This is a genomic window from Sneathiella sp. D3-11 (assembly GCF_055809395.1).
In genome coordinates this window covers 1789615-1846566 of the sequence record NZ_CM147911.1, presented here as the reverse complement: position 1 = coordinate 1846566, position 56952 = coordinate 1789615, and the positions used below count along the sequence as shown (strand labels likewise).

At 54.5% G+C, this 56952-nt stretch carries 54 protein-coding genes, 2 pseudogenes and 1 riboswitch (2 of these 57 cut by a window edge); of the genes and pseudogenes, 32 read left to right on the top strand and 24 right to left on the bottom strand.

Annotated features, from left to right (window positions below):
* Together AC0L73_RS09475 and AC0L73_RS09470 are read left to right on the top strand one after the other, a co-directional pair.
* Window positions 1-4200: the 3' portion of an SDR family NAD(P)-dependent oxidoreductase gene (locus AC0L73_RS09475; protein WP_473653603.1), read on the top strand. Its footprint begins 360 nt before the window's first position; 4200 of the gene's 4560 nt are visible here — the last part of the coding sequence; its start codon lies off the left edge, out of view; its stop codon occupies window positions 4198-4200.
* Window positions 4136-5827, top strand: coding sequence for a thioesterase domain-containing protein (locus tag AC0L73_RS09470; protein WP_473653602.1), 1692 nt, complete (start codon window positions 4136-4138; stop codon window positions 5825-5827). The genes AC0L73_RS09475 and AC0L73_RS09470 overlap by 65 nt, the downstream gene beginning before the upstream one ends.
* Here AC0L73_RS09470 and AC0L73_RS09465 read toward each other — a convergent pair.
* The 4 genes from AC0L73_RS09465 to AC0L73_RS09450 form a co-directional block, all read right to left on the bottom strand.
* Window positions 5817-6659, bottom strand: coding sequence for an alpha/beta hydrolase (locus AC0L73_RS09465; RefSeq protein ID WP_473653601.1), 843 nt, complete (start codon window positions 6657-6659; stop codon window positions 5817-5819). The two genes, AC0L73_RS09470 and AC0L73_RS09465, sit on opposite strands and share 11 nt — an antisense overlap.
* 29 nt (window positions 6660-6688) lie before the next feature.
* The gene (locus AC0L73_RS09460; RefSeq protein WP_227948462.1) at window positions 6689-6946 is read right to left on the bottom strand and encodes a GlsB/YeaQ/YmgE family stress response membrane protein; all 258 of its coding nucleotides are present in this window, start codon (window positions 6944-6946) and stop codon (window positions 6689-6691) included.
* Between the two features lie 207 nt (window positions 6947-7153).
* Entirely contained in the window at window positions 7154-8242 is a 1089-nt protein-coding gene (locus AC0L73_RS09455; RefSeq protein WP_473655396.1) for a TRAP transporter substrate-binding protein, read from the bottom strand.
* A complete protein-coding gene (locus tag AC0L73_RS09450; RefSeq protein WP_227948464.1) occupies window positions 8239-8976 on the bottom strand; it encodes a hydroxyethylthiazole kinase in 738 nt (245 codons plus the stop codon). Before AC0L73_RS09450 ends, AC0L73_RS09455 begins: the two co-directional genes overlap by 4 nt.
* Window positions 8977-9028: 52 nt before the next feature.
* Window positions 9029-9128, bottom strand: a riboswitch (TPP riboswitch).
* Between the two features lie 170 nt (window positions 9129-9298).
* On the opposite strand from AC0L73_RS09450, the gene AC0L73_RS09445 reads away from it, so the two are divergent.
* The 4 genes from AC0L73_RS09445 to AC0L73_RS09430 all read left to right on the top strand — a co-directional run bounded on the left by AC0L73_RS09445 (window position 9299) and on the right by AC0L73_RS09430 (window position 12125).
* Entirely contained in the window at window positions 9299-9982 is a 684-nt protein-coding gene (locus AC0L73_RS09445) for an MFS transporter (protein ID WP_473655395.1), read from the top strand.
* Window positions 9979-10509 (top strand): MFS transporter, encoded by a 531-nt coding sequence (locus tag AC0L73_RS09440; protein WP_473655394.1) that lies wholly within the window; start codon window positions 9979-9981, stop codon window positions 10507-10509. Before AC0L73_RS09445 ends, AC0L73_RS09440 begins: the two co-directional genes overlap by 4 nt.
* 75 nt (window positions 10510-10584) lie before the next feature.
* Window positions 10585-11541 (top strand): hypothetical protein, encoded by a 957-nt coding sequence (locus AC0L73_RS09435; RefSeq protein WP_227948466.1) that lies wholly within the window; start codon window positions 10585-10587, stop codon window positions 11539-11541.
* A gap of 47 nt (window positions 11542-11588) precedes the next feature.
* Entirely contained in the window at window positions 11589-12125 is a 537-nt protein-coding gene (locus AC0L73_RS09430) for an ankyrin repeat domain-containing protein (RefSeq protein WP_227948467.1), read from the top strand.
* A gap of 11 nt (window positions 12126-12136) precedes the next feature.
* Here AC0L73_RS09430 and AC0L73_RS09425 read toward each other — a convergent pair whose 3' ends face one another.
* Genes AC0L73_RS09425 through AC0L73_RS09415 form a run of 3 tightly spaced genes read right to left on the bottom strand, consistent with a single transcriptional unit; the run spans window position 12137 to window position 13931 of the window.
* Window positions 12137-12595 (bottom strand): MaoC family dehydratase, encoded by a 459-nt coding sequence (locus AC0L73_RS09425; protein WP_227948468.1) that lies wholly within the window; start codon window positions 12593-12595, stop codon window positions 12137-12139.
* Window positions 12596-12613: 18 nt separating this feature from the next.
* Window positions 12614-13096, bottom strand: coding sequence for a MaoC family dehydratase (locus AC0L73_RS09420; protein ID WP_227948469.1), 483 nt, complete (start codon window positions 13094-13096; stop codon window positions 12614-12616).
* A 55-nt stretch (window positions 13097-13151) separates the two neighbouring features.
* A complete protein-coding gene (locus tag AC0L73_RS09415; protein WP_227948470.1) occupies window positions 13152-13931 on the bottom strand; it encodes a VOC family protein in 780 nt (259 codons plus the stop codon).
* A gap of 210 nt (window positions 13932-14141) precedes the next feature.
* On the opposite strand from AC0L73_RS09415, the gene AC0L73_RS09410 reads away from it, so the two are divergent.
* The gene (locus AC0L73_RS09410; protein WP_473655393.1) at window positions 14142-16550 is read left to right on the top strand and encodes an adenylate/guanylate cyclase domain-containing protein; all 2409 of its coding nucleotides are present in this window, start codon (window positions 14142-14144) and stop codon (window positions 16548-16550) included.
* 20 nt (window positions 16551-16570) lie between these two features.
* Here AC0L73_RS09410 and AC0L73_RS09405 read toward each other — a convergent pair whose 3' ends face one another.
* From AC0L73_RS09405 to hmgA, 5 genes and pseudogenes are all read right to left on the bottom strand, one after another.
* Window positions 16571-16768 carry a DUF2783 domain-containing protein gene (locus tag AC0L73_RS09405; RefSeq protein WP_227948472.1) on the bottom strand — a complete coding sequence of 66 codons (198 nt, stop codon included), beginning with the start codon at window positions 16766-16768 and terminating at the stop codon, window positions 16571-16573.
* A complete protein-coding gene (locus AC0L73_RS09400) occupies window positions 16765-18354 on the bottom strand; it encodes an FAD-dependent oxidoreductase (RefSeq protein WP_473655392.1) in 1590 nt (529 codons plus the stop codon). Before AC0L73_RS09400 ends, AC0L73_RS09405 begins: the two co-directional genes overlap by 4 nt.
* Window positions 18355-18361: 7 nt before the next feature.
* Window positions 18362-19312, bottom strand: a complete 951-nt coding sequence (locus AC0L73_RS09395) for an MBL fold metallo-hydrolase (RefSeq protein WP_227948474.1) — start codon at window positions 19310-19312, stop codon at window positions 18362-18364.
* A 21-nt stretch (window positions 19313-19333) separates the two neighbouring features.
* A pseudogene (locus tag AC0L73_RS09390) lies at window positions 19334-20356 on the bottom strand (fumarylacetoacetate hydrolase family protein).
* A complete protein-coding gene (gene hmgA / locus AC0L73_RS09385) occupies window positions 20353-21660 on the bottom strand; it encodes a homogentisate 1,2-dioxygenase (protein WP_473655391.1) in 1308 nt (435 codons plus the stop codon). Before hmgA ends, AC0L73_RS09390 begins: the two are co-directional and overlap by 4 nt.
* An 84-nt stretch (window positions 21661-21744) precedes the next feature.
* Here hmgA and AC0L73_RS09380 point away from each other — a divergent pair, with 84 nt between their 5' ends.
* Window positions 21745-22209 (top strand): MarR family winged helix-turn-helix transcriptional regulator, encoded by a 465-nt coding sequence (locus AC0L73_RS09380; protein ID WP_227948477.1) that lies wholly within the window; start codon window positions 21745-21747, stop codon window positions 22207-22209.
* Here AC0L73_RS09380 and AC0L73_RS09375 read toward each other — a convergent pair.
* Window positions 22206-23018 (bottom strand): phytanoyl-CoA dioxygenase family protein, encoded by an 813-nt coding sequence (locus tag AC0L73_RS09375; RefSeq protein WP_473655390.1) that lies wholly within the window; start codon window positions 23016-23018, stop codon window positions 22206-22208. The genes AC0L73_RS09380 and AC0L73_RS09375 overlap by 4 nt on opposite strands.
* A gap of 65 nt (window positions 23019-23083) precedes the next feature.
* Here AC0L73_RS09375 and AC0L73_RS09370 point away from each other — a divergent pair, with 65 nt between their 5' ends.
* A complete protein-coding gene (locus AC0L73_RS09370; RefSeq protein ID WP_473655389.1) occupies window positions 23084-23677 on the top strand; it encodes a hypothetical protein in 594 nt (197 codons plus the stop codon).
* A 14-nt stretch (window positions 23678-23691) separates the two neighbouring features.
* Here AC0L73_RS09370 and AC0L73_RS09365 read toward each other — a convergent pair whose 3' ends face one another.
* From AC0L73_RS09365 to AC0L73_RS09350, 4 genes are all read right to left on the bottom strand, one after another.
* Window positions 23692-25218: an acyl-CoA synthetase gene (locus AC0L73_RS09365; RefSeq protein WP_473655388.1), complete on the bottom strand. Its 1527-nt coding sequence runs from the start codon at window positions 25216-25218 to the stop codon at window positions 23692-23694.
* Between the two features lie 22 nt (window positions 25219-25240).
* On the bottom strand, window positions 25241-26416 hold the full coding sequence (locus AC0L73_RS09360; protein ID WP_473655387.1) for an AmpG family muropeptide MFS transporter: 1176 nt from the start codon (window positions 26414-26416) through the stop codon (window positions 25241-25243).
* A 185-nt stretch (window positions 26417-26601) separates the two neighbouring features.
* Window positions 26602-27063 (bottom strand): cyclic nucleotide-binding domain-containing protein, encoded by a 462-nt coding sequence (locus AC0L73_RS09355; protein WP_227948483.1) that lies wholly within the window; start codon window positions 27061-27063, stop codon window positions 26602-26604.
* A gap of 31 nt (window positions 27064-27094) precedes the next feature.
* On the bottom strand, window positions 27095-29749 hold the full coding sequence (locus AC0L73_RS09350; RefSeq protein ID WP_227948485.1) for an ABC transporter transmembrane domain-containing protein: 2655 nt from the start codon (window positions 29747-29749) through the stop codon (window positions 27095-27097).
* Between the two features lie 190 nt (window positions 29750-29939).
* Between AC0L73_RS09350 and AC0L73_RS09345 the strand changes: the two genes are divergently transcribed.
* From AC0L73_RS09345 to AC0L73_RS09300, 10 genes are all read left to right on the top strand, one after another.
* Window positions 29940-31226: a glycosyltransferase family 4 protein gene (locus AC0L73_RS09345; RefSeq protein WP_473655386.1), complete on the top strand. Its 1287-nt coding sequence runs from the start codon at window positions 29940-29942 to the stop codon at window positions 31224-31226.
* Window positions 31223-32350 (top strand): glycosyltransferase family 4 protein, encoded by a 1128-nt coding sequence (locus AC0L73_RS09340; RefSeq protein ID WP_473655385.1) that lies wholly within the window; start codon window positions 31223-31225, stop codon window positions 32348-32350. Before AC0L73_RS09345 ends, AC0L73_RS09340 begins: the two co-directional genes overlap by 4 nt.
* Before the next feature lie 37 nt (window positions 32351-32387).
* Complete coding sequence (locus tag AC0L73_RS09335; RefSeq protein ID WP_473655434.1) at window positions 32388-32930, top strand: histidine phosphatase family protein; 543 nt, start codon at window positions 32388-32390, stop codon at window positions 32928-32930.
* Complete coding sequence (locus tag AC0L73_RS09330; protein ID WP_227948494.1) at window positions 32927-34090, top strand: glycosyltransferase family protein; 1164 nt, start codon at window positions 32927-32929, stop codon at window positions 34088-34090. Before AC0L73_RS09335 ends, AC0L73_RS09330 begins: the two co-directional genes overlap by 4 nt.
* Window positions 34087-34893, top strand: a complete 807-nt coding sequence (locus AC0L73_RS09325) for a polysaccharide deacetylase family protein (protein ID WP_227948496.1) — start codon at window positions 34087-34089, stop codon at window positions 34891-34893. The genes AC0L73_RS09330 and AC0L73_RS09325 overlap by 4 nt, the downstream gene beginning before the upstream one ends.
* On the top strand, window positions 34890-35411 hold the full coding sequence (locus tag AC0L73_RS09320) for a hypothetical protein (RefSeq protein WP_473655384.1): 522 nt from the start codon (window positions 34890-34892) through the stop codon (window positions 35409-35411). Before AC0L73_RS09325 ends, AC0L73_RS09320 begins: the two co-directional genes overlap by 4 nt.
* Entirely contained in the window at window positions 35408-37300 is a 1893-nt protein-coding gene (locus AC0L73_RS09315) for an ABC transporter ATP-binding protein (RefSeq protein WP_473655383.1), read from the top strand. Before AC0L73_RS09320 ends, AC0L73_RS09315 begins: the two co-directional genes overlap by 4 nt.
* Entirely contained in the window at window positions 37297-39192 is a 1896-nt protein-coding gene (locus AC0L73_RS09310) for an ABC transporter substrate-binding protein (RefSeq protein WP_473655382.1), read from the top strand. Before AC0L73_RS09315 ends, AC0L73_RS09310 begins: the two co-directional genes overlap by 4 nt.
* A gap of 159 nt (window positions 39193-39351) precedes the next feature.
* A complete protein-coding gene (locus AC0L73_RS09305; RefSeq protein WP_227948504.1) occupies window positions 39352-40380 on the top strand; it encodes an ABC transporter permease in 1029 nt (342 codons plus the stop codon).
* The gene (locus AC0L73_RS09300) at window positions 40377-41561 is read left to right on the top strand and encodes an ABC transporter permease (RefSeq protein ID WP_227948506.1); all 1185 of its coding nucleotides are present in this window, start codon (window positions 40377-40379) and stop codon (window positions 41559-41561) included. Before AC0L73_RS09305 ends, AC0L73_RS09300 begins: the two co-directional genes overlap by 4 nt.
* Window positions 41562-41564: 3 nt before the next feature.
* Here the strand turns inward: AC0L73_RS09300 and AC0L73_RS09295 are convergent, their stop codons facing one another.
* Both AC0L73_RS09295 and AC0L73_RS09290 read right to left on the bottom strand, forming a co-directional pair.
* Window positions 41565-42923, bottom strand: a complete 1359-nt coding sequence (locus AC0L73_RS09295; protein WP_473655381.1) for an adenylate/guanylate cyclase domain-containing protein — start codon at window positions 42921-42923, stop codon at window positions 41565-41567.
* A 43-nt stretch (window positions 42924-42966) separates the two neighbouring features.
* Window positions 42967-43812 carry a class I SAM-dependent methyltransferase gene (locus AC0L73_RS09290; protein ID WP_227948510.1) on the bottom strand — a complete coding sequence of 282 codons (846 nt, stop codon included), beginning with the start codon at window positions 43810-43812 and terminating at the stop codon, window positions 42967-42969.
* On the opposite strand from AC0L73_RS09290, the pseudogene AC0L73_RS09285 reads away from it, so the two are divergent.
* A pseudogene (locus tag AC0L73_RS09285) lies at window positions 43790-44673 on the top strand (enoyl-CoA hydratase/isomerase family protein). The gene AC0L73_RS09290 and the pseudogene AC0L73_RS09285 sit on opposite strands and share 23 nt — an antisense overlap.
* Before the next feature lie 12 nt (window positions 44674-44685).
* Here AC0L73_RS09285 and hslU read toward each other — a convergent pair.
* Together hslU and hslV are read right to left on the bottom strand one after the other, a co-directional pair.
* On the bottom strand, window positions 44686-45996 hold the full coding sequence (hslU, locus tag AC0L73_RS09280) for an ATP-dependent protease ATPase subunit HslU (RefSeq protein WP_227948514.1): 1311 nt from the start codon (window positions 45994-45996) through the stop codon (window positions 44686-44688).
* A complete protein-coding gene (gene hslV, locus AC0L73_RS09275; RefSeq protein WP_227948516.1) occupies window positions 45989-46549 on the bottom strand; it encodes an ATP-dependent protease subunit HslV in 561 nt (186 codons plus the stop codon). The genes hslU and hslV overlap by 8 nt, the downstream gene beginning before the upstream one ends.
* 174 nt (window positions 46550-46723) lie before the next feature.
* Between hslV and AC0L73_RS09270 the strand changes: the two genes are divergently transcribed.
* The 8 genes from AC0L73_RS09270 (at window position 46724) to AC0L73_RS09235 (ending at window position 51161) form a co-directional block, all read left to right on the top strand.
* The gene (locus tag AC0L73_RS09270) at window positions 46724-46999 is read left to right on the top strand and encodes a hypothetical protein (RefSeq protein WP_227948518.1); all 276 of its coding nucleotides are present in this window, start codon (window positions 46724-46726) and stop codon (window positions 46997-46999) included.
* Between the two features lie 110 nt (window positions 47000-47109).
* The gene (hisB, locus tag AC0L73_RS09265) at window positions 47110-47709 is read left to right on the top strand and encodes an imidazoleglycerol-phosphate dehydratase HisB (RefSeq protein WP_473655380.1); all 600 of its coding nucleotides are present in this window, start codon (window positions 47110-47112) and stop codon (window positions 47707-47709) included.
* 41 nt (window positions 47710-47750) lie between these two features.
* Window positions 47751-48392, top strand: a complete 642-nt coding sequence (hisH, locus tag AC0L73_RS09260; protein ID WP_227948522.1) for an imidazole glycerol phosphate synthase subunit HisH — start codon at window positions 47751-47753, stop codon at window positions 48390-48392.
* A gap of 1 nt (window position 48393) precedes the next feature.
* The gene (locus AC0L73_RS09255; RefSeq protein ID WP_227948525.1) at window positions 48394-48966 is read left to right on the top strand and encodes a GNAT family N-acetyltransferase; all 573 of its coding nucleotides are present in this window, start codon (window positions 48394-48396) and stop codon (window positions 48964-48966) included.
* Window positions 48944-49678 (top strand): 1-(5-phosphoribosyl)-5-[(5-phosphoribosylamino)methylideneamino]imidazole-4-carboxamide isomerase, encoded by a 735-nt coding sequence (hisA, locus tag AC0L73_RS09250; RefSeq protein ID WP_227948870.1) that lies wholly within the window; start codon window positions 48944-48946, stop codon window positions 49676-49678. The genes AC0L73_RS09255 and hisA overlap by 23 nt, the downstream gene beginning before the upstream one ends.
* Window positions 49671-50444 carry an imidazole glycerol phosphate synthase subunit HisF gene (gene hisF, locus AC0L73_RS09245; RefSeq protein ID WP_473655379.1) on the top strand — a complete coding sequence of 258 codons (774 nt, stop codon included), beginning with the start codon at window positions 49671-49673 and terminating at the stop codon, window positions 50442-50444. Before hisA ends, hisF begins: the two co-directional genes overlap by 8 nt.
* The gene (locus tag AC0L73_RS09240; RefSeq protein WP_227948529.1) at window positions 50441-50794 is read left to right on the top strand and encodes a phosphoribosyl-ATP diphosphatase; all 354 of its coding nucleotides are present in this window, start codon (window positions 50441-50443) and stop codon (window positions 50792-50794) included. The genes hisF and AC0L73_RS09240 overlap by 4 nt, the downstream gene beginning before the upstream one ends.
* Entirely contained in the window at window positions 50784-51161 is a 378-nt protein-coding gene (locus tag AC0L73_RS09235; RefSeq protein WP_227948531.1) for a histidine triad nucleotide-binding protein, read from the top strand. The genes AC0L73_RS09240 and AC0L73_RS09235 overlap by 11 nt, the downstream gene beginning before the upstream one ends.
* Here AC0L73_RS09235 and AC0L73_RS09230 read toward each other — a convergent pair whose 3' ends face one another.
* Both AC0L73_RS09230 and AC0L73_RS09225 read right to left on the bottom strand, forming a co-directional pair.
* Window positions 51162-52880 (bottom strand): adenylate/guanylate cyclase domain-containing protein, encoded by a 1719-nt coding sequence (locus AC0L73_RS09230; RefSeq protein ID WP_227948532.1) that lies wholly within the window; start codon window positions 52878-52880, stop codon window positions 51162-51164. It lies immediately after the preceding gene.
* Window positions 52881-52897: 17 nt separating this feature from the next.
* Complete coding sequence (locus tag AC0L73_RS09225) at window positions 52898-53896, bottom strand: adenosine kinase (protein WP_227948533.1); 999 nt, start codon at window positions 53894-53896, stop codon at window positions 52898-52900.
* A gap of 98 nt (window positions 53897-53994) precedes the next feature.
* Here AC0L73_RS09225 and AC0L73_RS09220 point away from each other — a divergent pair, with 98 nt between their 5' ends.
* The 4 genes from AC0L73_RS09220 (at window position 53995) to AC0L73_RS09205 (ending at window position 56683) form a co-directional block, all read left to right on the top strand.
* Window positions 53995-54192 (top strand): hypothetical protein, encoded by a 198-nt coding sequence (locus AC0L73_RS09220; protein ID WP_473655378.1) that lies wholly within the window; start codon window positions 53995-53997, stop codon window positions 54190-54192.
* Window positions 54158-55417, top strand: coding sequence for an amidase (locus AC0L73_RS09215; RefSeq protein WP_473655377.1), 1260 nt, complete (start codon window positions 54158-54160; stop codon window positions 55415-55417). Before AC0L73_RS09220 ends, AC0L73_RS09215 begins: the two co-directional genes overlap by 35 nt.
* Before the next feature lie 79 nt (window positions 55418-55496).
* Complete coding sequence (locus AC0L73_RS09210; protein ID WP_227948536.1) at window positions 55497-56183, top strand: EI24 domain-containing protein; 687 nt, start codon at window positions 55497-55499, stop codon at window positions 56181-56183.
* A complete protein-coding gene (locus AC0L73_RS09205) occupies window positions 56183-56683 on the top strand; it encodes a hypothetical protein (RefSeq protein ID WP_473655376.1) in 501 nt (166 codons plus the stop codon). The genes AC0L73_RS09210 and AC0L73_RS09205 overlap by 1 nt, the downstream gene beginning before the upstream one ends.
* A 24-nt stretch (window positions 56684-56707) precedes the next feature.
* Here AC0L73_RS09205 and nth read toward each other — a convergent pair whose 3' ends face one another.
* A protein-coding gene (gene nth / locus AC0L73_RS09200; protein WP_227948541.1) for an endonuclease III crosses the window boundary here: on the bottom strand, window positions 56708-56952 show its 3' end. It continues 391 nt past the right edge of the window; 245 of the gene's 636 nt are visible here — the last part of the coding sequence; the start codon falls outside the window, past its right edge — the gene reads right to left on this strand; it ends in the stop codon at window positions 56708-56710.

Here is a 56952-nt window from a genome sequence, read left to right as displayed (position 1 = left end):
GGGCGGATCGGTGTTTTCGCGGGCTCTGGTTTGCAGGCATATCTACCGTTCAATCTACTTACCAATCCGGACCTTGTGGAAGAAATTGGCCTGTTCCTGCTTCGTCACACAGGCAATGACAAGGACTTTCTCACCACACGTCTTTCCTATCTCCTGAATTTGCAGGGCCCCTCCGTGGCGGTGCAGACGGCCTGCTCGACATCGCTTGTTGCTGTGCATCAGGCAGCGGCTAGTCTTCTTTCCATGGAGAGTGACATGGTAATTGCCGGTGGTGTGTCCATCGAGTTGCCACATCGCCATGGCTATAAATTCGTCGAGGGGGAAATTCAGTCACCGGATGGCCTTTGCCGTCCTTTTGATGATGACAGCGAGGGAACGGTGTTTGGTTCTGGCGCGGCGATTGTTGTTCTGCGCCGTCTGGAAGATGCGCTTGCTGATGGCGATGATATCAAGGCAGTGCTGATCGGTTCCGCCGTGAATAATGACGGCGCGCAGAAGGCGGGTTACCTCGCCCCCAGCGTAGACGGGCAGGCGGAAGCGGCGGCCGAGGCTCTTGCCATCGCCGATATCCCGGCGGAAACCGTCAGCTATATCGAGGCCCATGGCACGGGCACGCCGGTTGGCGACCCGATCGAACTTGCGGGTCTTTCCCAGGTCTATGGTGAGGGCGGGGTTGGCTATTGCGGGATTGGGTCGGTCAAGAGCAATATTGGCCATCTGGATACGGCGGCGGGCGCAACCAGCTTGATCAAGGTGGTGGAGGCCCTGCGCCATGAAACCTTGCCTGCTTCGCTCAACTACAAGACGCCGAACAGCCGTTTTGATATAGCAAACAGCCCCTTCTATGTGGTGGCGGAAAACAAGCCCTGGCCGTGCGGGAACGTTCCGCGCCGGGCTGGCATTAATTCGCTTGGCGTTGGCGGCACCAACGCCCATGCGATTATCGAGGAAGCGCCCAAGCGACCAGATAATATCGACGCTGAGAGCTGGCGGCTGTTTCCCTTTTCCGCGCGGAATACACAGGCGCTGGACGGATTACAGGAAAAATGGCGGGAATTTGTCGCTACGCCGGAAATGCCCTCGCTTGCCGATGCTGCTTATACCTTGCGCCATGGGCGTAGGGAGTTTTCAGAGCGTCGGACTTTTGTTGCAAAGTCCAAAGACGATCTCAAGGCTGCGCTCTGGAATGATGTAGCGGAGCATGCCGTGTCGGGTGCCGCTGGAAACGCTAAGGCGGAGGTTGTCTTCATGTTTCCGGGCGGCGGCGCGCAATATCCGGGCGCGGGCGCAAATTTACTGGAAAGTTCCGATGCGTTTCGGGCGGCGGTTGATGATTGTTTCGCGCAGATGCCGATGGATGCGCCTGCCGATCTTCGCAGTGTCATGTTCGAAAAATGCCTCGATGATGCGGATGCGCGGGCGAAGATGGAGATGTCGGGTTATGCCATTCCGGCATTGTTCATCCTTGAATATGCATACGCGAAAATGTTCATCAACTGGGGTGTGGAGCCCGCCGCCGTTCTCGGACATAGTGCGGGGGAATATGCAGGCGCAGTGATCGCCAAGGTAATGTCGGTCGCTGACGCCCTTAAAATTGTTGTCTGGCGCGGCAAGGTAATGGACGCCGCTGACGCGGGCGCGATGAGTATTATCCCGGCGCCACGGGAAAAGGTAACGGAACTGATTGGTGACCGGCTTGATATTGCCGCGCTGAATGCGCCTGATCTTTGTGTTGTCTCGGGCGAAATTGCGACTATCGACGCGCTGGAGAGTGAGCTTAAGGGCACGGAATATGAGGCCACGCGTGTGCGTATCAATGTCGCCGCCCATAGCCGCATTCTCGATGATCAGCTTGATAATTTTCGAAATGGCATACAGGGCATTCAATTGACCGAGCCGGAGATCCCTTTTGTCTCTACTTTGCGTGGGAATTGGCCGGAAAATGGTGATTTTTCGACCATTGACTATTGGGTCGAGCATTTGCGCCGGACGGTCCGCTTTGCCGATGCCATACAGACGGTGCTTGAAAAGCCGAACAGGATCCTGCTGGAAGTGGGGCCGGGCCAAACGCTGGGTCCGCTCGCGGAGATGAGCCGGGGGGCGAATGAGCCGCTTGCCGTGATTTCGTCGGGCCGTCCACCGAAAGAGACGGATGACGATATGGCACGGGCGCTGGCGGCGGCAGGGCATATCTGGACAGTTGGCGGCACGCTCGATTGGGATAGTTTGCCGGGGGCGGGTGGGCGCCGTGTCTCCCTACCGACCTATGCCTTTGCGCGGGACCGCCACTGGATCGAGCCGGGAATTGGCCGAACGGCAGAGGCCGGGGAGGCAGACGCAGAAATTGCCGTGCATCTCACCCGGCAGGAAAATCCCGACGACTGGTTTGTCACGAAAAGTTGGAAATACTCTCCGGCTCCACCGACGGAAGCGCAACATGGCGGCCATTGGCTTATCTTTCATGGTGGCGACCCGGTTTCCGACGCCGTTGTGGCGGAGCTCTCCGATCGGCGGGAGGCGGTTATTATTGTTCGGCCGGGAGTCGAGTTCCGCAAAGAAGACGAAGGTTATCGACTTGCCCCCGACGTGGCGGAGGATTACGACGCGCTCTTTGCCGACCTGGCGGAGTTGCCGAGTCATATCATCCATGCCTGGCCGATGGCGGCGGCGGTTGAGGGTCAGGAAGGGTTGTTCGACAGCGGCTTTTGCCTTGCTCGTGCCATTCAATCTGCCGACCCATCGGAAGATATGCGTCTCACTTTTATCGGAAGCGGCGGCTTTTCCGTTGCCGGAGAGCCAGCGCCGTATCCCTCACTTGGCACGTTGATCGGTCCTGTGCGTGTCGCGCCACGGGAAATTCCGGGGTTAAGCGCCCAGTATATTGATCTGGAGCCAGCGGAAGATCCGGTCTGGGCGGCGCATGCAATTCTTGATGAACAGGGCGGCGCCACCGCAGATGACTGCATCGCCTTTCGCGCGCATCAACGGTATGCGCAGCAACTTGATTCTCTGTCCGCCACTCCGGCCGAAGGGTTGCCCAAACGGGTGAAAGATGGCGGGCGCTATCTGATTACCGGCGGCGTGGGCGGCATCGGGCTGGAACTCGCGCGTTATCTCGGCACAACAGCCAACGCGAAAGTCGCGCTGATCGGTCGTTCCAGATTCCCGGGCAGGGCGGAATGGGACGTCGTTCTTGCGAAACATCCAGACAGTCATACGGCTTATGCTATTCATGCGATCCGTGAGATAGAAGCGGCAGGTGGAGATGTCCTGATCCTCAGCACGGATGTGACAAACAAGGCGGCCATCGGGAAAGCAATTGAGAAAGCGCGTTCAGAATTCGGCGGTATTGACGGGGTTTTCCATGGTGCAGGCATCATGGACGATGCGCCGATGCTCGGCAAAAGCCTTGAAGATACGCACAATGTGCTCGCGCCGAAGGTAGATGGCGGTGAGAATCTCTCGACACTGCTACCGGACGGGGAACTGGATTTCTTTGCGGTCTTTTCCTCCACCTCTGTTATTACCGCGCCGCCGGGTCAGGTCGACTATGTCGCGGCGAACAGCTATTTGGAAAGTCTTGCGGCGTCGCGCCGTGATGGTCTGGCAATTTCCTGGGGTGTTTGGCGTGATATCGGCATGGCCGCACGCGCCTATCGGAATCAGGAAGAGAATGTTGTTGGCCCCCATCCGCTGCTTGGTCCGATGGAGACGGATGAAAAGGGCGGGTTCTCTTTCACGTCCTATTATGATCCAGCGGAACTCTGGGTACTGAACGAGCATGTTGTTGGGGGCGTCCCGGTTTTGCCGGGAACGGCCTATATCGAGATTGCCCGTGTAGCAATGGAACAGGCGGCATCGGGGCGCAAATGGGAAATCCAATCCCTCTCGCTTTTGAGTCCGATGGTATTTGCGGATGCCGTCCGTGCGCGGGTTGTGGTTACTCTCACGCCGACGGAGCGCGGGTATGATTTCAAGGTGCAGAGCAGCGCCTCCGCAGATGCGCCGTTGATCGAGCATTGCCACGCTAATCTTGTTCTGAAGCGATTGACGGATCGTAAGCTGCCTGCAGGTTTGCACGCGACGGGCAATCTCTCTATTTCCGATAGCAGCGGACAGGATCTCGCAAGAGGAGTTGATCGATTTTGGTCCACGCTGGGACAATGTTGGGCAAATTCGCGTTGGTTCGAATATTGTTGAGGCGGATTTCGCCCTGCCTGAGGCATTTCTTTCCGATCTTGGTCAATATACGGCCCATCCAGGAATGACGGATACGGCGGCAACTATCGGCCTGAACCTGCTGTCCGATGTTGGCAGTGAAGGCGCTTTCTATGCGCCGATGTCGGTGGATCGCCTGCGTATTCTGGGGCCGATACCGGCACGGTTTGTGGCACGGGCACGTCTTGTTGCGGAAACGCCGGGCCGGTTCGCGAGCTTCGACGTTGTTTTCTCCGATGAGAAAGGCACGCTCCTGATGATTTTGGAGGGATTCGCACTCAGCCGGATAGAAGGCACCAGCTTCGATACCGCCAGTGCGCCGGAACAACTCGTGGATATAATGATTGCGCAAGGTATTGCCGCCGCGGATGCACCTGCTGTGTTCAACCGTGTGCTGAACTCTGATGCGCGGGCGATCGTCGTCTCCCCGACATCGATGGCTGATATCGCTCGTGAAATGGCTCGGATCGGCGCTCAGCGACGCAAAAAGGCTGATGGCAGCCGTAAAGAACAGGGCGGCGTTGATACCGTTTATGCAAATTCAGTTGAGAAAACGATCGCTGGCTTCTGGTCTGACCTTCTCGGTGTAGATCAGGCCGATCCGGATGCAGACTTCTTTGATCTTGGTGGTCATTCGCTGGCGGCGGTGCGTCTGTTTGCGAAAATCCGCAAAGAATATGAAACCGACCTGCCGCTTGCCACCCTATTTCAGGCACCGACCTTGCGCCTCCTCTCGGATGTGGTGATCGCGAAAGGCAATATTGATGTCGAGGTGACATCACCGTCCGACGGTGCGGATACGTCTGCGGTTGAGGATGGCTGGTCTCCGTTGGTACGGATCAAGAAGGGCGCACCACATGTGAAGCCGCTTTATCTTGTTCATGGAGCGGGCGGGAATGTTCTCAATTTCCGGTCCCTTTCCGGCTATATCGATTCAAAAATTCCGTTTTATGCGCTCAAGGCGCTTGGCTCCGACGGAGAGACAGAAATTCATGAAACCATCGAGGAGATGGCGAGTTGCTATTTGGCCGCGATGCTGAAAAACCAGCCTGAGGGGCCCTATAATCTCGCCGGTTATTCCGGGGGTGGCGTGATTGCATTTGAGATGGCGCAACAGTTGCGCGCCGCAGGTCATGAGGTAGGGAACCTGATCTTCTTTGACACCCTCGCACCGGACGTTGATCCGCAGCCCGTCAGTATTTTTGAGAAAATCTGGACGGCTCGCCACTGGAGCCTCAGCTTCGCGCTAAAGTGGCCGCTTCGTAAGTGGCAAAGCCGCTCAGCCGGGCGCGAAATGGAGCAAATCGCCGAACTTCTCAAGAAGGGAAGCAAAATCCCGGACGAGCTTGTTGGTCAGCGGATGACGAGTGCCTATCTGGCGGCCGAACATCGCTATCGCCCGTCTGATTATCCAAACGATGTGCTCTTGTTCAAGGGCAGCCAGGCGAGCATGGACTTCCTGCGGGCGGGTCCGAAACTTGGTTGGGACGAGTTCGTCTCTGGCGATATCGAGGTAATGATTTTTGATTGCGACCATTTCAATATGATGATCGATCCGACAATCAGCGAGATTGGCAAGATCCTGAATGAGCTATTGCTTAATCAGTGACAGGCATGCCGGGGACATGTGCCTTATAAAAGGTGAGGCTGTCTTCGATCAATCCGTGATCGGCGAGATTGGTGTGATTTCCATCTGCGTAGGTCCTGAATGATTTTGGTTCCGTCGCTTCGTCAAACAGCCGCCGGGCGGTGGTCATACGGATGGCGGTATCCTGCTCCCCATGCAGCATGAGGAGCGGTGCGTTTATCGCCTTTATCCGGTCAATTGAATCATAGCGTTCCCGTGACATAAGACGGCAAAACGGCAACCCATGATAAGCATCTGTGAAATAATCGCAAAACCGGGCGAAAGCGGCTTCAAGGGTCAGTGCAGCAATGGGCCGCTCCGCCGCGAGTCGGACGGCGATCCCTGTTCCAAGACTATAGCCGTGGACAATACGTCTGCTTTTGGGAATTTCTTTCTCTATCAGCTCATTCAGCTGATCATAGAGCGCACGAGCATCTGCGGCAAAAGCCTCTTCCGACGGGGTGCCGCCCTTACCGCTTGATCCACGATAGACGAGAGCGGCCACACCGAAACCCTTGTCCAGAAAGGGTTTCAGCCGCCCAACGGACGGGCCGATAGAGGTAAAGTTTCCCATGAAGTATAGTATTATCGGCGTATCTTCGTCCGGCGGCTTGATCCAGGCAGTGATTTCCGTTCCGTCCTCAGACTTGAAGGTCACTTCACGAGCGCCGTCAAGGCCATAGCTTTTTGGCCCGTCGGTCGCCTGATCGAATTTGTAGATTGATCCGTAAAAGAGGCGCATTCCAACAAATCCGGCGACCACGATCAGGGCAATTAGCACGCCAAGGAGTATGAGGCCGTTCTGCAGGGACATAGAATATTCCGACGCGCTTTTCGGTTGCGTCAGCCTCGTGATTTGATGAGTTTGATGATGAACAGGAACACTACTGCGCCAATCGTTGCGTGGATGATCGCCGCCAGAATGCCGCCACCAATATCAATTCCGATTCTTGGTAAGACGAACCCGGCAATGAAGGCGCCAATAATGCCGACAACGATGTTGCCGATCAGGCCAAACCCGAAGCCCTTTATGATCAGCCCGGCCAACCAGCCAGCGACAGCACCGATCAGCAAGAAGATGAGAAGACTTTCCACTCCCATGACAATCCACCTCTTTCATAGTTCCCGCACTCCTAACATTAGGAAGGGAGGGCGGGCGGGTGTCAAGATGGATTTCTTGATCCTGTCGGAGATGGCAACTTCTCCATTATGGTGCCGAAGGCTCAGCGTTTCGCCAAAAATGACACCATTATGGTACTGAATTTGCCGTAATTTCTTGCTCCATTCACCATAATGGTGGTGTGGTGTTCAGGTATCGCGTGCGGCAAAAAAGGCCTGACGGCTGATCCGTGACCAGCTTTTTGAAAGCGAGAGTGCCGCGCGATAGGAGGTAAGAATCTCTTCCGCCATCGGGTCGCCGCCGACGAACTTGTCCAGAAGGCCCGGCGTTAACTCTCGTGCGCGCGCGAGCAGGTCGGACGGAAACTTGCGAAGCTTCACCTTTTTGTTCTTCACCAGATCTTCAAGTGCGCGGGCATTTTCCCAGTCGGATTCGGAAAGCCCGATCGCATTCTCTGACTGGCACGCATTGGCGACGATGGCTTTCAGATCATCGCTCAATCCCTCAAACGCCGTGCGATTGACAAGACATTCGGCGGTGCCGTTCGGCTTGTTGAATGATGGCCAGTAAAAGTTGGGCGCAGCCTTGTAAAAGCCAAACGCCCGGTCACTCCAGGGGCCGAGAAACTCTGCGGCATCAATCAGTCCGTTCTGTAATCCTGGGAAGATATCTCCCGGCGCCAGCAAAACGGAGGTTGCGCCCATTTCTTCAAACAAATCGCCGCCAAGGCCCGCACTTCGAATTTTGACGCCCCTCAAATCATCGAGTGATTTAATCTCCTTCTTGAACCAACCGCCCATCTGAATGCCTGTGTTTCCGGCCATAAATGGTTTGATATCAAAGGGTTGATAAAGCGTGTCCCAGAGTTCCTGTCCGCCGCCCTGATTGATCCATGCCATATGTTCCAGCGCCGTCAACCCGAAGGGAATAGTGGTGAAGAAGACGCTTGCCTTCGCTTTACCTTGCCAGAAAAAGGACGCAGTGTGTCCAAGTTCGGCTGTGCCGCCGCCAACCGCACCAAAAACCTCAAGCGCGGGCACCAGCTCGCCCGCTGCATAGAGTTTAACTGTTAGCTTGCCATCGCTCATTGCAGTAATTCGATCGGCGAGTCGTTGCGCGGTGACACCGACGCCCGGTGCGCCTTTCGGCCAGGATGTGACCATTTTCCACTGCATTGCGCCGCTTGCGAGGGACGGTGCAGGGAAAACACTTGCGCTCGCCACGCCTACACTGGAGGCGGTGAGAAATTTCCGGCGGGAGAGGGGCTGTTTTTTCATGGTTCCTTCCTTTCCTGAAGGCTGGATTGACTAATCTGGTATATTTTATCAAGGATCAGTGAGGCGAAGCTGCCGGGTCCGGTTGCTTGCTTTGCGGCTTGTTCACCCGCTTTGCTCAGAAGAGAGAGACCTGCTGCCACGGCTTGCAGTCGCTGATCTTGCGGCGCTACCGCAAGGCAAGCCCCGAGAAGTGCCGTGCCTGCACAACCGATCCCCGTGACCCGGCTCATCATCTCATGGCCGCCGGTCAGAGTGATTTCCTCCCTCCCGTCGGTAATCAGATCCGTTGCGCCGGTCATAGCGACGATGGCCCCGGTTTTTTGGGCAAGATCGGCGGGAGTGCCGCCAAGCAGGGTGATTTCCCCCTTGTTTCCCCGGATCAGTGCCGGACCAAGCGTGAGAAGGTCACTCGCATAGGCAGCGCGTGGCGGCGAGCGGTCGATAAAAACAGGATCAAGTATCCAGGGAAGCCCATTGTCATCTGCCGATGAAATGGCCAATTTGATCGAGGCTTTCAGATCTCCGTCAAGGGTGCCGATGTTGACGAGAAGCGCATCCGCGCTTTTCGTGAAACCGGCCACTTCCTCCAGATCCGAAGACATGGAAGGAATTGCCCCAATGGCGAGCAGCATATTGGCTGTGAGCGCTTGCACCACCGTATTGGTGAGACAGTGAACGGCCGGGCGACGGGTATTTAATGCCTGTAAAAGCGGTATAGTTCGGTCCTCGCGCATGCTTTTCCTTCCATTCATTCGTTGAAGGGAAGGGCGCGATGTACATATTTTAGGATGACCCGGCCTCAATTCCCTCCGCCGGTTCTAACCGGATCAGGTTCTGCGGGTCAGCGAATGCTTCTCAGCCGTTTAAGGCACCCCGATGAGCAGCTGTTATCTTAGGGTTTTTCATTTGCTTTGCAATGCGAAAATATGATCAATTTTTCTAACCCGACAAGGTAGAAAAACTCTTGTGACAGGCTGACTGCCTTTATGATAAATTGGTGTTATAAAAATGTGCGGATACCGTTCGGCGGTGGCGCCCTAGAACAGGATAAGTTCCGTGACCCAGCAACAGATGCGATTTACCTTCCTCAATTTTGGTCATTTTGTTGATCATCTGTTCATGCTGATCTTCGCAAAGGCGGCGTTTAGCGCGGGGCTCTATTTTGGCCTTGCCGAAGATGGCGCCTATGCAGAGATGATACCCTATGGCATCCCGTCGCTTATTCTCTTTGGTGCCGGGGCGCCGCTTGCCGCCTATCTTGCCGATAAATGGAATCGCGTCGGCATGATCACAGTCTTCTTTATCGGAATCGGCCTTTCCGCCATTGCCACCAGTTTTGCCCAGTCCCCGTTGCAAATTGCCATTGGTCTTGCGGCAATCGGGCTATTTGCCTCAATCTATCATCCGGTGGGTCTTGCCATGGTGGTTCAGGGCGGCGGCCGTGTTGGCTGGCGCGTTGGAATGAATGGTGTCTGGGGTAATATGGGCGTTGCCGCGGCCCCGTTGATTACCGGCTTTATCCTTGCTGACTATAACTGGCAATTAGCATTTATCGTGCCTGGCATTGTCGCAATCCTTACCGGCATTGGATTTTATATCTTTGCCCGGCGTGGCGGGGCACGCCCCCCGCCTTTCCTGCGGGAGAGAAGGATATCGTCGGTTTTGCGCCGGGGTGGAAACGGGCCCTTATTGCCATTGCGCTGGTCACCTCCGCTGGCGGTTTTGTCTTTGGCACCATGACATTCGTTATCCCCCGAATGTTTGAAGTCAGCTTGCCGGATGTGACCGAGAATGTGGCGACAACGGGTCTTCTCGCAGCGCTGGTTTATGCAATTGCGGCCTTTGCGCAGCTCGTGGTCGGTCGTTTGATTGATAAATACCGGATCAAACCAGTGCTGTTTATTATTGCGCTCGCACAGCCGATCCTGATCGGGATTATGGCGACGCAATTGAACTATGCGCTCTTTTTCGCAACCTTGCTCGCCATGGCGTTTGTCTTCGGACAGATCCCGATTACCGATACAGTTATTGCGCGTTATGTGCCCGATGGCTGGCGAACGAAAGTCATGTCGGTCAAGCTACTTCTTAATTTGGTGATTGGCGCGTTGTCATTGCTGGCAGCGCGATACATCCTGGAAGCGGGCGCTGGATTTTCAGGTGTGATTACCGTTGTTGCCATTGTCGCTATGTTGATCTCTCTCGCGGCGCTGGTTCTGCCGGGGCGTGTCCGCCGGTCCATTCAGCCAAGCGTCAGCCCGGCGGAGTAGACACGAGCGCCACCATTTGCTGGAAAATGGATATTGTGACACACTCTATGAAAAATAATAATAAGGGGAGTGATTATGGGTATCGATACAATCGTTCGGCCAAAACAACTATTGGCGCCGCCGGTCCGGCTGGATCCGGCGTTTGATGATCCGCAAGGGGTAATTGACCTGATCAAGAAGGGAAGCCCGTATAAAACCCTCTCCGCCGCCCATAAAGATGTCGGGGAGACGTCCGGCGGCTGGTTTCGCAATTTCTGGGCGTTGGGCGGTAAGGTCGTTTTTGATGGAGCGGAGCCTTTTTTTAATAATCCGCGCTTTATTGAGGCCGCAAAGACATCTTTCAAGGCTGAGGTGATCCGTCCGGTTGCGATGATGACCAACCTTAATCTGCCGGCAGAGGGACTGCCCGCCCATCAGGATCTGCCTTTCTTCAGGGGTGCGCAAAATCGCGAAGTGCCAAGTTGGATGCTGGCGCCGATGGGCTATTCCGGCCTGTTCCATAACTGGGCCGTCCCCGTCGCTTCAGCGATTACTTGGTTCTATGACGGTGAAGGCGGGGAATTCGAATATTGGCCAGATGGACTTGGTGCGCCATCAAAAACCGAGCGGCCGCCCTACAGTAATTGCAGTGTTCTGGCGGATAATGAATATATGTTCCACCGGGTCGGCAGTGTCGGCCCGACGGCAGAGCATCACCGCTATGATAACTTAGGTTATGACGCCACACTCACCTTGACGGAAGATAACAGCTGGCGGGTGGATGATGGAGGCAAGCCATTTGCAAAGCTTCCGTTTGAAGAAGTGCGACTTTCTGTGCTTTGGAAGGGCTATTGCTTCAAGAACGAGGCGGAAGCGGCGGCTTATGACGATCACAGTCATGACCTGAATTCGGACCTTATCATCGATATATTCTGTGACGATCTGACGGCGCGCGGCATTGCCGTCTCAAAGCCGGAGGATTTTTGGACCGATGCGGCCTGGAAAGAAGTAATAACCCGCGCCTATCCGGCACCAACGGCGGAAAACCCATAAGCGAATTTTGCGCTGCTATATTCGCCTTTTCCTGATATCATAGGAGCATGGCAGAGGACCTATTCGAGTTACAGCGGCGGGCCATTGCGTTACATGCCGCTTATCAGGCCGGCGATCTTGTGGAGATCCGGCACCTTCTTGACGACCCGCCGGGATTTCCCAACAGCCAGCAACCGTATGAACTGGGCTGCGCAGGAACCCCTCTCGAATATGCTTTCTGTTGGTCACCATCCTCTTTGATTCATGCGCTTCTCGATATAGGCGCGGATGTGAACTTCAGCGTGGAGGACGGTTTTCCAGCGCTCTTCACACTTTTAGAAACCGACAGGGAAGACAGGTATGAATTGTTAGCGCTCCTGCTTGATCACGGGGCTGATATTCACCAACGAGGCATCAATGACTGGACGCCGCTTCATTATGCGGTGGTCCAACGGGATTTAAAAGCGATAGAAATCCTGCTTGCGCGTGGCGCCGACCCGTGTCTCAAGACACGGATCGACGAGGGAACAACAGCGTTGGAAGAGGCGGTGCGAAACGGACTCGATAAGATAGTCGAAGTCCTGAAAAATCAAGCCCATGTTTGAGCCATGTCTCTCTATCGCTTCCCCGGAATTACATCGATAAATTCCGCCATGGCATTGCCCATAGCGACGAGCATGCCGTCCTGATTGTTCACCTCAACATCAAAAAGCAGCCAGTAACCTTTATCCGTTTTCTTTTTGCTTTGCAGGGTGACGACGGGTGTGATGGTATGGCCGAGCTGAACCGGCTTCAGCCAGCGTGTCTCCAGTCGCCGGTGAAATCCGCCGCGCGGGATCAACCAGTCAGTGAGCGTGCGGGTGATCAGCGCAAAATTTTGCATGCCATGCATGATAACACCGTCAAAGCTCGTCTTGCCGAACTTGTTTTTCATATAGTTGTCATCGAAATGTAACGGGTTGTAGTCAAGTGAGGCATCGGCGAAAGCCTGAATCGTGTCACGGGTAACCGTAAAGGGCCGTCCGGTGATCACATCGCCTTCGTTAACCTGGTTAAACTGTTCTTCTGCAGTCATTTTCTATTCCTTTATCGATCAAGCGGGACGGATGGTTTGGCCGCGGCCAGTACAGACAACTTCACCATGCTGGTTGGTGAAGGTGTTTTCATGCACGGCGAAGAGCCTGTCTTTCCGGATGAAGCGGTCCAGCGCGGTGCCGCGCATGGTAATGGTGTCGCCCGGGCGGATCGGTACATGGTAGGACCAGTTCTGCCCCGCATTGATGGTGCCAGGGGAACGCATCCAGTCTTCCGTGGTGGTGCAGGCGAACATCAACAGGATATGGATGGAAGGCGGCGCGATGATGCCACCATAAATGGTCGATTTTGCATATTCCTCGTCAAAATAGAGCGGATTATCTTCCCCGACACCCTTGGCATAGCGGGCAATGACCTCCTGGGTAAGCGTCACCGGCGTTGTGTCGCGCAGTTCGCCCGGAATAATCTGGTCCCAGGTTGCGCGTTTATCCACATCCTTCCAGAAATCAGTTTCAAAATTATCGAGATCCAAAATCGTCATACTGTCCCCCTCCTCGGGGTTGTTATTGGCGCCGAAGCGCGGTTTGCTAATATTTTCAGGCGGCGGGTGTAATACGGAATTCGACGCCGCAAAAATCGAACCCTGCATCTGTGACCGGACAGCCGGCTTCTTTTGCCCGCTGCTTCATTTCCTCCGGATTTTTTGCCGTAAGATCAATTGCGGTGAAAAGTTCTCGCCCTTGCTCTGTCGTATCGGTAAATTGAATATAACCATAATCAAGGTCGATCTCGCGTGTCCCGCCCTGTATCGTCAATGGCCGGTCGCAAATATGGCTCCAAAGCTTGGCGCGCGCCTCGGCACCGGGACTGGAGATTTCAATACCGAGAATATCGCCCGTTACATCCGTGCTGACATGTTTATGCCAGTCGTCTCCCGCCCATTCATAATGGCCGAGCATCGTATCATCACCATAATGGTGGTCGAATTCCATCATGGTGGCACCGGTCTGCTTGGGGTTGAGCTGCAGAAGGTCGGCTTTATCGTTACGCCTCTCGTAAATCGGGGCGACCCCGACCTCTTCGGCGAGTGTTTTATGCCGGACCATATCCGCGCAGTCGAAGATCGCCATATATCCGCCCCGGCCGTCGTTTCGGGCGAGAAACCGGTCAACGGCAGTGTTCTCTTTTGTCGGGGCGACAATCTCCAGAAAGCAGCCGTTCAACGCATACATGATATTTTCCAGCCCAAAATTGTCGAGCGTCGACCGGTGACAAACATCTAGCCCGAAAACATGGCTGAAAACCTGCTCTGTTTTAGTAATATCGGCGGCGGCCAGACAAATTTGCCGGAGCCGGACATAATTATTGGATGGCATCTTTCCTCCCTTTCCCTGGCGGGTCAGGCCGGTAGTTGTTGATTGTTTTTAACCGGCAAGATGAGTATTCCAAATTTATCGATGGAGGTAAAGGTCTGCGTCAAGGTGCTGTCACAGGACCCTCTTGTTTAGAGATCAAAAAATCAGTAGCAAATTTATCCGATACTGATAGGTTAAGGCCTTCAATTATCCGGATAATTCTTCGAGAGAATGACGAAAAGCCTTCCTTCCCCCATAACCCGAATGAGTCAGGCGATGATCGTTCTGGGGATTTGTGCCGCGTTGATCGTGGCCTTTGTGAACCTGCGCGACAAGCCGTTCATACAATTGATTGAGGGAAAACTTCTGGACTGGCGGTTTGTCTTACGCGGTCCCATCGCTACGGATCCGGCGATTGAACTCGTGCTGATTGAAAAAATATCGGACGGGGCAAAGGGGATTCCTGTTTCATCCGCTGATCTGGCAAAAGGGATAGAGGCCATCGCTACGGGCGGTGCGCGGATTGTTGTGCTCGATCCGAATCTACTGCCAATGAAGGTATCGGGTGCGGCGGCAGATGCCACGGGGGAACGTGATCTAGCGGCAGATCTGGCTCGCCTTGATAACGTGGTCATTCCCTATGTCTTTTCCATGACCCCGTCGTCCAACTCCCGTTCAGCCTTGCCGGTGGCTATTCAAAAAACGGCGTATAGCGTCTTCCGCAAGCGCGAATCTCCGTCGGTTAAACGACCGGGGGAAGCGGGTGGATATCTCGCACCGTCTTTGGATTTGCTGCAGAACGCCCTGCCGGGCCATATTATTCAAGAACAACAACGGACGCTTACCCGGCAATATGCCTATCCGGTCATTGGTTATGGTGGATCGTATTATCCATCGCTCGCCATGCAGGCCTATCGTCGCTGGGTCGATTTGCCGATGAAGGCAATAGAGGTTAATTTCGGGGAAAGCCTGACTATTGGCAGTCTCTATTTGCCGACAGATAACCAGATGCGCCTCGCCGTCAATTATCATGGGCCGGGCGGAAGTTACAAACGGACCCGCTTTTCCGATTTGTTGGACGGTAGTCTACCTGCAGATAATTTCAAGGACAAGCTGGTGCTGGTTGGACTTGCAGCTTCAGTCACCCCGGATAATGTGTCCACGCCCTTTGATCCCGCGATGTCCGAGGTTGAGTATCTGGCCAACGTGATTGACAATATCAACCGGATGAACCCGCTGGTTCGGTCACAACAGGTTATCGTCCTTGATATCTTGTTGCTGGCACTGACGGGGCTCTTTTTTGCTCTGGTGGCGGCTGCGCGGAGTATATGGGTTGTTCTGACCCTGGCGGTGATTGCGATGGTGCTTTTTGTCGCGGGGAATATTCAGGTCTTTATTCTCTTTAACCTATGGTTGGGGCTGAGCTTCCCACTACTCGCGATGATCCTGTGCACAGCGGTGCTGATGGCGGCAAAGCACGTCTCCAAGCGCCGTCGCGCGGCCCTTACAGAGGCGGAGGCGGCGGAAGAAGCGCAGTTCACTACCCCTTGGACGTTTGATCGGGTTGCCAAGGTGGTGGATGAAGAGACGCCGTCGCTGGAAGCGGGTGAAGATGAAAGTGATCCAGAGATCGAGCCGGACGAAAAGGGCGAGGCAAGCTTGCGTCTTAACGCTGACGAAGATGGAATAAAGACTCAGGAAGAGCCCCTTCAGGACGAAAGTGCCGCGACGAGAGAAGACAAGATCGAAGAAGCCGAGGAGATGTCTGAAGGACCCGTGGCAGATAATGTCTCTCCTTTCCCATCACCCAAACCCAAGCCCAAACCCAAACCCAAACCATCGCCGATAGAGCCAAGCCCATTGCCGGTTCCGCCTCCAAAACCCTCGTATCAATCACTACCGGAGGGCCCGAAACCAGCGGATTTGCCCGTTCCTGCGCAAAAACCCAAAAAACCTGCGTCCCTTGCCCCGATGATGGATACCTCTGCGCGCGGGGAGAAGGTCTCGCTCACCTCGACAGAGGGTATGGTAAAATCGCCTGCCGCCAATAACGAGTTTGAAGTTGCTGTGCTGTATATCAACATGGCTGGCTTTATGGCGCTGGCCAAGAGTTTTGGACCGACTCGTTCGGCGCAGTTCCTGCACGCACTCTTTCAATTAATCGAAAAAACAGTGGTCAAACATGGCGGGTTTCTGGAACAGTTCGGCGAGAAAGACGTTATGGCAATCTTTGGGCTACCGGATGAAAGCTCAGAGGATGCATCGAATGGTCTCCGGGCGGCGCGGGAACTGGCGTCTGTTCTCTCCGATTGGGGTGAGCAGCAGGAATTGCCTGCTGGCAAGTCGGCAGATTTCTGTATTTGTGCTGATTTTGGCCCTGTAAAAGCGCATCTTGACGGTGAAAGGGAAGATGCCAGGGTTAGCGTTTCCGGTTATACGATTGGGCTCGCAAGCAAGCTCGATAAGACGGTTGCCGCGAAGAATGCGGATGTTGTTGTCTCCGAAAAACTGATGACGAAAGTCAGCGAAACCGATCTTACCGGTCAGTTGAAGGATGGCTTTACGGAACAGCCGATGCAGCAGATTCCCGGTGCAGCAGAGACTATCGGTTTGTGGCGGGGCGAGTTCGGCGCCAGCTGACGGGGGGACCCGCGCGCTATTCAGCTTTTAGACGCGCGCTTTATGGCGGCAGCGAGCGTGTCGAAATCCCCGACTTCATTGGCGAGAAGCAGGACGAGCCGAGCATTGAGAGCGGCGGATTGGTCGAAATCCAATCCTTCATGCGCGGTCATCAGTAATTCATAAAAATCATCGCCATGTGGGTGCAGACGATCGTCCGTATTTAGCGTGTTGTTCATGATGTTGTCTCCAATGTAGACTTGCCTATGGCACGGGCGAGCGCAAATTTGAGGCTTTCGGCGCCAGTTCCGGCCTCGAATGCGGCGGCAATATGCTGGTCCGGGCGGATCAGATAGATCATGTCATCGCCATAATGGGCGGTCACACCGGGGTGATCTTCAAAATGCAAGGCTTTCACGCCGCCGGGCGCCGTCATTTTTGCGCGCCTGCCGACGGTGAGCAACATAAACTCGCCACCGAGTTTATTTAAAAGCCAGCCATTCTCCAGCGGCGCATCGGGGCAGGGGGTCCCGGGCGCGAGGCCCCGGGTTGTGTTCCGCGGGCTTTGAAGCGCGAATCCCTCGAGAGCGCAAGGAACCGACAAACGCCCCGAATTTACCAGACGGCGGGCGAAAGGGAGGTCATTCGCGAGGTTCAGCACAGCATCGCGAAAAACAGCTTCCATCTTCGATTTTGGAGTCATGAAGTTGGTTGCGCGGGAGGAATTCATGATATTTTCGCGGGCGCCGTGGCGCCGTTCTTCATCATAACTTTCGAGGAGTTCCGGCGCGGCTTCTCCCTTCAGGACAGCGGCCAGTTTCCAGCCGAGATTATCGACATCCTGAATGCCGCCATTACCGCCGCGCGCGCCAAAAGGGGAGACGACATGGGCGCTATCGCCGACAAAAATCATTCGACCATGAACGAATTTATCCAGCATGGCACAGGTGAAGCTGTAGACACTGACCCAGTCAATTTCAAACGCTCGGTCACCGACAATCTGTTTCAAACGGGGAATTACACGCTCTGGCTTTGCTTCCTCAGCCGGATCGGCACCCTGTTCAAGCTGTAAATCAATGCGGTAGATATTGTCCGGCTGCTTATGGAGGAGGGCCGACTGACCCGTATGAAAGGGCGGTTTGAACCAGAACCAGCGCTCTGGCTCATCGCTCTCGAATGGGGCTTCGGGCATATCCACATCGGTGATCAGGAAGTGCTCTTCGAAGGTTTGTCCATCGAAATTGAGGCCCATGCGTTGGCGTATTTGTGAGTTGCATCCGTCGCAGGCGAGAACATAGTCCGCGGCAAGATCATAGTTCCCTTCCGCTGTCTCGACATGCAGGGTAATTTCGTCATCGGCGATATCTTCGCCCGCCACCTTGCTGAGCCAACGCAAATCGATGAGGTCCGGGAAATCCGCAATCCGATCAACCAGATATTCTTCCACATAATATTGCTGGAGATTGACGAAGGCGGGCATTTTGTGGGCGTCATCGGGCAGGAGATCGAAGTTATAGACCTCCTGTTGTCCATTGAACAAACGGCCGACCTTCCAGGTCACGCCCTTTTCGAGCATCTTATCTCCGATGCCAAGGCGGTCGAAAATTTCCAGGGTGCGCTTGGCCCAGCAGATAGCGCGCGACCCAACGGAAACCACGTTGTTATCGTCGAGAATGACTGTGCGGATCCCCTGCAGCGCAAGATCGATGGCCATGGCCATGCCGATGGGCCCTGCGCCGACAATGGCAACGGGGTATTTTCCAGGGGTCTCGCCCTTCAGCTCCGGTGGCGTTTCAAATGAATATTCCCGGTTCTGATAGTGCATGTCTGGTTCATCCTTGCAGGGAGGCCCACATTTCCTTGTCCCGTTCCGCCGTCCAGATACGCGGGGTATCGATGCCCTGTGCCTCGTCATAGGCGCGGGCGACGTTGAACGGCAGGCAATGCTCATAAATGGCATAGTCGCCGAATTTCGCGTCACATTCGGCGCGAACCGCATCCCAGGCTTCTTTTAGCGTCCCGCCGCGCGCAACCACAGCAGCGACCGGGCGGTAGGTGCTTTCCACGAAATCGCGGGTGTTGGTGAGGGCGGCCGTCACCATCTTATCTCCGACAAGTGCATCGCCTCGCCCGGGTACAATGGATTTCGGGTTGAAAGCGGCAATGGCGTCGAGTGTGGTGCCCCAATCGTTGAAATGTCCGTCGCCGCAATAGCAGGCAGAGTGATACTCGACCACATCGCCGGAGAAAATCACGCCTGCGTCCGGCACATGGACAACTGTATCGCCCGCCGTATGCGCCCGGCCCAGATGCATCAGGTCAACGCGCCGCTTGCCGAGATAGACGGTCATCTTTTTTGAAAAAGTCATGGTCGGCCAGGTGAGGCCGGGAATGCTCTCATATCCTTCGAACAGGCGAGGGAAGCGTTCAAATTCGCTGTCCCAGTCTTCCTGTCCGCGTTCGGCGACCATGGCCCGGCATTTGTCGGAGGCAATGATCTCTTCTGCCTGATAGGCCGAGGCGCCAAGAACGCGGACGGCGTGATAATGGGAAAGGACGACATATTTTACTGGCTTGTCAGTAACGGAGCGGATTCGTTCCATCACCATATTTGCCATACGCGGTGTGGCCTGCGTGTCGATGACCATCACGCTGTCATCGCCGATGATGACGCCGGTATTAGGGTCGCCTTCTGCCGTGAAGGCCCAGAGATCGGGGCCTATTTCGGTAAAAGAGATGGTTTTTTCTTCCATGTCGCCTTGTGAAGCAAATGCTTTGCTCATGATAAATTTCCTCTAGATTTGTTATGCGCCAGTGGGCGTGTATTTTTCGACTTTTTGGTCAATCGCGCCGAAGATTGAGGCGCCATCTGCATCCTTCATCTCTATCCGCACGGTATCCCCGAATTTCATAAAGGGTGTGACGGGCTTACCGTCGTTGATTGTCTCGATCATGCGGATTTCCGCGATGCAGGAAAAGCCGTCCCCGCCTTCCGCAATTGATTTTCCGGGTCCGTCCTCCAGTTTGTTAGAAACCGTGCCCGAACCGATGATCGATCCCGCAGAGAGCGGGCGTGTCTTTGCCGCATGGGCAATCAGCTCGCCAAAATCGAAGGTCATGTCAATGCCCGCATTGGCCTTGCCGAAGGGCTTCCCGTTATAGTCAACAAGAAGCGGTAGATGCAGTCGTCCGCCATCCCACGCCCCCCAAGTTCGTCCGGCGTCACGGCGACGGGGGCGAAGGCACTAGACGGTTTGGAGTGGAGAAAGCCGAACCCCTTACCAAGTTCCGCCGGGATCAGGCCTCGCAAGGACACATCATTTGCAATCATGATGAGGCGAATGGCCGCTCGAGCTTGATCGATATTCGCGCCCATCGGTACGTCATCAACAATCACCGCGATTTCACCCTCCATATCGATGCCATAGGCTTCATCCGCCATCCGGATCGGGTCATGGGGCGCAAGGAAGCTGTCCGATCCGCCCTGATACATCAGCGGGTCAGTCCAGAAGGAGGGGGGCATTTCCGCGCCGCGCGCCTTTCGCACCAGCTCTACATGGTTGACATAGGCTGAACCATCTGCCCAGTGATAGGCGCGCGGCAAGTGGAGAATGGGCATTGCTTTCGCTAAATTTCTCTCCAATAGAAGCGTCACTTTCAAGCTTGTCCGCAATTTTCTGAAGCTTTGGAGCGGACGCCGTCCAGTTATCAAGGGCGGCCTGCAAATTGGCGGCAATGTCCGGTACGGCAACACAGCGAGAGAGGTCCTTCTTGACCAGGACCAGTCTGCCATCCCGGCTGCCGTCCCTTAAAGTCGCAAGCTTCATTTCTTTCCCTCAATGGTTCCGTCAAATTTCTTTTCCAGCCCGTCCCAGCAATTGATGTAATTCTTTTGGAGGCTGTCATGGTGGGCGGCGAACTCGGTGACGAGTTGCGGCAGGCGCGTCTCAAACATAAAAGCCATGGTGTCATCAAGTTTCTGTGGCGCAAGGGTAGCATTGCTCGCCTTTTCAAAGCCGAATGTATCCGGTCCATGCGGCAGCATCATGTTATGCAGGCTGATCCCGCCGGGCACGAACCCTTCCTCTTTCGCATCATACTGGCCTTGAATAAGCCCCATGAACTCGCTCATGATATTGCGGTGATACCAGGGCGGGCGGAAGGTATCCTCTGCCACCAGCCAGCGCGGCGGAAAAATAGCGAGATCGATGTTCGCGGTACCGGGCTCACCCGTTGGTGCCGTCAGGACAGTAAAAATCGACGGATCCGGATGATCGAAGGAGATAGATCCAATGGTGTTGTAATGACGGAGGTCATATTTATAGGGCGCATAATTGCCGTGCCATGCCACCACATCAAGCGGGGAATGCTCTATTTCAGTGACATAGAATTTCCCGCCCCATTTTGTTTCAATCCGGCAGGGTGTTTCCTTTTCCTCATAGGCGGCGACCGGGTATTGAAAATCGCGTGGATTGGCGAGGCCGTTCGCACCGATTGGGCCTCTTTCAGGCAGGGTCAAGCGCGGGCCGTAATTCTCACAGATATAACCGCGCGCCTTCCCGTCCATCAGTTCCACCCGGAACATCATGCCCCGCGGCAGAACACAGATTTCGAGCGGTGCCACCTCCAGAATGCCAAGCTCGGTGATGATCCTGAGTCGGCCCATTTCAGGCACCAGCAGCATTTCTCCATCCGCATTGAAGAAATAATCATCAATCATGTTGCTATTCGCAACATAGATATGGGCTGCCATTCCGGCTTGCGATAGCACGCTGCCTGCCGTAGTGATTGTCCGCATGCCTGCAATGAATGTTGTCGTGTCCTCCGGCAAGGGGATCGGGTTCCAGCGAAACTGACCGAGCGGCGCATCTTCATACACAGCAGGCGCGGATTTCCAGAGCGGGCGGTCGACGGACGTAAAATGCCGGACATGGCGAACAGAAGGCCGCATCCGGTAAAGCCAGCTTCGGGCGTTCGTCGCATTGGGCGCGGTGAAGGCGGTGCCAGAAAACTGTTCTGCATAGAGGCCGTAGGCGCATTTCTGGGGACTATTGCGCCCTTCTGGCAGAGCACCGGGAAGTGCCTCCGTCTCAAACTCATTATTGAACCCTGTCATATAGGCGAACGCCATAGGGACAAATCCTTGTTGATCTTTACGGTCTAAATTAGTAACATATGTAACAGTCTGGTCTGTAACTATCAAGAAAGATTTTTGATGAATCTCGTATTAGAGGAATTTCTTCCCTATCGGTTCAATCGTTTGGCGGAAACGCTCAGTCGTAACGCGAGTATCACATATAAATCGGAATATGGAATGAGTCGCCCGGAATGGCGGGCTTTCGCGCTACTCGGGCAGAAGGGTACCATGACAGCGACCGAGATTTCTCATTATTCAACCATGCACAAGACCAAAGTCAGCCGCGCTATCTTTGCGCTGGAGCAGAAACGCTGGCTTGTAAGGGAAGTAGACGAAAATGACCGGCGGCTGGAACGTATCTCCCTGACGGTACAGGGGCAGCAAGCTTATAAGAATCTGGTGCCCAAGATGCAGCGGATAGAGAATGAATTGATTGCGCGTCTCGGCAAGGATAACAGCGAAGCGCTCTTCAAGGGGTTGGCGGCCCTTGAAGAGTTGTATCTAGATAAGGAAACGGCGTCGCGCTCGCGAAAAGCCGGTTAAGCCTGCCAGACGACCGGAAAAAGATCGCTATCCAGAGGAGCCCCCGGCGGGATCATTGGATCGCGCAGCATTTTCTGTAGATTTGGTCTTGGATTATAAGTGACATCATGACCGGCCCAGCGCTGGATATAGGCGCGGCGGCGGACATTCGGTGTCCGGTTCGGTTGCGCCCCGTGCAGGGTCAGGCCGTGATGCAGCGTGCAATCGCCCGGCTCCAGCTCATAGGAGACGATATCATAATCCTCACGCGCGGCTTCTACATCCGGGACCTCTGGCAGTTCCTCCTCATACTTCTGATCAGGATCGAAGCTGATGGCGAGAAATTTCTTGCCCCAGCGATGAGAGCCACGCAAATACTCCACCGCGCCGCTTTCGAACGTAACAGGGTCGAGGGCAAGCCAAAGCGTTGCCACCTGATCGCCGGCGACGGGCCAGTATGTATAGTCCTGATGCCAGGGGGTCGGGGTGGAGGTATCGGGCTCCTTCACCAGAATCTGATCGAACAGTAAGTTGACTTTATTAGCCTTCAAAACCGAGGCGGCGATCTGTGATGCCGGGGAATTAAAAACCGCATCCTTGAACCCGTCGAGATGATGGCAGACGAAGGTATCCCCGAAAAAGAACCCGGTTGCCCCTTCCGCGTCGATGCTCTTGACCATGCCGGATGGGTTGGCAATATCCTCATCAATCAAATCGCGCAGACGCTCGATCCAGTCCATATTGAAAAACCCGCGAAGGCAGACAACGCCATCTTCCTGAAATGTCCTGATTTCTTCATCCGTGACCGATCGTGTGAGATTATTATTCATTTTTGCCTCAGAGTTGTATGCGCGCCCTTTGTCGTTAATATATACCCAAATCATGAGGAAGTGAAATGACCTCAACAGAACCATCGCCATCTTCCGCCGAAATCTGGTTTCGGACGCATGTTCTCTGGCCGGATGAAACCCTCCTCTGGTCGGGGCGGCCGAGCATTGTTCGCTCCCTCTTCTTTAATTTCTGGTTTTGCATTTGTGGTGCCTTTCTGACTGCCCTGCTCGTCGTTTTTGCTTGGGTGTCAGGCGGAGTGAGCGATCCACGCCTGCCCGAAATAACGCTGGCACTGGGGTCTCTCTGGCTTTTGCTGAGCCCGCTTCGCTACGGATGGCGGGCCCATCGCACCGCCTATTTCGTGACGGATAAGCGCGTGGTTATCCTGCGCAAGGGCTTGTTCCGGGTACATGAAACGGCATTTCTTGCCGGCGAGGTTTCCAACTTTCAACTCAAACGGCTTACCGGAAATCGCGGGGATATTCGTCTTCGGCTGAGCGAGGCGAAGGCACCAAACCCTTATCAAGATGACAAGGAAAAATATTTGCGGGGCCGGGCGAGTTGGTACGGCTCCGCTCCTTTTGTCATGTATAATGATGGCCTCTGGGGTGTCGATAATGTTTCTGTCGCGGCGGCGGCGATTCGCAAACTGACCTGATTACGGGGCCAATATCATCCGCCCAGCCTTTCCCGCAGTTCCGTTTTGAGAACCTTGCCGTAATTATTCTTCGGCAGCTCATCGACAAAGAAATATTCCTTGGGTCGTTTGAAGCGGGCGATTTGCGTAATGCAATGGCTGTCCAACTCATCAGGTGTCACACGGCCGCCTTTACGCGCGACGACAAAGGCGACGACTTCCTCGCCCCAGTCTTCATGCGGTCGCCCGACGATGGAGACTTCATCAACGCTTGCGTGGGTGAGCAACGCCTCTTCTATCTCGCGCGGATATATATTGGTGCCGCCGGAGATAATCATGTCTTTCGAGCGATCCTTCAGGGTGAGGAAACCTTCCGCGTCGAAACAGCCCATATCGCCCGTATGAAGCCAGCCGCCACGCAGGGTTTCGGCCGTCGCCTCCGGGTTTTTCCAGTAGCCCAGCATGACGACATCGCCGCGCACCACAACCTCGCCGATTTCGCCGACGGGAAGCGGATTATCGTCGGCGTCGAACACTTTTACCTCGACATCGGTTCGCTCGACCCCGACGGAGGCGAGGATCTCGCTGCGCCTTGGATGGTTTTCATCGCGGATCTGGGCCATGGAAAGGCCGGTGATGGTCATCGGTGACTCCCCTTGTCCATAGATTTGCGCGAAACGGGGGCCGAGCACGTCAATGGCACGGCGGATATCCGCCTCATACATCGGGCCGCCGCCATAGACGATGATTTTTAGATTGCTCGTATCCGCCCCTTCGAACGCCGGGCTGGAAATCAGGCGGTGAATCATTGTTGGCGCAAAAAAGAAACAGGAATTGGGGTAATGCGCAATTAGCTCCAGCGTTTCGGCTGGGTCGAAACCACCGCTTAGAGGTGTCACCTGTATGCCCGCCTTGGCGATCAGGGGTAGGCCATACATGCCCGCGCCATGGGTCTGTGGCGCGGCATGAATAACCGCATCACCTGGGTCGAGCGCGGTAACATCGGCGAAATAGCTGAGCACGGCGGTCAGCAGGTTGCGGTGGCTGATCATCGCACCTTTGGGCTTGCCTGTGGTGCCGGAGGTATAGAACAGCCATGCAAGATCGTCCGGTGCCGCTTCCTGCAACGCGAGCGGCGGTTCGTTTTTCAGTGTTTGATAGTTTTCGTCATAGACGGAAATTACAGTGTTGAGTTCGGGGAGATCCTGTATGAGAGGTGTAATCTCGTCCGCCAGTTCCGCGGTGGCAAAAACGAGGCGACTGTCGGAGTTTTCCAGAATATAGCGAAATTCATTGATATGCAGCTTGGCATTTACCGGCACGGCGACCAGCCCGGCGCGCCAGACAGCGAAAAGGGCGATCCAATATTCGGGGTGGTTCTTCATAATCAGCGCGACCCGGTCCCCGGCACTAAGGCCAAGCTTGCCTCTAAGTGCCCCTGCGAGCCCTGCTGCCTGCGTGGCAAACTCGCGGTAGGTCGCGGTGATGTTTGTGCCATGGGCGAGGGCTGGCAAGTCCGGATAGGTTTTGGCCGTGCGTTCCAGCAGGTTTGCGATATTCATATGGGTTGTCTCCCGAGGGGGTTCAGGCGGCCCCTTCTTGTTGTTCAATCGGCTGACGATAGGAAAGATACCAGAGGAGCGCAAGACCCGGCAAGGCTGCAATCGTAGTGAGGATGAAAAATTCGATCCAGCCGGTGCGCTCGACCAGCCAGCCGGCGGGAGAGACCAGCACAGTGCGGGCCACCGCCATCAGGGACGTGAGGAGTGCATATTGCGTCGCTGTATAAGCCGTGTTGCAGAGGCTGGAAAGATACGCGACGAAGACGGCGGTACCCATCCCGCTCGCTATATTTTCAAGGCCGATGGTAAGGGCGAGGAAGGCGAGGTCATGACCGATGGCGGCCTGCGCGGCAAACATCAGGTTGGAGAGCATTTGCAGCAATCCGCAAATCCAGAGCGTGCGGTACATTGTCGTTGCCGCAAGCAGCCAACCGCCGATAAACAGCCCGCCGAATGTCGCGACCGTACCGAGGACTTTGGAGATTTCCGCAACTTCGATCAATGTAAAGCCGGTTTGCAGATAAAAGGGCGTCGCCATGGCGCCCGCCAGCGCATCCCCAAATTTATAAAGCACTGCGAACAGTAGGACGATCAGCCAGTCCGGCTTTTTCATGAAATCTGTAAATGGGTCAATTACGGACGTTTTCAGCCAGTCAAGATAGGCGTTCGCTGATGAGTCATCTGTACCTTTCTCTTTGGCCAGTTGCTCTTTTGGCTCCCGCGTGAACAGCACCGTGACCGTGCCGACAAGGATAAACGCGGCCATCACCATATAGCTGATCATCCAGCCAAAATATTCGGCGATGACAAGGCTCGAAAATCCCGTGAGCCACATGGCGATGCGATACCCATAGACGAAGGTAGCTGCGCCCGCCGCCATGTTTTTCTCGTCGCAGATTTCAATTCTAAACGCATCGACAATGATGTCATAGGAGGCAGAGGCAAAGGCAACGGCAATGGCGGCAATGGTGACATAAAGCAGGCTGGTTCCCGGTTGACTGAACGCAAGTGCGAGGATGGCCGCGATCAGGAACATTTGCAGCAAGAGCAGCCAGCTTCGCCGCCGTCCGAACAGCTTTGAGAGAAGGGGAATACGGATACTATCGATAAGCGGCGCCCAGAGGAATTTCAGCGTATAAGGCAATCCGACGAGGGTGAATAGCCCGATAGAGGTAAGGTCGATATTTTCCTGGGTCAACCAGGCTTGTAGTATGCTGGCGGTTAGAAGGAGGGGGCGCCGGAAGAAAACCCGAGCAGAGTGATGCTTACGATGCGCTTGTCGCGATAGACGGAAAGCGCGGACAGCCAGTTGGTCATGTCATGCGTATCTTGATAAGGTTACTCATACGCGTACTCTATTCAAAAAGGGGATAGCATCGCCCGTTAGTTATCTTTATGGATCATTTCCTTGGCCTTCTGCAGATCATCCGTCGTCCGGACTAGTCGTTCTGCCAGAACGCGCATCATCTCCACCGCCATTTCAGGGAATTCCGTCACCATACGGAAAAACACATCCTTGGTGATTTTAAGGGTCGTAAGCTCTGTTTTTGCCTTGATTGTCGCGGTGCGGGGCACATCGATAAGGATGGCAATCTCGCCGACCACATCGTTTTTCCCAAGTGTCGCAACGGTCAGCGGTCCCGATGGGGTATCGACGATAACATCTGCTTCGCCCGCCATGATGAAGTATGCGGCGTCGCCATTATCCCCCTGTTCACATACGAGATCGTCGGGTTGGAAAGTCAACCGTTCCGATGTAAAGGCCAGCAATTTGATTTTGGATGGCTCTATTTTTGCAAACAGGGGTATCTGCCGGAGGATCTCGACTTCTTCTTTTAAGCTCACGGATTTTCTCCCTTCTATCTTTCGCGGATTCCTAGGATGCCGCTAGTAATTCTTTATATGGCGCGCTGCTCTCTTTCAGTTTCTGAGGGCTGCCCTGTTCCACAATCCGGCCGCCCCGCATAATCAGAACATAATCGAAGTTGGCCGTCTTTTCTGCATGGTCGAGCGACCAGATCAGGCATCGGCCCTTGAACTCTTCGAGGATGTTTTTCATAAGGCGCGTTTGTGTCGCGGTATCGAACCCTGATGTAGCCTGATTGAGGATCAGCACATCTGGATTTTTAATTATCGCCCGGGCGATGCAGAGTTTTTGGCGCTGCGTTGCATTTAGCCGGGCACCCGCGGTGCCGACGGTGAAGTTCAGCCCGACTTCGATTATTGTGCTCCTGAGGGACATTTCCTCGACAACCTCAGCCAGCACAGCACCAATTTTCTCCGCGGCCTGAGCAAAGCCGAAGGCAATCTTGCCGAACAGGATATTATCCTGAAGATTAGTGGCGGCGTTATAGGCATCAGCGTCGAAGAAGGCGACGCTGTCTTTAAGATGTGGCGGTAGTTCTTCGGCGAACCTGTGACGCGCGGCAACGATTTTTTCCTCGATATCATCGGTCAGTACGCCAAGACGATGTCGGGAAGGGATGACCTTAAACGGCAGTGACATGAAACGTATGCGGTCTTCCTCGCGCAAGTTATCCAGTCGCTCGGAATCGATCCGGCTGATCATCGCTTGATATTCCGGCAGATCATCGGAAGAAATAAAGCCATAGAGTTGGAAGAATTCATGGTCTGGCGGGAGGTCGGCAAACAGTTCAATCATCAAGGTCGCGACTTGATACCCCATTCTGAGGAACGTTTCGGTCAGGTCCGCCTCTTCGATGATTTTCTGGACATAATTATTCTCCGCCATCCGGTCGAGATCAAATTCGTCACCGACGGGCGTGCCGAACAGCAGGTTTTCAGCAACGGAGGCATTGGTGTTGTACTTGTCCTGTTCGAATGCTTCGATCATATTTTTGAGACTAGGGTCATTTTCGATTTTTTCAAAAAACCGCCGCCGTGCCGCAAGCACCAATTCTGCCGATTCCGGAGCCTCTTGCGGGTCAATAGTACTTCGTAGGCCGAGGCGGTAAACGTCGTCGCTGAGGTCCACCATCTCCAGCACTTCAAGCGCACGGGCCTTCAGCCCCTCTTCATCGGGGACGCCGGCAAGCGCATAATCATTCCAGTCCGCGTCGATGTCATCGATGGAATTGCCTGTCAGTTCCGCATTCTTGATATAGGCGTTGCGCTCTTCCGCCGCATCGTCGGAGTAGCTTTTCTCATGTAAGGGCCGGTGCTTCAGGCCGAAGAAGAGGTTTTCTCCCAATGTCGAGTTGAAGACATAGCCATGCTGCCCGACATAGGATATCTTACGTCCGACAATGGCCTCCGGCGCGGTGAGCATGTTCACTTCGCCTGCCATAAGCCGCCCGCGATCCGGATCGATCAGACGAGCCAATACATGGGTCAATGCCTCGCGACCCGACCCGGCGGGACCGATGACAGCAATGCGTTCGTTGAGTTTGAAGCGGGTATTCAGCCCTTCCAGGATTTTCGATCCCGTATCGTCGGACAGTTCAATGTTACTCGCGACCAGTTCGCCCTGAAGATGCGGGATTTCTTCGGGTTCGATCAGCTGATTATCGGCGTCGCGCATGCCGGCGGGTTCAAACTGCTCGATTACCTGTTCATATTTGATGCGAGCATCTTCGCGCCGCTGGTAATAAGCAAGAAGCTCCTTCCACGGTGCGGCCATTTCCTTATGCGCGCCAATTGCGGCAACTAATGTACCGACTTCCAGCGTGCCGTTGATAACCATGGTGCCGCCAATGCCATAGAAGAAGAAGGGGCCAAGTTGCTGGATAAAGTTATTCAGAAACTTGATAACAAACTTAAGGAGATAAATGCGGTAGCGGACAGTGTAAATCTTGTCCAGCTGGTTCGAAAAATGGGCTCGCATGGTACTGGAAGCGTCATGGGCGTGAACTTCCTCGACGCCGCTTACGGACTCGCCAAGTTGATCGGAAAGAACGCGGACCAGCTTTACCCGAGACTTGCCAAGCAAGTTTACCTTCTTTTGCAGCTTTGGGATAAAATAGGCCTGTAAAGGATAAAGCGCGATGGCGGCGACAGCCATGATCCAGTTCTGTATGATGAGAAAGCTGACAATAACCAGGAGATATCCACCTTGAAAGATGGGGAGTGCAAAAGCTTCGCCAATAAAACCGCCAAGAGGTTCAACCTCAGAGGTGATCATCGGAATGATTTCGCCTTGGCTCTTTTTCTTGAACGTCGGCATCGGGAACCGCAAAATGCGGCAGTAAAGCTCGTACCGCAGGCGACGCAGCATCCGCTCACCCGTAATCCCCTGATAGACATTGATTACATATTTGAAGGCCTGATTGACAATGACCATCAGCAGAAAAAGCCCAACCATCAGGTAGAGAAATGCCGTTTGGTCAAATTCCACACCGACATATTCAACCGGAAAGGAGATATCGTTCGCCTGAATTGCCTGGTTGATGATGAGTTTTGGGAGTTCAAGATAATAATACAGGGCGGGAAAAGAAAGGATGGACATGATGGTAAGTATGATCTGCTGCTTTTTGCTGTAGCGCAGAATATACTTGTAAATATTATGTTCCATTGAACGCGACCTGCTCACTTCATCATTGGCATCACACAATATGCGGGCCAGCTGCGGGGACAGTTTTTCACAGTTTTACCTCTTGCTGCAAGGAGGAAATGTTCCACTATCCGGTTGAATTGTGACCTTCACCGCATTGCATGTTGAAATTTTCGCCGTCTACCCTTAACAATGCCGGAACGCCAATTCCATGCCGGAGCGCTATGCCAACCCCAAAAAAGAGAGCCCAACCGTTGTCGTGGTGCTAAAGGGATATCCGCGCCTGTCAGAGACATTCATCGCGCAGGAACTTCTCGCGTTGCAGCGGCTTGGCCTAAATCTCTCCCTCGTCTCCCTGCGCCACCCGACGGACAAGACCATCCACCCGGTGCATCGGGAAATTACCGCGCCGGTCAATTACCTGCCGGAATATCTTTATCAGGAACCAATTCGTGTTTTGAAAAGCTGGTGGCAGGTGCGGCGCTATCCCGGTTACAAAAAAGCGCGGAGCGTTTGGTTGAAGGATTTACGGCGGGACTTGACGACCAACCGCGTCCGCCGTTTCGGTCAGGCGATGGTGCTGGCCGCGGAGATGCCCGAAAATGCAGTGATGGTTTATGCCCATTTTCTGCATACGCCTGCTTCCGTCGCTCGATATGCGAGCCAGATGAAGGACCTCAACTGGAGCTGCTCCGCCCATGCAAAGGATATCTGGACGTCACCCGAATGGGAACTTCGAGAGAAGCTCGATGATCTTTCCTGGCTGGTGACCTGTACGTCCGTTAATGCGGACTACCTTTCCAGTCTTGCCGTAGAACCGTCGAAAGTTGCACTGATGTATCATGGGCTGGACCTCAGCCGTTTCTCGGAATTTGCAGGGCGGGTGCATGTCCGCGATGGGTCGGATGCTGCGGCGCCTGTGGAGATTCTGTCAGTCGGCCGGGCGGTGGCGAAGAAGGGCTATGACGATCTGTTGAATGCGCTGGCGATGTTGCCGGATGATTTGCACTGGACCTTCACCCATATTGGCGGCGGCCCGCTTCTGGACAACTTGCGGGCGCAGGCGGAAACGCTCGGGGTCGCAGAAAAAATCGACTGGCGCGGCGCCCTCCCACAGGAAGAGGTGTTAGAGGCGCTGAAACAGGCAGATATTTTCGTACTGGCCAGCCGGATTGCCGAGGACGGCGACCGTGACGGCCTGCCGAATGTTCTGATGGAGGCACAAAGTCAGAAAACGACAGTAGTGGCGACAAATGTATCCGCTATTCCTGAATTAGTCGTCGACGGAGAAACAGGCCTGTTGGTGCCGGAACGGGATCCGGCGGCGATGTCGGTCGCACTTACCCGTCTGATTAAGGAACCGGCATTACGTCAACAGTTTGCCAACAAGGGAAACAGCCGCCTGCGTGATTTGTTCGATGCAAACCGCTGGATTGGTAATCTTGCAGAGAAGCTTGGCGCGCCCTCGTCGTCGCTTAAGGTCAGGACGGGATCGTGAAACTCGCCTTTTATGCGCCGATGAAATCGCCCAGCCATCCGGTTCCATCTGGCGACAGGCGCATGGGGCGGTTGCTCTGGACCGCGCTGGAACAGGCTGGATTTTCACCGGAGCTTACCTCGGAATTGCGGAGTTTCGATGGAAAAGGTGATCAGGATTTCCAGCTATCGATGGAGGAAAAGGGACGAAAGGAAGCCGCCGTATTGATCGCGCGATGGCAGGACAGTCCCGAAGATGCACCGAGCGGCTGGTTCACCTATCATGTCTATCACAAGGCGCCGGACTGGATCGGCCCGGAGGTATGTCGTGCACTAGAAATCCCCTATTTTGTGGCGGAGGCGAGTCATGCGCCGAAACGCGCGCATGGTGACTGGCAGATAGGTTATGAGGCCGCCGCAACCGCCATCAGCTCCGCGCAAGTTGTCTTTAATATGACCCGGTTGGACGGGGAATGCCTGAAGCCTCTGGTCTCGCCCGAGAATAGGCTTGTCCTGCTGCCGCCCTTTGTTGATATCGATAGTTTCCTTGAGAATGCTACGCCGGTCGATATTGAGGCCGCAATTTTGAAAGCCGGCGGCAGGCGGGGCGTGATAAATCTTCTCACCGTTGCGATGATGCGCTCAGGCGACAAGCTGATGTCCTATCAACAGCTCGGCACGGCGCTCGCGCATGTCACGGCAGAGGATTGGCAGCTTCTGGTGATCGGGGAGGGGGAGAAGCGGCCTGAGGTGGAAGAGGCGCTTGCCCCGATCGGCGACAAGGCGGTCTATCTTGGCGCCATGACGCCGGAGGCGTTGCCCGCCTGGTATGATTTTGCCGACCTCTATGTTTGGCCCGCCTGCGGGGAGGCGTATGGCATGGCCTTTTTGGAGGCGGAAGGATGCGGCCTGCCCGTCGTGGCGGGTAATATTCGCGGTGTACCGGATGTGGTGATGGACGGTAAAACCGGCCTTCTTACACCTCCAGAGGATAGGGTTGCCTTTGCAGCTGCGGTGGATAAATTACTTGCTGATGCTCCCTTGCGCGAGAAAATGGGTGAAGCAGGGCAGCAATTTGTCCGGACGGAAAGGACCCTCGCAAAGGCGGCAGAAATCCTGAAAACGCATATAGGAGGGGCAATCTAATGGTCCGGTTGTTGGTGATCAGGCACGGCAAGACAGACTGGAACCTGAAGAAAAAATTCAGGGTCGCACAGATATCCCACTCAGCGATCTTGGCCGCGCGGAACTTGACAAAATGCGGCTGCCTTCAGAGTTTGCGGGGTTTAACTGCACTTCCAGCCCCTTGAAACGGACACGCGAGACAGCAGAATTACTTGGCGCAAAAAACCTCAAGATCGAGCCTGCCCTGATCGAGATGAACTGGGGCGAGTGGGAAGGCGAGACACTTTCCGATCTCCGGGCGAAATATGGCGGGGAGTTCAAATATAACGAAGCCCGCGGTATAAATATGACGCCGCCCGGCGGGGAAAGCCCCGCCGATGTGGTGGCGCGGTTGAAACCCTGGCTTCAGGGGCTTGAGGCGGATACTATTGCGGTCACTCACAAGGGTGTCATACGCGCGTTAAAGTCCCTCGCCTATAACTGGGATATGACTGACAAGGCGCCGGTCAGCTTCGATTGGGCGACGGGGCATCTGTTTGAGGTAAGCCCCGACGGCGGTCTTCGGCCGCTGCGCATTAATATCGCTATGGAAGACGCATGACCGATCAATCTACTCCGCTGAAAATCCTGTTCTATGTCCAGCATTTGCTAGGCATCGGGCATCTCAAGCGGACGGCAACGCTGGCCCGTAACATGATGCAGGCGGGTTTCGATGTGACGGTCGTCTCCGGCGGCCATGAGATTGATGTCGATCTCGGCGGCGCGCGACTGATCCAATTACCGGCGACGCGCGCGACGGACCTTTATTTCAAGGTGCTGGTTGATGAGGGCGGCCAGCAGATCGACGATGAATGGCGGCAAAAACGGGCGGAGAAGCTGCTGGACATATATCGTGAACATAAACCCGATGTCCTGATTACTGAGCTGTTTCCCTTTGGTCGGCGGCAGATGCGGTTTGAATTGCTCCCGCTGCTCAATGCGGCGCGGGCCGATACGCCGCGACCGCTCATCATTTCTTCTGTCCGGGATATCCTGGTGGCGCAAACAAAACCCGGCCGGAATGATGAAATGTTGGGGCTGGTGGAGAAATACTTCGATTACGTCATGGTACATGGCGATCCAGAGCTGATTTCTCTCGACAGGACTTTTCCCCATACGGAGCGGATAAGGGACAGGATTTTCTATACCGGCTATGTGGTCGATCATACCGGTGTCAAGGGCGGGCCGGATGCGCCGGGCGCGGGTGAGGTGATTGTCTCCAGCGGTGGCGGCGCGGTCGGCACCGATCTACTAAAGACAGCGATGAAGGCGCGGGCGCTAAGCTCGGCTAACAACTTGACATGGCGAATGATGGTTGGTGCTACGGTAGAGGCGGAAATTTTCGACGAGCTCGCCGCCTTGGCGCCAGAAGGTGTGATTGTTGAGCGGGCGCGGCCCGATTTTACCACGCTTTTGATGAATTCCGCGCTATCTATTAGTCAGGGAGGCTATAATACGGTGATGGAAACCCTCCATGCTAAATGCCGGGCGGTTATCGTGCCTTATGCAGGTGGTTTGGAGACGGAGCAGACGCTCCGCGCCCGGTTGCTTGCCGAGAAAGGTGTGCTTCAGATTGCCGATGAAGAGGGCCTCACGCCTGACGTTCTGGCAGCCAAGGTAGATATTGCCCTGAATGGCCCGCCGGCGCAGGCCGAAATTGATGTAAATGGCGCGGCGAAAACGATAGAATTGCTGAATATGTGGGCAGAAAAGAATAAATGAGCGATTGGGACAGCCTGAAAAGAGAACTCGACCTCTGGGAAACGGAGGGGCGAGTTGCGACTTTCTGGTGGCGCGATGATGATGTTGTTGCGCCGACGCCCGCACTCGACCGGCTGTTGCACCTAAAGGAGCATTTCGATCTACCTCTTGCGTTGGCGGTTGTTCCGGCACATGTCGATGCGGAGCTTGTCAACCACCTGGAGCATTGCGCAATCCTTCAGCACGGATTTGCCCATGAAAACTTTGCGGCTAACGGGGAAAAGAAATCGGAGTTCCCTGGAAGCCGCGCAGTTGATGAGGTGAAAATCGATCTAAAACAAGGAAAAGAGACACTTACGCGGATATTCACCGACCAGTTTGTGCCCATAATGGTGCCACCCTGGAACCGGATCGCGGACAACCATCTTGGTGTGTTGGCGGATCTCGGATATCTAGGTATTTCCCGCTATAAAGCGCGAAAAAGTGCGTTGATCCGACCAAGTCTCGGCGAGATTAACACGCATATCGACCCAATAAACTGGCGTGGTGACCGCAGTGTTGTGTCCGAAACGACGTTCTTGGAGATGGTCACCACCCATTTGGCGGCGCGGCGACAAGAGGAGGCGGACCCGATGGAGCTGACCGGACTGCTCACCCATCATCTTGTGCATGATGAAGAAATCTGGGCGGTGCTTTATAAGTTATTGACGGTGTTGACAGATCATCCGGCGGTGCGGTTTGTCCCTATCGAAGGGGCCCTTGCGCTGATAGACGAACTGGCGGATGAGCTATTCCATAGGGAGGCGGAACAGGATCTGGAATGACACGAGTGTTCACATATCCTCGCCGTAGTCTTTTGGGTAGCTACCTGCGCGTGCTTCTTGGCGTTGCTTTCACGCTTGTTCCGCTCTTGTTGTTAAATCCGATATCTGTCATTGTTTACTTGCTGGTTTTTTTGTTATGCGCGTTCATCTGGTATGGCGTGCGCACAATTTTGCGGCAATTCACCCAATTTGAGGTGAGCGGCGCCGATATTTTTATGTCTGGCCCTGTAAAACGACGCATAAACTGGGAGGAACTGGACGGGTTCAACCTGAACTACTACTCGACACGGCGAGATCGGGAAGCGGGATGGATGCATCTGAAGCTTAAAGGCGGGGGCGTAAGATTGAGTATAGATTCAACCATCGGCGGGTTTGAGGAGTTGGTAGAGCAGGCGGCGCGTGCGGCGGCACGAAACGGTCTTGCTCCCGACCAGAATACGGCGCGCAACTTAAGGGCTCTTGGTATTACGAGGCAGGCCCAATCTCCTACAGTTGCGTATGGGATGGTGGATCAATGACAAATGTCTTGCTGGTCAGAGACCTGAAAGTCGAGTTCCGGGTAGCGGAAGGCACGATCAAGGCAGTAGACGGGGTTAGTTTCCGGGTGCCGGACGGCAAGACGGTCGCGCTGGTCGGCGAATCCGGGTCTGGCAAGTCGGTAATCAGTCAGGCGATCATGTCCATCCTGCCGAAACCGGCGCATATCACCAGCGGGGAGATCTTGTTCTTCGATCCGGAAAAACCCGGCGTTTTTTATGACATCGCCAAGCTGAAACCGGACAGCAAGGAAATGCGCAATATTCGCGGTGGCCGCATTTCGATTATCTTTCAGGAGCCGATGACCTCCCTCTCGCCGCTTCATACAATTGGCGACCAGATTTCCGAAGCTTTGCATCTACACCATAAAAAAACCAAGGCAGAAGGTGTGCAGGTAACCGTTGATATGCTGCGCCTTGTTGGTTTTCCTAAACCGGATGAAGCCTTTCACACCTATCCGTTCGAGCTTTCAGGCGGATTGCGGCAACGGGCGATGATTGCGATGGCGATGATCTGCAAACCCGGGCTATTGATCGCGGACGAGCCGACAACCGCGCTCGATGTGACGATCCAGGCGCAAATACTTGACTTGATGCAGAAACTGCAAAAACAGCTTGGTATGGCGATTTTGCTGATTACACATGATCTTGGTGTTGTCGCAAGTATGGCCGACGAGATTGTTGTGATGTATCACGGCAAGGTCATGGAGCAGGGCACGCTCGAGGATATTTTCAAAAGCCCTGAGCACCCTTATCTGAAGGCCCTGATGCGCGCAATTCCGAGGTTTGATATGAAACCGGGGGAGCGATTGACCCCGATCCGCGAGATCAAGCGCGAATCCGACAGCAAATTTCTGCGGCAAGCCAATCCGCGCCCTGTTGCAACAGGAGAGGAAAAGCCGATCCTGGAGGTGCGTAAACTCACCAAGAAGTTTACGACGCGTAAATCCTCATTGTTTGGGGCAAAGCCCGCAGGCGAGGTGCTGGCGGTGGACAATGTCAGCTTTTTTATCAAGCCCGGTGAATGTCTTGGTCTAGTGGGGGAGAGCGGTTGTGGGAAGACAACCCTGTCCAAACTTATTTTGCGGGCGCTGGAGACGACGGACGGAAGCGTGACTTATAATGATCGCGGGCGCGATATTGATGTGCTGACCCTTTCCAATGACGAGCTTTTCGATTACCGCAACAAGGTCCAGTTTATTTTTCAGGATCCGTTCTCTTCGCTCAATCCCCGGATGACTGTGTTCGACATTATATCCGAACCGCTGATCATTCATAACGTCGGCACATCGGCCGAGCGGGAGGAAACGGTGAAAGAGTTGATGACGCTCGTTGGCCTCGATATCCGCTTCCTGCGCCGCTATCCGCATTCCTTTTCCGGTGGGCAGCGGCAGCGGATAGGTATCGCCCGGGCGTTGGCGCTGAAGCCCGATCTGCTGATTTGCGATGAACCGGTTTCGGCGCTGGATGTCTCCATTCAGGCGCAAATCCTCAATTTGCTGAAAGACCTTCAGGCTGAACTCGGCCTGACATATCTCTTCATTTCCCATAACCTGGCGGTGGTTGACTATATTGCCGACAGGATCGCCGTGATGTGCAAGGGTCGGCTTGTTGAAACCGCTCCGAAGGCGGCGTTGTTCAAAAACCCCGTGCATCCCTATACTAAACGCCTTCTCGCGGCAGTGCCGGAACCGGACCCTAATCACCGGCTCAATTTCACAAATCTGGTTGAAGAAAAGGCGTCCAATCCGGAACTCTGGCCCGCACCCTTTACTGCCGATGTGCATACAAAACCTGTTATGATGGATATTGGTGGCGGCCATTTTGTCCGGGTGCATGAGAATACGGATCTGGAGGAATTGCGGCTATGAGAGAATGGCGCAAATTTTTTGGGGGAGTTGCTGTATCGGCGCTGATATGCGCGATCCCGGCGGGCATCGCTCTTGCGGAAGTCCCATATTTTCAGCATTCGGTTCACTCCAAACTCCTTCCCCCGATGGTAGAACGGCTGCCGAAAAACCCGCTGGTGGTAACACCCGGTAAAGATCAGGTGGTTGGTAAATATGGCGGTAAACTCAGGACATTGGTCGGCAGTCCTGCCGATGTAAAATTGATGTTCGTCAATGGCTATGCCCGCCTTGTCGGTTATACGGAAGAGCTGGAGATCGAGCCTGATATCCTCGCCTCCTTCGAGGTAACTGAGGGTCGGACTTTTGTCATGAAGCTCAGGGAAGGGCATAAATGGTCCGATGGGCATCCCTTCACATCGGAAGATTTCCGCTATTGGTGGGAAGACATTGCGAATAACCCGAAGCTTTTTCCTGCAGGACCCCCGGCGGAACTGCTAGTTGACGGTGAGCTGCCAAAGGTCGAGTTTCCAGATCCGTTGACTGTTATCTATTCCTGGTCCTCGCCGAACCCTAATTTTCTTGCCAATCTTGCCGGTGCGGCACCGCTCCTTATCTATCGCCCGTCACATTACTTGAAAACGCATCACATCGAGTATATTGACCGGTCGAAGCTGTCGACAAAGCAGAAAATCAAGCTCAAGGCTTGGGCGGCAAACCACAACCGTCTCGATAACCTTTATAAATTCGATAACCCGGATCTACCGACATTGCAGCCCTGGCGCAATACGACACCCGCCCCGGCAAACCGGTTCGTGGGGAGGCGAAACCCCTATTTCCATCGGGTCGACTCGGAAGGCCAGCAGTTGCCTTATATCGATGAGCTGATTTACACAGTGTCAGAGGGTAAGCTGATTCCGGCGAAGGCCGCCTCCGGGGATACAGATCTACAGGCCCGGGGCTTGCGCCTTCAGGACGCTACCTTCCTGAAGGAGAATGAAAAACGCTCTCACTACAAGGTAAGGCTCTGGGAAACGGTCCGCGGTTCCCATTTCACGCTGTATCCCAATCTGAACAGTCAAGATCCGATCTGGCGCAAGTTGATGCGAGATGTGCGCTTCCGCCGGGCCTTGTCCCTCGCCATCAATCGGGAGGAAATCAACGATATCCTGTTTTTTGGTCTGGCGGTGGAGGGGAATAATGCTGTTCAGAAGCAAAGTCCGTTCTATACAGAGGACCTTCGCACCAGGTGGGCAACTTTTGATATCGAGACCGCAAATAGTCTGCTGGACGATATGGGCCTGACAGAGCGAAATGATGACGGCACGCGGTTGATGCCGAATGGTGAACCCCTGGTGATTGTGATTGAAACGGCGGGAGAGGAGACGGAACAGTCGGACATTCTGGAGCTGATCAACGAATCCTGGGAACAGGTCGGGGTTGAACTCTTCACCAAACCGTCCCAGCGGGCAGTGTTCCGAAACCGCATCTTCTCCGGGGAAACCGTAATGTCTGTCTGGTCCGGATTTGAAAATGGTGTGCCGACCGCGCAGTCCAGCCCGGCCGCCCGTGCACCGACCAGTCAGACAAGCTATCAATGGCCGAAATGGGGACAGCATTTCGAAACCAAAGGAAAGTCCGGAGAGCCCGCCGATACGCCTGAAGCGCAGCATCTGTTCGAGCTGTATAAAAGATGGTTGGTCACCACCGATAACGATGAAAAGGCGGAAATCTGGCGGGAAATGCTGCACATTCATGCGGATCAGCAATTTACCATTGGCGTTGTCGGGGCAATTTTGCAGCCTATTGTTGTCTCCGATAAGCTGCGGAATGTGCCAAAGGAAGGGATCTATAACTGGGATCCCGGCGCGCAATTCGGGATTTATCATCCGGACCTGTTCTGGTTTGAAAATTAGGTAATCGGGGAGGCCGGAACATTGGGGGCGGGGGAATTTAACGCGATCAAGGCATTTTTCAGTGTGCCGGTTGACGGGGCGGCGCATTTCGGGAAACAATACAGGAATGGCATGGGGGTGGAACCGATGAAAAATCGGTGCCTCGCGGGGCAGATTTGAATGTTTACCTATTTCGTACACAGAGTGCTGATTATGATCCCCACCCTGCTGGTGATCAGTATTCTGACATTCGTTATTATCCAACTGCCGCCCGGTGATTATCTTTCCAATCAGCTTGAAGAACTCCGCTCCCAGGGCGAATCCGCCTCTGCGATGGCAAAAATTGCCTTCTATCGGGAGCAGTATGCGCTTGATAAATCCCCGATTGAACAATATGCGCGCTGGATGGGCTTCTGGCCTGGACCTGACGGCTTTTCTGGTCTGATACAGGGAAACTGGGGTCAGTCCTTCACCTATGATCTGCCGGTGAAAGAGGTTGTGGGTGATCGGCTCGGCCTTTCCTTCCTGATCAATTTCTCGACTATTCTCTTTATCTATATCGTTGCTTTCCCCATCGGCGTTTATTCGGCGACACGGCAGTATTCCATCGGCGACTATGGCTTTACCCTGATCGGCTATCTTGGCCTCGCGACACCGAACTTCCTGCTCGCCATGGTGTTGCTCTATTACGCCAACGTCTATTTCGGTGTTTCCATTGGCGGGCTGATGGATGATAAATATATCAACCAGCCGTGGAGCTTTGACAAAGCAATGTCGGTCTTCGATCACATGATTGTGCCGGTGATTGTCATCGGAACGAGCGGGACAGCCTCTATGATCCGACGCCTGCGGGCAAATCTGCTGGATGAGCTACAAAAACAATATGTGACAACGGCCAAGGCCAAGGGTGTGCCGCGCCTGAAGGCGTTGATCAAGTATCCAATCCGCATGTCGCTTAACCCCTTTATTGCCGATATCGGCAATCTTTTGCCTGATGTGATTTCAGGCTCGGTGATTGTAAGTATGGTCTTGAGCTTGCCGACGGTTGGCCCGCTTCTTCTTGAGGCACTACGCAATCAGGATCAGTATATGGCGGGCTCTCTTTTGATGTTCCTCGCCCTGTTGACGGTGGTCGGCATGTTTGTTTCCGACGTGTTGCTGGCGGTCCTTGATCCACGCATTCGTTTGACCGGGGGGGCGACAAAATGACGGAGACGACCGGACCGAACAAGGAGCCGCCGCTCGAACATTGGTACTCCCGCGAACCGTTCGATCCTCATTCGGTGGAGAAGTTCACGCCGGAGCAGGAACGTTTCTATATGGCGTCGCAATGGCAGATGATGTGGTGGAAATTCCGCCGGCATCGGATCGCGGTCATCAGCGGGATTGTCTTGCTGCTGTTTTACATTTCGATTCTGATATCGGAATTTCTGGCACCCTATGATCTGCAAACGCGGCATACGAAATATATCTTCGCACCGCCGCAGTCGATCCATCTTTTTCATGACGGTGAATTCGTTGGCCCCTTCGTGTATGGTTATAAGCAGCGGCTTAACCGGGAAACCCTGAAGCGCGAATATGAGATCAATACCAGCAAGCCGTATCCATTGCGGTTTTTCTGCGCCGGGGATGAATATGAATTTTGGGGCCTGTTCGATGCGAACCTGCACCTTGTCTGCCCGGCTGAGAAAAAGCTGGCCTCTTTCTTCTGGCTCGGCACGGATCGGCTCGGGCGGGATATCCTCTCGCGTATTATTTATGGCGCGCGGATATCGCTTTCGATCGGATTGATCGGTATTGCCATTAGCTTCACCCTTGGTATTATTCTAGGCGGCATTTCCGGCTATTATGGCGGCTGGATTGATAATGTTATCCAACGAACGATCGAGCTCTTGAAATCCTTGCCACAGTTGCCACTTTGGCTGGCACTCTCGGCCGCGCTACCGGTCACCTGGTCGCCAATCCTCGTTTTCTTTGGATTGACGGTAATATTGGGCCTTCTCGACTGGCCGGGACTTGCTCGTGCCGTGAGATCAAAATTCCTTTCCCTCCGGGAGGAGGATTTCTGCACTGCCGCGCAGCTTATGGGCGCCAAGCCCAAACGGATTATCGGGCGTCATCTGTTGCCGTCGTTTGCGAGCCATTTGATCGCCAGCGCCAGCCTTGCGATCCCGAGCATGATATTGGGCGAGACGGCACTTTCCTTCCTCGGGCTGGGATTGCGTCCGCCAATTACCTCATGGGGCGTTTTGCTCAATGAGACGACAAACATCAATGCGGTGGCGACGACGCCTTGGCTGATCTATCCGGTGTTGCCAGTGATTATTATCGTGCTGGCCTTTAACTTCCTAGGCGATGGCCTGCGCGACGCGGCGGACCCATACAAGTAAATTTCAGGGGCGGAAGATGGCGAGATCGACGGCCCCTTTAACACCGTCGACTTTGCGCGCCTCTCGAATTTCCAATTTTGCCTGAGGTGCATACCCTTGCGTCTTGGCAAGGTCCAGTGCCTCCCGCGTGGTAACACCAGTGGCCTGTTCATCCTTGGCATGCTTGTCGAGCTTGGCGGCAAGATTGACCGGTTCCCCGATCACTGTGTATTCTAACCGGCTGTTATCGCCGACCGCGCCGAAGACAATTGCCCCGACAGCGGAGACGAAACGAACCGTCATGGGGTCTTGTTTGTCCGCCGTTCGATCCTTCGACCATGCCGCTGCCTCTTTGTTCAGGTCTTCCATCGCGCGCAGGCAATCGGCCGCGTAGTGCTCCGTTGGGACCGCCGCGCCGAAGGTGGCGAGAATCCCGTCACCGAGAAACTTGTCGATGGTGCCGCCGTGTTTCTGGATCACAGGCACCATGCGGGACTGATACTCCGCCAGCAATGAAATCACCTCGTTCGCCGGCCGTTCCATGGATAGTTTTGTAAAGCCCTGTAAATCGCAATGTAGGATTGCCGCCTGTCGGCTTTCGCCGGTCCCGGGCTCGATCCAGCTTTCTGAATGGGTAATCTGAGCGGCGATTTCCGGGGAGAAAAAGCGGGAGAGGTCCGCTGCCGCGGTCGCCTGCGCCACCGAATGGATCAACAATCGCCGCGCCCGGACAATGACGAGAGCAAGAATAAGGGTCACCACGACGATGCTGATGACCTTGTCAAACTCCGCGCCGAGCAGGATTTTATGCGACATGGTGAATTCCACATAATCGCGGGTGATCTGTGCCATGCCGTCTTCCAGATGCACGGCATACCCCAACAGGATGAGCCAACCGATTGCCGCCGAGGCGCCCGCGAGTAGGACATAGCTCGCCTCGAACCGGAGGGCACGAAGGGCGATAAAGATAAAGACATAGAGCAAGGTCGGCGCCTTCAGGTAGAAGGACGGCGGCTGTTCATACTGGATATGAAAACTCCAAATCAGGAACATCAACAACGCCATATCAGCGATAACAGAAAGACTGATAAACCACCACGGCATCCTGCCGAAATAGGCGAGCAGTAGGCGAAGTACTGTAAACACACCGTAAATCATAAGCGCATAAGGCACGGGCGCAAACATAACATCAGCGGCGAATGTCTTCGGCGACAGGGCGTATAGGGTGGAGAAGGTGATGACGATAAACACCTGTACCCAGGCGATCAGGATTTCCGACTGGGTCTGTTGGCGCGTGATGGCATCTTGCACCCGCGCCGGCAACTTCCCGTCGATCTCTTCACCCAGTATGGCTTTTTTAATGCTATTCCACATTCCCGTCATATGCGCTCGCTTTCGATAACATGGAACGCACAACCCTTCATAATTATGTGATCGCCCGCTTTTGCAGCCAGAGACTGGTCTCCACCGCCCCATCGGGGATCGGCAGACTTCCGGCAGATGATTGTGCCAGCGCGTCTTTCATGCGGCTCGCGACATAGGCGCTTGAAAATATCAGCTCATAACCTCCCCCGAGAAAAAGCGGGGCGGCAAGTTGCTGTTCGTTATAGCCTCGCCAGTCCCAGCTTTCGGGATAGTCATCGGGCAGGAAGATATCATGGATGTGGATAAATACGCCCGGTGGGAGAGAGGGCAGGATATCCAGAAACAGGCGATCAACATCGCTGCCCGGCATGGCAATGTGGCTGCTGTCGATAAACAGGAAATCACCTGCGGCAAGTTTGGTGAAAGGGTCATTTCCTGCCTCATGCAGCGTCTTGTGGATCACCTGAATGGGCAGGGTTTCGATTGTAGCGCGGGGGGCGGGATCAATCGCGGTGAATTTCGTGGTGAGATCACCATCTTTGATAGCACGCGCCATGAAGCGGGTGGAATGGCCCGATCCGACCTCGACAATATGTGCCGGTTTTTCTTTTCGCACCATGGCGTAGGCGATTGCTGCGTCCAGCCGGGGGAACCAGTCCTGCTCAAACCGTGGCTCAGGCGGCGGTAAAGTGCCGAAGCTTTCGAATGCGCCCCGATAAGTAGCCAGATCATCCAGGTGTTTCGCAAAATTAGCTTCGCGCGCTGCCATGTATGTTTCAATAGCGGGGTAAGATCCGCGTCCCGTCGCCTTGGGGAGGCTCGCGGCATAGCGATAAGGAATAAAGAACCCCTCCTTCTTCAGTCCGAGGACGGTATTGAGGCCCATGCGCAGGCGACGCAGATTCATAGTAGGTCTTTCCGAAATTCAGATGTTTGACTATTTTGCATGGCGCGGCTGCGGCAATCTCTTTATGGTCGGGCTCAACTCAAGAAAAGCAAAAAGGATACTGGCAATGGGCGCATCTTTTCATATCACTGTTGAAAATACCACTCTTAGAGTGCGCCTAGACAATCCGGCGCAACATAACAAGCTTTCGCCAGCGACCATGAAGGCATTGAGGGAAGGGCTGACAGAGAAATCAGATGATAAATCGCTCCGGGTCATGGTGTTGACCGGTACGGGGAAAAGTTTTTGTGCGGGTGCTGATCTTGGCGAGCTCGGTCGTTATAATTTCGATGAGAATCCTTTGGAACAGCTGACTGATGTGGTGGAGCGGCTTCCATTCCCGACGATCTGTGCGTTAAACGGCGGCGTGTATGGCGGTGGGGCCGACCTCGCCCTTTCCTGCGATTTTCGCATCGGAATCACGTCGATGAGTTCCTTTATTCCGCCTGCACGCATCGGCATTCACTATCCTCCGGCAGGCCTCGCACGTGCTGTCGCGCGGCTCGGGCTCGGTCCGGCGAAACGCTTTTTCTCGCTTGCGAGAGGATGCCCGCCGAAGAATTGAAGGCCATCGGGTTCCTCGATTACCTTGTTGAACCAGACGAATTGGAGGCACGCACGGAAGCCCTCGTTCTGGATATTGCCGGACTTGCGCCGCTGTCCTTGCGCGGCATGAAAGAGACCCTTAATGATATCGCACGCGGGGAACTCGATGTGGCGAAGGCTCGCCAGTTCCAGCTTCAATGCCTGCAATCGGAGGATTTTACCGAGGGGAAGCAGGCGTTGGCGGAGAAACGCTCCGCCAACTTTAAAGGGTCCTGAACTCGCCTCAGATCAAAGGATGAATTTGGAAAGGTCCATATTCGTCGCAAGCTCGCCGAGATGCTCCTCGACATATTCCTTGTCGATATTGATGACAGTGCCGCCTTTATCGGATGCCTGAAAGCTGATCTCCTCCAGCACACGCTCCAGCACTGTATGCAGCCGCCGCGCACCGATATTCTCAACTGCGGCATTTACATCGGCGGAAATGGCGGCAATTGCCTCGATCGCGTCATCGGTGAAGTTAAGATGTACTTCCTCCGTCTCCATCAAAGCGACATACTGCTTGATCAAGCTCGCTTCCGGCTCTGTCAGGATACGTTTGAAGTCATCCTTGGTCAGTGCGCGCAGTTCCACCCGGATCGGCAAACGTCCCTGAAGTTCGGGCAGCAAATCTGATGGCTTGGCGATATGGAACGCACCGGAGGCAACAAACAGGATATGATCCGTGCGGACCGTGCCGTACTTTGTACTGACAATCGTGCCTTCGATCAGCGGTAGCAGGTCGCGCTGCACGCCTTCGCGGCTGATATCCGCGCCCTGACGGTCACTTCGGGCACAAATTTTGTCGATCTCATCGAGGAAAACGATGCCATTGTTTTCAACAAGCTTGATGGCATCCCGGACGACAGCATCTTCATCGAGTAGTTTGTCGCTTTCCTCGTCTATGAGAACTTTGTAGCTGTCCTTCACAGGCATCTTGCGGGGTTTTGTACGAGGTCCGCCAAGCTTGCCGAGCATGTCGTTGAGGTTGAGCATTCCCATCTGGGCACCCGGCATTCCCGGAATATCGAAAGTTGGCATGCCACCGTTTCCGGTATCAACCAGTTCCAACTCGACCTCCTTGTCGTCCAGTTCGCCCTCGCGCAGCATCTTGCGGAATTTCTGTCGTGTATCGGGGGAGGCTTTATCACCGACCAGCGCATCAAGCACTCGCTCTTCGGCGGCGAGTTCCGCTTTGGCGATTACCTGCTTGCGTTGGTCCTCGCGCACCATATTGAGCGCGATTTCCATCAGATCCCGGATGATTTGCTCCACATCGCGACCGACATAACCAACCTCTGTAAACTTGGTAGCCTCGACTTTTAGGAAGGGCGCATGGGCCAGCTTGGCAAGACGGCGGGAGATTTCCGTTTTACCGACGCCAGTCGGACCGATCATAAGAATATTTTTCGGCAACACTTCTTCGCGCAGGTCTTCGGGTAACTGCTGCCGACGCCAGCGGTTACGCAGGGCAATGGCAACGGATTTCTTGGCGTCCGACTGGCCAATGATGTAGCGGTCCAGTTCGTAGACGATTTCCCGCGGTGATAAATTAGTCATTCTTACCGATACTTTCGATGATAACATTTTCGTTGGTGTAGACGCAGATCTGGGCGGCTATCGACATGGCTTTCTGGGCGATGTCTTTCGCTTCCATATCCTCGCGATCCATCAGGGCTCGCGCTGCGGACAAAGCGTAGTTGCCGCCTGATCCAATGGCGATGATCCCGTCTTCCGGTTCCAGCACGTCGCCCGTTCCGGTGAGGATCAAGGAAACATCCTTGTTGGCAACGGCCATCATGGCTTCCAGCCGACGGAGATATTTATCCGTCCGCCAGTCTTTCGCGAGCTCGACGCAGGCGCGGGTCAGGTTACCCGGATGCTGCTCCAGCTTGCCTTCCAGCCGCTCAAATAGCGTAAAGGCGTCAGCCGTCGCACCGGCGAACCCTACGATGACATCATTTTTTGCGCCGATACGGCGGACTTTTCGGGCGTTGGACTTAATTACTGTCTGACCAAGCGATACCTGACCATCACCGGCAACGACCACGGTTCCGTTCTTGCGCACGGACAAGATTGTCGTCCCGTGCCAGCTTTCATTTTTTTCGGACATAGATACTCTTCATTTTTTGAACTTGCCATGACGATGTAACTATTTTGCCGCACGGGTCAAGGTGCAAAGGGCTTTGTCCTTGATGATGCATGTATTTTTGGCCGTGCCTTTCTTCACAATCACGCAGGTGGAACGTCATTTTCCCGATATGGACGCTGAAAAAAGGAGAGATTGATGGAAACTGTAAGTGATCAAACAGAAACAATTGATGATGCTGCCGAACGCGCCTCGAACCTTCGGGCAATATTCGAGATACTAAGTTATATTCATGCCGATGCGCTGAAAGACAACTACAGGGAGCTCGCGGATCGCATCGAATTTGCCCTCAATCTTGCCGAAGAGGTCATTAAGAATGGTGGAAATGCAACAGCGATATCTGGCCCACACACAAATGTGCAGATTGGAGCGGCAGCCGTTGCGCCCGTACGCAACGATGACGCAACCCTGTAACTCGATCTTTCACAATTGTCGTTGTCTCTAAGGCTTGGATTTCTGCACCGTTCCTGCTATATCCTCGCCAGGTATTGACGCGGTAAGCGGCCTGGCTGAAAGGAAAATTCATGCGCGTAGGAACGGTTAAGCGGAAAACGAAGGAAACCAGCATTGAGGTTGAACTCAATCTTGACGGTACGGGAGTGTATGATGTCAAGACAGGTATCGGTTTTCTCGATCATATGCTGGAACAGCTTTCTCGCCACAGCCTGATGGACCTAAAAGTGCGCGCGGATGGCGATTTGCATATCGATTTTCACCATACAACGGAGGATAGCGGCATTGCCATCGGGGAGGCCTTTGCGGCGGCTCTCGGTGATTTAAAAGGCATTCGCCGCTATGCCGAAGCACATATCCCGATGGATGAGACATTGACGCGGGTGGCGCTTGACATTTCCAACCGACCTTATCTGATCTGGAAGGTGGAATTCAGCCGTGACAAGCTTGGAGAGATGGATACGGAACTTTTCAAGGAATGGTTTCAGGCGTTTGCGCAGGCTGCCGGGATCACGCTGCATGTTGAAAATCTCTATGGCACCAATAATCATCATATCGTGGAAAGCTGCTTTAAGGCGTTGGCGCGGTCCTTGCGTGATGCCATAGAAATTGATCCGCGTCGCGCCGATGCTGTCCCCTCCACCAAGGGAGTACTGGGCGGCAGCCTCTAGCTTCGAACCACCGCGCACGCGCGGGAGAAATTGTACCGGATATGGAAACAGTAATCATTGATTATGGCTCGGGGAACCTGCGCTCGGCTGCGAAGGCATTTGAGCGTGCCTGCCGTGAAAGCAATCTATCCATAAAGATCAATGTCACGAGTGATGCGAATGAAGTTGCTGCCGCCGACCGGATTGTCTTGCCTGGTGTAGGGGCTTTTCGCGCTTGCAAGAACGGTCTCCTTGCCCTTGATGGCATGGCGGACGCTTTGCAGGAGGCTGTCATTGAAAAGGGACGCCCGTTTTTCGGTATCTGCGTGGGGATGCAGCTGATGGCGAGCCAGGGAATAGAGCATGGCACGACGGAGGGGCTTGGCTGGATCGGCGGGGATGTCGTAAATCTAGCGCCCGATGATCCGGGCCTGAAAATTCCGCATATGGGCTGGAACGAGCTACAGGTTCAGGCAGCCCATCCGCTCTTTGACGGGATTGCAAGTGGTCAGCATGTCTATTTCGTACATAGCTATCACCTCGCAGCACATGACCCGGACCATATTCTGGCAACCGTCGATTATGGGGGGCCGGTCACGGCGATTGTCGGCCGGGATAATATGATTGGCACACAGTTTCATCCTGAGAAAAGCCAGGAGACGGGCCTTCGGCTCATTGCAAATTTTTTACGGTGGAACCCTTAACATGGTGGATAGGACCAGGCATATCCAGCAGCCAGTGATCGAAGCGATCAAGGAACTCGATCAGGCTGATATGGACGATCTTTGCGAAGCGGCGGAGGAGGCTATTCTTGACGGAAACGGGTTTGGCTGGCTGACGCCGCCGCGCCGCGCCGTGCAGGAGAATTTCTGGAAAGGCGTGTTGATGGTACCGGTACGGGAGCTTTACTGCGCCCGTTTTGAAGGACGCATCGTCGGTTCCGGCCAGCTTTTGAAGCCCTTTTCCAATAACGAGGCGGGCGCCCATATCGGACAGGTGGCCACCTTCTTCATCGCGCCCTATGCGCGCGGCTATGGGCTTGCCATCGGCCTTCTCGCTGTAATTGAAAACAGCGCAAAGGAGCAGGGCATCAAGATCCTGGAAGTGGATGTGCGCGAAACCCAGACGGCGGCCATTGCCCTCCTTGAGGCGAATGGCTATGAGAAATGGGCATCCAAGACAAACTATGCCTGGAATGGGGAGCGGTATGTCGATGGATTTTACTATAAAAAAGAACTGGCGGAGCTAAAGCGTGATGAACCTCTATCCGGCAATTGACCTGAAGGATGGCAACTGCGTCCGCCTACTTCGCGGCGAAATGGACGCGGCGACGGTCTTCAATACCGACCCGGCGGATCAAGCGCTCGCGTTCAAGAAAGCGGGCTTCGAACGCCTGCATCTTGTTGATCTGAATGGGGCATTTGAGGGTAAGCCGGTCAATGCGGCGGCTGTTGAGAAAATTCTAGCTGTTACCGATGTGCCAGCGCAGTTGGGTGGCGGCATTCGTGATCTTGCGACTATTGAGATGTGGCTTGGCAAAGGATTGAGCCGGGTAATTCTCGGCACTGTCGCGCTGCGGGATCCGGGGCTGGTGAAGGCAGCCTGCAAGGAATTTCCGGGTCATATCGCTGTCGGGATTGATGCGCGGGGAGGCATGGTCGCCGTGGAAGGTTGGGCGGAGACAAGCGAAACCTCCGCCCTTGATCTCGCCTGCAAATTTGAGGATGTAGGCGTTGAGGCTATTATCTATACCGACATTGATCGCGATGGCGCGCTTCAGGGTGTGAATGTTGAGGCAACGCGCGATCTTGCCGCGGCGATTTCCATTCCGGTAATTGCGTCCGGCGGTGTGGCCTCCATCGTCGATATTGAGAAACTTCTCGCCGTGAAAGAAAGTGGGATCGAAGGAGTTATCATCGGCCGAGCGCTTTATGACGGACGGATTGACCCTGCCGCGGCGCTGGAGCTTGTGAGGCGTGAAAATGCTTAAAGCTCGCGTCATACCCTGCCTTGATGTGAAGGATGGCCGTGTCGTCAAGGGCGTGAATTTTGTCGATCTGATTGACGCAGGTGATCCCGTTGAGCAGGCGCAGGTTTATGACGCACAAGGAGCGGATGAGCTTTGTTTCCTCGACATCACCGCCACATCGGACAACCGTGAAACGATTTATGATGTGGTGCGGCGGACGGCGGAGCATTGCTTTATGCCGCTCACTGTCGGCGGTGGCGTGCGGCAAGTAGAGGATGTGCGCAAACTCCTGTTGGCGGGAGCGGACAAGGTGTCGATCAATAGTGCGGCGGTCAAGCGCCCTGAATTTGTGCGCGAGGCGGCGGAGCAGTTCGGCAGCCAATGCATCGTTGTCGCCATTGACGCCAAGCAGACCGGACCCGACAAGTTTGAGATTTTTACTCATGGCGGACGGGAGCCGACGGGTATTGATGCTGTGGCATGGGCCAAACAGATGACGGACTATGGCGCGGGTGAAATTCTGCTCACCTCCATGGATCGTGATGGCACGCGCTCGGGCTTTAATATTCCGCTCACGCGTGCAGTAGCCGATGCCATACCCATACCCGTCATTGCATCAGGTGGTGTGGGTACTCTCGATCATCTGGCGGAAGGTATTCGTGATGGCCATGCGATGGCAGTTCTTGCGGCGTCGATTTTTCATTTTGGTGAATTCACGATCAGAGAGGCGAAAGAGGCGATGCGGGATGCCGGCATCGCGGTTCGCCTGGAAGAGGACGCGGCATGAGTAATGAAGAACTATCCGGCCTGGACAGACTGTATGCAACTGTGGCGGCGCGCAAAGGAAGTGATCCGACAAGCTCTTATACTGCCAAGCTCTACACGAAGGGCAGCGCTAAGATCGCCCAGAAGGTGGGGGAAGAGGCCGTTGAGCTTGCCATCGCGGCGGCACTTGAGGATCGTGATGAAATTATTTCGGAGAGCGCGGATCTCCTCTATCATTTATCCGTTCTTTGGGCGAATGCGGATGTTGACCCGGCCGATATCTATGCCAAATTAGAGGCGCGTGAAGGCCAGTCCGGCCTGGCAGAGAAGGCGGCGCGAAAAACCGACGGAGAGAAGAAAAATGGCGTATGATAACGACAATATATTTGCCAAAATACTGAGAGGCGAACTTCCCAATACCACTGTTTATGAGGATGAAAGCATTCTCGCGTTCAACGATATCGCGCCCAGAACGCCAATCCATGTTCTGGTGATCCCGAAGCGCCCTTATATCGATATGGATGATTTCGTGATCAATGGCTCACCGGAGGAGGTCAGCAATTTCTTTGCCAAGGTTGTCGAGATTACGCATCAGCTTGGCCTGCGTGAGGATGGCTATCGATTGGTCGCCAATACGGGCAAGAATTCCGGCCAGCTGGTACCGCATTTCCATATTCATATCATGTCTGGCAAGCCACTGGGTGAGGCTGGCATGACTGAAGGAATGTCGGGCGACTGATCAGACCGTGAAGTAGGGAAGGCGCTGGGCGTCTTCAACAATATAGATGCCGAGTGGTTCAACCCGCCCGCGGATTTCAGTGCTTTCATGGGCTAGCTCCGAGAAATCCTCCGCCACGAGATTTGCCACCTTGTCCGAAAAAATAAGCTGGCTGGAATATTCCTTTGTCAATGATTCGAGACGGCTTGCCGTATTGACCGGATCGCCGATGGCGGTGATAGAGGTAGCAATGCCATACCCCATCTGACCGACGATTACTTGCCCGACATGGATTCCGATGCCGATTCTAAGCGGTACCGGTAGATCTGATTTGAGATTCTCGTTCATTATTTCAAGCTCTTTAGACATTGACCGGGCGGCGTTCAAGGCCATGCGGCTGGCGGTTTTGCTATTTTCGTTCAAGCCAAACAGCGCCATGACGCCATCCCCAATGAATTTATCGAGATGACCGCCATTTGCCTCGATCGCCTCACCCATATGCCGAAAATACTGGTTGATCACGAACACCACGTCATAGGGTAGTTTTTGCTCGGAAAATTTGGTGAAGGCACGTAAATCTGCGAACAGGATTGCGATTTCCTTCTCCTGCCCTTGCAGATAGGCAGGTTGATTAAAGGCCTGACGCACGGTGGCAGTCGCCGGTAGAAGCGGAATGACCGACACGTCTCCAGAGGGAATACTCTGACAGGCGAGGCGAGTCCCCAGCGGGGCGCCGACGCGACGTAGAACGGCTGTTTCCTTGTCACTCGGCGGGTTCAATTTATCCCATCCCTTCAAAATTCGGACGCGGCAGGTGGAGCAGCGGCCCCGACCGCCGCAAACCGAGGCATGGGGAATACTGCCAAGTTGGCTTGCCTCTAGAATAGACAGGCCTGGCGTTGCGAGAACGGTCTTCTCATCCGGATAGCTAATGGCGTTTACCTTGCGTCGACGGTAGCGGATTGTCCAGTAGATCCGGCTTAGGATGAGCAGGCCAAGCGCCGCGAACATAACCTGAAAACCGATATCCCGGGTCGAATAAGCCCAGCCGATAAGGTCTGGCGGTAAATCGAGGCGCGCGAAAAAGGTTTCCCGCCAGACGGCATCAGCATTCAGTCTTTCCAATTCATTCGCGCCATTAATAAACCCGCTCAAAGAGACAATCGGCAAGATCAGAGCAAGGCTATAGAGGAGGGGAAATGTCTTGTCGTACCATGGCTTGAGCCGAAGCCAGAAATGAATGCCCATACAGCCATGCAGCCAGGCAATCACGAGCCCAAGACTTTGCAGCAGCGCCTGAATCGGAGTCGCGACCCACAAGCTGAACAGCACATAGCTATAGCTATCGTCGACGCCGTAAACCTCATGGGCGACGCGGGTGCCGATGATATGCAGAAGAACAAGTGGCGGAATTAAAAGTCCGAGGATGATTTGTAAGACATCCTTGCCCGCAAGGCGGCGGTAGGAGCGATGACGAAGTAGCTTGTAAAACACCAGTGCGATATGAAGGATTATGGCGCCCAACAACAGGATTGTACCGGGTATGCTCCGCCAGAAGCTAAGAAAAATGTCCCGGCCCATCTCCATCGCGTTCAGGGAAATGAGGCCCAGCGCGTGATTAATAAGATGACCTGCCAGAAAGATCATTAGCACAAGGCCGCTTACCAGCCTGAGCCGGTCCGGCCGAAGGGCCATCCTTAACGTTGCTGTTTGTCGTTTCAGGCCCTTTGGCAATGTCATCCGCTATGCCCTTGCATTTATGCGGCCGCGAGTTTTTTCTGAAGCAATTCCTTCAAATCCGCTGTCGGACGGGCGCCGTAATGGCTAATGATCTCCGCTGCCGCCATTGAGCCGATCCGCCCGCTTGTGGCGAGATCATGTCCATTGGTGTAGCCGTAAAGAAAACCGGCGGCGAACAGATCACCTGCGCCCGTGGTATCAACAACTTCAATGTCCTTGTCGGCGGGAATTGTATGAACCTCCGACCCTTTGACGATGATTGAGCCTTTTTCACTCCGTGTCAGACAGGCGATTTCCACCTGTTCGCGCACGGCGCCCAGCGCGGCATCGAAATCATCCGTCTCATAAAGGGATTTTATTTCATCTTCATTTGCAAAGAGAATATCGACGCCGCCTTCGATAAATTCCTGAAACTCCGCGCGGTAGCGATCAACGCAGAAGCTGTCGGACAGAGTGAGGGAGACTTGCTGGCCCGCCGCGTGAGCAATTTCAGCTGCTTTACGAAAAGCCTGTTTGCCATTTTCCGGATCCCACAGATACCCTTCCATATAGGTCACTTTCGAGGCGGCGATAATCTCCGGGTCGATATCGTTCGGCCCAAGCTCGATACAGGCGCCGAGATAAGTGTTCATCGTTCGGTGCGCATCCGGCGTTACTAGGATGAGGCTGCGTGCGGTTGCTGCGCCATTTGACGATTGTTCGGTTTCGAACGTGACGCCGGCGGCGTGGATATCATGGGTGAAAATATCACCGAGCTGATCATTACGGACCTTCCCGACATAGGCACATGCACCGCCAAGTGAGGCAATGCCCGCTGCTGTATTTCCTGCCGATCCACCGGACATCTCGATTGCCGATTTCATCTTCGCATAGAGTTCCTCTGCGCGGACCATATCGATAAGGTTCATCGAATTTTTTACAAGATTTTCCGCCTCCAGAAAGGCGTCATCGGTTTTACTGATAACATCGACAATGGCATTGCCAATACAGGTTGTGTCAAACATCCGCTTCGTCATAATATTCCCGCTCGTTACTCTGGCATCGGGGGAGTATAGTCGCTCGAACCAAAGGGGCAAGAACGCTTTGCGTCGCATTGCGATTTAGGAGGAAACAGATGACGGATTTGGTAAAAATGACGGCAACGGAGGTTGTTGGCCTCCTGAAAGACGGAAAAGTCTCGCCGCGGGAACTTCTTGATACGTCCGAGGCACGGATCAAGGAAACCGATGATGCCGTCAACGCCATGCCGACGCTCTGTTTTGATCGCGCACGTGCGCATGCGGCCAGAGCTGGAAAAGGAAAACCCGTCTGAGCGGCCTGATCTACATTTGCACGGGCTTCCCATCGCAATCAAAGACCTGACTCCGGTTAAAGATGTTCGTTTCACCTCCGGCTCACCCATTTTCGCGGACAGGGTTGCTGATTTTTCTGATGTCATGGTGGAGCGTCTGGAGGAAAGAGGTGGTATCGTTGTCGGCAAGTCGAACACGCCGGAATTTGGCGCGGGCGGTCAGACCTTTAATGAGGTATTTGGCACCACAACCAACCCCTGGAACACGGAACGGACGCCGGGGGGATCCTCTGGCGGTGCCGCGTCGGCACTCGCGGCCGGGCAGGTCTGGCTTGCGCAAGGGAGTGATTTGGGCGGTAGCCTTCGGACACCGGCGAGTTTCACCGGTATTGTGGGGTTGCGTCCGTCGCCAAAGCGGATCGCCCATGGCCCGTTGGGTTTGCCGTTCTCGACCTATCCGGTGGAGGGGCCGATGGCCCGCAATGTGCCAGACGCGGCGCTGTTCCTCGATGTGATGGCGGGCTCGCATATTCTTGATCCGAGCAGTTTGCCTGCGCCAGAGACGACTTACGTGGATAGCCTGAAGGATATCCCGAAGTTTGGCCGTATTGCTTATAGTCCAGATCTGGGCCAATGCCCCGTCGATCCAGAAGTTGCCGATATCTGTGCCAGAGCAGCGGAGGATTTTGCGCGCTATTGCCGCGGGGTGGAAGAAGCCTGTCCCGACCTGCACGATGCGGAGGAGATTTTCCAGACCCTGCGGGCTCAAATCTTTATCGCCAACCACGCGCCCCTCCTTTCGGAGCATCGCGAGAAGCTGAAGCCTGAGGTTATCTGGAATATCGAGAAGGGCGCAAAGCTAAATGCTGACGACATTGGTGCGGCGCAGCGGGCGCAGGGCAATCTTTATCAGCGGGTTGTTGCCTTTTTCTCTGAGTATGACTTCCTGCTTACACCAACGTCTATCGTCCCGGCTTTTCCCCATAAGCTGCGCTATATTGAGGAAGTGAACGGGGTCAAATTCGACAATTATATGTCGTGGCTGGCGCTCCCGTCCATGTTGACAGTGACCAACTGCCCGGTCATATCAATCCCCTGCGGATATACGAAAAGTGGCCTTCCTGTGGGCCTTCAAATCATGGGACCGAATGCACGCGAGGACCGTGTCCTGCAGGCGGCCTATGTGTTTGAGCGGGATCACGATTATGCGTCGCGGGTGCCGATCAACCCAATTACACCGGCGTAGGGCGTTAAAATCTTGCACATGGGCCGGGAAATACATACATAATCCGGGACTTGGTTCGTTAGACTGAAAAGGGCGTATTTTGTTTTCTGCAATCAGTAAGGCCATCGCGCAGCTCGACGATAAGGCATTCCGGTCAGTTCTTTTGAGGGCGCTGGCACTGACCGCCGGTATTTTCATTCTTGTCGGCTTTGGAGCAACGGAGGCTTTCTCCCTTGTTCCCGAATTTGAATATGGCTGGATCAACACGGCGATCAGTTTTCTTGCGGGCCTCGGATTTCTGCTCGGTGGATTTTTTCTGTTTCCGCTGGTGATCAGTGCCCTGATCGGCCTGTTTCTCGACGACATCTCCGACGCGGTGGAGAAGAAGCACTATCCCGATGATGAGCCCGCCCATGATGTCCCGGTCCTTTCGAGCATCTGGGATGCGGTTAAATTTCTGGCATTGGTCATTGTCTGTAATATTATTGTATTGCCGCTTTATTTCATCCCGGTCATCAACCTATTCGTTTATTACCTGCTGAATGGCTACCTGATCTCTCGCGAATATTTCCAGATGGTAGCGATCCGTCATCACGACGTGGAGGAAGTAACTCGCCTGCGCAAGACCAACGCATCGGAGCTTTATTTAATGGGAATTGTCATCGCTTTCTCACTGACCATTCCGATTCTCAATCTGATCGCACCGATCATTGCGACGGCGGCCATGGTCCATCTCTATAAGAAGCGGGCGGGAAGCGTGCCTAAAAGCCGCGAGCTTGTTACCTGATGAAAAGGTTCACGGCGATTTGTGCGGTGCTTTTGTTTGGCCTGTCAGCTTGTGCACAAAGCCCGACGGCCTCTCAGCCTGAGACTGAGAAGCCAAAGAAAGCCGCGGCAATATTCGCGCCGCAAAAATCCACGTCGAAATCCGTCGTTCCTAAGCCGGCCCTCAAACCGCCGGTCGTTGCCGCGATTAAGCCCCGCATATTGCTGGAGCCAGCCGTTGTAATCGGCAAAACGTCAACGGAGATAAAAAATGCGTTCGGCGATCCCAACCTGCTGAGGCAAGATAGTCCGGCGGAAGTCTGGCAGTATCTTGCGCAGGGTTGTGCACTGCATTTATTTTTCTATCCGGGAACCTCCGGGGAGGCGCTTGTCGTCCGGCATATTGCCATCAATGGGCGCAGCATTGAAAATTTTTCTGACATGGATCGTAAGCAATGCTTCAACGATCACCTCAAGGCCGTTGGTGCGGAAGAGACCTTTGTTGCGAAAAAGGCGTCCTGACGGCACATTGGGCCGGCCGAGGCTTTACGCGACTGTTTTTCCCTTGTACGCGCAAAGATCAGCGACGATGCAACGATAGCATTCGGGTTTGCGCGCCTTGCAGATATATCGTCCATGCAGGATCAGCCAGTGATGCGCATGGCGGAGATATTCTTTCGGGATTGCTTTTTCGAGTTTTTTCTCGACTTCCAGCGGAGTTTTGCCGGGCGCAAGACCTGTGCGATTGCCAAGCCGGAAAAGATGGGTATCTACGGCGATTGTCGGCTGTC

Bases quoted from the DNA above. Each gene is read 5' to 3' on its own strand.
- AC0L73_RS09415 (WP_227948470.1), bottom strand. From the start codon at position 13,931: ATGCCATCCAATAATTATGTCCGGCTCCGGCAAATTTGTCTGGCCGCC.
- hisA (WP_227948870.1), top strand. From the start codon at position 48,944: ATGAACCTCTATCCGGCAATTGACCTGAAGGATGGCAACTGCGTCCGC.
- AC0L73_RS09440 (WP_473655394.1), top strand. From the start codon at position 9,979: ATGACATTCGTTATCCCCCGAATGTTTGAAGTCAGCTTGCCGGATGTG.
- AC0L73_RS09295 (WP_473655381.1), bottom strand. From the start codon at position 42,923: ATGACGGGAATGTGGAATAGCATTAAAAAAGCCATACTGGGTGAAGAG.
- AC0L73_RS09325 (WP_227948496.1), top strand. From the start codon at position 34,087: ATGAGCGATTGGGACAGCCTGAAAAGAGAACTCGACCTCTGGGAAACG.
- AC0L73_RS09240 (WP_227948529.1), top strand. From the start codon at position 50,441: ATGAGTAATGAAGAACTATCCGGCCTGGACAGACTGTATGCAACTGTG.
- hisF (WP_473655379.1), top strand. From the start codon at position 49,671: ATGCTTAAAGCTCGCGTCATACCCTGCCTTGATGTGAAGGATGGCCGT.
- AC0L73_RS09435 (WP_227948466.1), top strand. From the start codon at position 10,585: ATGGGTATCGATACAATCGTTCGGCCAAAACAACTATTGGCGCCGCCG.
- AC0L73_RS09450 (WP_227948464.1), bottom strand. From the start codon at position 8,976: ATGCGCGAGGACCGAACTATACCGCTTTTACAGGCATTAAATACCCGT.
- AC0L73_RS09330 (WP_227948494.1), top strand. From the start codon at position 32,927: ATGACCGATCAATCTACTCCGCTGAAAATCCTGTTCTATGTCCAGCAT.
- AC0L73_RS09205 (WP_473655376.1), top strand. From the start codon at position 56,183: ATGAAAAGGTTCACGGCGATTTGTGCGGTGCTTTTGTTTGGCCTGTCA.
- AC0L73_RS09305 (WP_227948504.1), top strand. From the start codon at position 39,352: ATGTTTACCTATTTCGTACACAGAGTGCTGATTATGATCCCCACCCTG.
- AC0L73_RS09400 (WP_473655392.1), bottom strand. From the start codon at position 18,354: ATGCACTATCAGAACCGGGAATATTCATTTGAAACGCCACCGGAGCTG.
- AC0L73_RS09345 (WP_473655386.1), top strand. From the start codon at position 29,940: ATGCCGGAGCGCTATGCCAACCCCAAAAAAGAGAGCCCAACCGTTGTC.
- AC0L73_RS09230 (WP_227948532.1), bottom strand. From the start codon at position 52,880: ATGACATTGCCAAAGGGCCTGAAACGACAAACAGCAACGTTAAGGATG.
- hisH (WP_227948522.1), top strand. From the start codon at position 47,751: ATGGAAACAGTAATCATTGATTATGGCTCGGGGAACCTGCGCTCGGCT.
- AC0L73_RS09420 (WP_227948469.1), bottom strand. From the start codon at position 13,096: ATGACGATTTTGGATCTCGATAATTTTGAAACTGATTTCTGGAAGGAT.
- AC0L73_RS09430 (WP_227948467.1), top strand. From the start codon at position 11,589: ATGGCAGAGGACCTATTCGAGTTACAGCGGCGGGCCATTGCGTTACAT.
- AC0L73_RS09220 (WP_473655378.1), top strand. From the start codon at position 53,995: ATGACGGATTTGGTAAAAATGACGGCAACGGAGGTTGTTGGCCTCCTG.
- hslU (WP_227948514.1), bottom strand. From the start codon at position 45,996: ATGACTAATTTATCACCGCGGGAAATCGTCTACGAACTGGACCGCTAC.
- AC0L73_RS09405 (WP_227948472.1), bottom strand. From the start codon at position 16,768: ATGAACAACACGCTAAATACGGACGATCGTCTGCACCCACATGGCGAT.
- AC0L73_RS09225 (WP_227948533.1), bottom strand. From the start codon at position 53,896: ATGACGAAGCGGATGTTTGACACAACCTGTATTGGCAATGCCATTGTC.
- AC0L73_RS09300 (WP_227948506.1), top strand. From the start codon at position 40,377: ATGACGGAGACGACCGGACCGAACAAGGAGCCGCCGCTCGAACATTGG.
- AC0L73_RS09425 (WP_227948468.1), bottom strand. From the start codon at position 12,595: ATGACTGCAGAAGAACAGTTTAACCAGGTTAACGAAGGCGATGTGATC.
- hmgA (WP_473655391.1), bottom strand. From the start codon at position 21,660: ATGGCGTTCGCCTATATGACAGGGTTCAATAATGAGTTTGAGACGGAG.
- AC0L73_RS09215 (WP_473655377.1), top strand. From the start codon at position 54,158: ATGCGGCCAGAGCTGGAAAAGGAAAACCCGTCTGAGCGGCCTGATCTA.
- AC0L73_RS09395 (WP_227948474.1), bottom strand. From the start codon at position 19,312: ATGAGCAAAGCATTTGCTTCACAAGGCGACATGGAAGAAAAAACCATC.
- hisB (WP_473655380.1), top strand. From the start codon at position 47,110: ATGCGCGTAGGAACGGTTAAGCGGAAAACGAAGGAAACCAGCATTGAG.
- AC0L73_RS09290 (WP_227948510.1), bottom strand. From the start codon at position 43,812: ATGAATCTGCGTCGCCTGCGCATGGGCCTCAATACCGTCCTCGGACTG.
- AC0L73_RS09270 (WP_227948518.1), top strand. From the start codon at position 46,724: ATGGAAACTGTAAGTGATCAAACAGAAACAATTGATGATGCTGCCGAA.
- AC0L73_RS09310 (WP_473655382.1), top strand. From the start codon at position 37,297: ATGAGAGAATGGCGCAAATTTTTTGGGGGAGTTGCTGTATCGGCGCTG.
- AC0L73_RS09315 (WP_473655383.1), top strand. From the start codon at position 35,408: ATGACAAATGTCTTGCTGGTCAGAGACCTGAAAGTCGAGTTCCGGGTA.
- AC0L73_RS09455 (WP_473655396.1), bottom strand. From the start codon at position 8,242: ATGAAAAAACAGCCCCTCTCCCGCCGGAAATTTCTCACCGCCTCCAGT.
- AC0L73_RS09380 (WP_227948477.1), top strand. From the start codon at position 21,745: ATGAATCTCGTATTAGAGGAATTTCTTCCCTATCGGTTCAATCGTTTG.
- AC0L73_RS09375 (WP_473655390.1), bottom strand. From the start codon at position 23,018: ATGAATAATAATCTCACACGATCGGTCACGGATGAAGAAATCAGGACA.
- AC0L73_RS09235 (WP_227948531.1), top strand. From the start codon at position 50,784: ATGGCGTATGATAACGACAATATATTTGCCAAAATACTGAGAGGCGAA.
- AC0L73_RS09320 (WP_473655384.1), top strand. From the start codon at position 34,890: ATGACACGAGTGTTCACATATCCTCGCCGTAGTCTTTTGGGTAGCTAC.
- AC0L73_RS09465 (WP_473653601.1), bottom strand. From the start codon at position 6,659: ATGTCCCTGCAGAACGGCCTCATACTCCTTGGCGTGCTAATTGCCCTG.
- hslV (WP_227948516.1), bottom strand. From the start codon at position 46,549: ATGTCCGAAAAAAATGAAAGCTGGCACGGGACGACAATCTTGTCCGTG.
- AC0L73_RS09460 (WP_227948462.1), bottom strand. From the start codon at position 6,946: ATGGGAGTGGAAAGTCTTCTCATCTTCTTGCTGATCGGTGCTGTCGCT.
- AC0L73_RS09410 (WP_473655393.1), top strand. From the start codon at position 14,142: ATGACGAAAAGCCTTCCTTCCCCCATAACCCGAATGAGTCAGGCGATG.
- AC0L73_RS09255 (WP_227948525.1), top strand. From the start codon at position 48,394: ATGGTGGATAGGACCAGGCATATCCAGCAGCCAGTGATCGAAGCGATC.
- AC0L73_RS09365 (WP_473655388.1), bottom strand. From the start codon at position 25,218: ATGAATATCGCAAACCTGCTGGAACGCACGGCCAAAACCTATCCGGAC.
- AC0L73_RS09370 (WP_473655389.1), top strand. From the start codon at position 23,084: ATGACCTCAACAGAACCATCGCCATCTTCCGCCGAAATCTGGTTTCGG.
- AC0L73_RS09350 (WP_227948485.1), bottom strand. From the start codon at position 29,749: ATGGAACATAATATTTACAAGTATATTCTGCGCTACAGCAAAAAGCAG.